Below are 57,671 nucleotides of genomic sequence, written 5' to 3' on the forward strand. Positions count from 1 at the left end.
ACCGACCCCGTCAGCCCCTTCACCACGGTACGGGAATCCACCCGGACCTTGAAGGAGTTCTCCACGACGACCGCGTCCGTCAGATCCGCACCACGGAAGTCCACGTTCAGAAGGGAAGACCCCTGGAAACGTGTGCCCCGACAGCGCGCGTCCGTCGCGTCCACACCGTAGAGCGACGCCTTCACCAGATCCGCGCCGTCGAGCACCGCACCGATCAGCACGGCGTCATCGAGGTTGACCCGCACCAGCGAGGCCGACGTGAGATCGGCGCCCCGCAGATCCGCCCCCTGCATGTCCGCCCGGTACAACTCCGCACCGACAAGCCTGACCTCGCGCATCGTGGCACCGGTGAACCACGCTTCACTGAAGTCACGTCCGGAAAGATCCGCCCCACTGAGATCGATCCCGACGGCATCGAGGCCACGCGTATCCCCGGCGGGAGGCCATTGGGGCCGGCTCATCAGAGGTATGCCTTCCCAGTCAGCCCACCAGATCCCCTACCGTCGATCAATTCCGGAGTCGCGAACTCGCGTTCGTCACCGCACCCGAACCAGGTGAACTCGCCGGACCGTGGGCCATCACCCGTGAGACGAGTACCGACGCGCCTGGATCTGCTGCCCGTCCTCGTCCCAGCGGTCGTCCTCCAGTACCGACATCCCGTTCTCACTGTTGAGCTGCCTGCACTTCAGAACCCCGTTGGGGTGCCATTCCTTGAACTCCCCTTTGAGACGACCTCCGGTGTGAGTACCCTCGGCCCGCAACACACCATCCTCGTACCACTGCCGAGTGCGACCATTGGGCCGCCCTTCCACATAGGTCTCCTGACTGACCAACGCGTCACCGAGGTATTCCACCACTTCGCCCGTGTACAGCTCACCTTTGTAGAAGAGACGCAAACCGTCATCCATGTCCACATCGGGACCATCGATGTCGATCATGTCCGGCACAGTCATCAGGGCGTCCCACCGCATCGCAGGGCGCTGCGTAAGTCTCCCTGCCGACCCGCCGCGCCGACTGTCGGGGACAGGCCCGCCTCGCGCCGCTGGCGATCTCGCAGAACGAGCCGCCCCGGCGTACACGTCATCGCCTCACGATGTCGCTCATCGCAGAGCCCGCACTGCGAGTGGTGATCTCCGCCAGTCCGGACGAGTCACCGTCGCGGAGCTGCTCCGTAGGCTGCCACTCACCGTGTTCGTCCAGGACCTCGTCCAGGATCTGTTCGACTCCCTGGACTTCCCTGGTCCTGCGGCGGACAAGCACCCTGGCCCGGGGGCCGGCCATCTCCGCGAAGTACGAGACGCGGTCGCCCGCCGTGGAGTCGAAGGTGTCCAGAACGAACCGATCAAGGGACATGAACGGTTCCAGCTTGAGACTCCGGGGGAAGTCCCCGTACGGAACGCTCACCCCATACAGGTCGATCATTTCCTCGATGTTGTAACCGCCGCCCCGCTCGAACATGATCAGAATAGGCTCGTACGGATGCGGCAGATCGGGCAGCTCCTTCTCCTGGACCGATGCCCACCGCACGGCGGCACGACACAGCACGCGAATGCTGGACGGAGTCACCGTCTTCACGAACTCGTCCAGTTCGGACTCCACCTCGTCATCCAGCACAAGGTCCGGCTCGGCGAATTGAGCGACATCGAAGAAGGGCCAGTACTCAGGAGCGCCGTAGGCTTCGGCCCACAGTGCCGCGCGCCGCATGTGCTCACGCATCAGCATGCCCCGGCTCCTGCGATGGGCGTAGGACTTGTCCCACTCGTACCACTCGACCGCACGAAGCCGGGTCAGTACGTCCCGGGGCGTCTCGTCGCTCACCTAAGCTCAATCCCCTTCGCTCGCAGCACCTTGCCGATCTCCTTGACGATATCGCCAAGATTGGACAGATCGGGCTTGAGGGCGACGTCCGGCTCCTTCAACCCGAGCTTGGCCCAGTGGGCGAATCCCCCCTTCTTGTCGTTCGAGGCGAGGTCGTGGGCACCGGCGTTCTCCGGCCGGTCAGGGAAATCCCTGTAGTAGCCGCCGTCGACCTCGTCGAGCTGCCATACGGCAGGCGAGTCGCTGACGTATGGAAGCCCGGCCTTCATCAGACGGCTCTCGATGAACTCGTGGGCCATGAGGTACTTGAACTGTGCCAGGCGGCTCTCGTCCAACAGGCCGCGCTGCGCGTCCATCCACAGCTGAGCGACATCGAGGCGGGGCGTGAACAACCCACGGTTGAACTGTCCCGGTCCGACGGCCAACTCGTGTTGAGACCGGAACATATGGCTCTTCACCTCACGCAGGACACCCTCCGTAACACCGGTGCTACGCGAGATGGCCGGAAGGTCGACCCTGTTGTTCGTGGCCCGAATCGTCTCGTACATCTGCCCCGCGAGTGGATGATCTGGCCTCTCGATCCAACCTGCTCCGGTCCAGCCACCCTCGGGTCCGATCTTGATGGGCCCGTGGTCGGCATCGACTTCGCCCCGGCCCACGCCCGGACCGTCGTCCGTGATGCCACCACCTGGAACGCCGTCCCCCTGGCCGGTTCCGCCGCCGGGTGTGGTGTCGGGGGTGGTGGCCGCGCCCCCGCCCGGGGTGGCGTCGTCCCCGAGGCTGTTGGAGGGAAGGTTGTCCGCTGTTCCGCCCGGGACGTGGTTCGCTCCCCCGCCCGGCAGATTGCTCGCGCCTCCACCGGGGAGGTTGTCCACCGCGCCGCCGGGAAGCTGACCCGCTCCGCCACCCGGGAGATTGTTCGCGCCTCCGCCCGGCAGGCCGTCCAGCCCTCCGCCGCCCGGGACCGCACCCCCACCCGGCGTCACCGCACCCGGAACAGCACCACCACCCGGCGTCACCCCACCAGGCGTACCGCCCGGGGTACCGGCACCCGGGGTCACCCCACCCGGTGCACCGCCGCCCGCCGCGTTGTCGATGGTCCCCGCCACCGGTCCCGCGCCCACCAGCGCCGGCTCCCGTGCGCCCACCTGGACCGGGGTCTCCGACCGCACCGGCGGGACCTCCGCACCCGAGCGGTCCGGGTTGGTCACATCGCGGGGCATCACGTCCGGCTTCGGGTTGCCCGCCGCGTCGAGAAGTTGGCCGGTGTTCGTGTCGAGGTACTGCGGGCTGCCGTTCGCGTCGTCCGGCAACCGCACCGTGTGGGAAGGGTCCGGGCCGGTGCCTGCCCGTGCCGCGTCGTCGGCGCCTGCCACCGGGGCCGGGGTGGCGGGTTCGGGGATGTTGATCCGGGCGCCCGCGTCCACGTTCCGCAGACCCGCCAGGAGATCACCGACCTTCACGGTGACGACCTTGCCGCCCTTCGCGATATACGTCACCGGGTCCAGCAGACGCCCCGTCTTCCCGAGGGCGGAGATCACCTTCGCGACCGAGCCCGTCTTCGCCGCCGCGCCCGCACCACCCGTGAACACCGTCGTCACCACGTTGAACGTCGTCGCACCCGCCGCCCGCGCCGGATTCTTCCCCCACTCGTCCCACGCGACGAGGGCCTTGCCGGTCTCCTTCACCGCCGTCCGCGACTCACGGAACCACCCCGGCAGCTTCTCCTCCGGCAACGCCCAGAACACCGTGCCCAGCACCGGCGTGATGGTGATCGCCAGACCGGTGACGACCTTCGCCAGGCCCGTCCACGCCTGGCCCGCCGCGTCCCACCCGTCGACCCCGACCAGCGTCCCCAGACCCCGGATCGTGCCCCACAGGCCGTCGACGAACACACCCTTCAGGAACGACCCCACATGATGATGGACCTCCCACCAGCGGCGGGACTCCTCCACCTGCGAACCCCACGGCAATTCCTTCGTACCGTCCAGGTCCTTCTCGCTGAACCCGTACATGTTCGACTTGCCCGTGCCGTCGTCCGCGATGAAATGCGTCCCGCACACCAGCGCCGTGATCTTGTTCGCGCAGGTCCGCTCCGCCTCCCAGAACGCCGCCACCGCCGCGTTCACATCCTTCACCAGGTCGTTGTTCTCCTCGACCTTGTCCCCGTCGTCCTTCCAGTGCTTGTCACCACTGATCCCGGACACAAAAGCCGTCGCATCCTCACGCAACTGCTTCAGCCGCGCCTCGATCGGACGGACCTCCGCCGCGTACTCCGACAACGCCGTCGTCACCGACTCCAGCTGATCCGCGAACACATCCGACTCCGACTTCACCGGACCCGTCGTCGCGAACAACCGCTCCGCCTCCGGCGCCGTGTAGAACGCCGACAACCCCTGAAAACGAGCGTGCACATCCGCACCCGCATCACGGAACTGCCCCGCAGCCCCATGAAGCAGCCCCCGCTGCGTCTCCAACTCCCCCAGATCCCCCGTGAACTGAGGAATCGTCCCCGGATTGATCGCCCCGCCATTCACCACAGACCCCCGTGCCCGTGCCGGTCAGTACCGCGTGCCGCTCCGCAGTGGGCTCGCTACCCGGTACCGGCCTGGTAGGCGGCCGGGTGGCCGGGGGGCGGGCCCTGGCCCGGGAGGTCGATCTTGGGTTCCTTGACGGCCTCGCGCTGGGCGTTGGCCGCCTGCTCCAGGTCGCCGGTGAGATAGGCGTTGGTCGCGTTGGCGGCGCCGTTCAGGGAGGCGGAGGCGCGGGCGCCGATCTTCTGGAGGCGCTCGGTGTGCGCCGTCATGAACTGGCTGAGGGCGACCGCGACCAGACCCTGGCCCTCGCTCTCGCCGCCACCCCCGCCCATGCTGAGGGTGCCGGCCGCCTTCGCCGCGGCCGGTACCGCGGTCTGGAGGGTCGTGCCCGCCTTGCCGAGCCCTTCGGCGGCCGTACCCGTCTTCTCCAGTACGCCCTTGACCCCGGTCGGAGAGATGTCCCATCCGGTCATGAATCAGCCCCCGTCCAGCCGTGTGTCAGCCGATGGCGTCGACCGCGGCCTTGGCCTTGGCCAGTGTCGACTGCGCGGTGCCGTCGTTCTGTTCCAGCGTGCCGCGGACGAGGCGGATGATCTCCCGCACCTCGTTGGCCGCCTTGTTCCAGCGGACTTCCTTGCCGTGGTACTCGTCGGAGACCCCGTCGGCCTGGAACTCGGCCATGGCGGCCTTGACCGCGGTGTCCCGGTCGCCCAGGACCCGCTCCAGCTGCGCGATGATCCCCTGCAAGCCGCCCTGGACCTCGGAGGACGCCCCCGTGTCGTAGGACCGGCGGTCGAGATTCTGTCCCATCGTCAACTCCTGCTGGGTCAGCGCGCGCCGAAGCGGGCGGCGTCGAAGTTCGCGGAGCCCATGTTCTGCTGGGCGTTGCTCTCCTGCTCCTGGTCACCTGTGCCGAACGCGGTCTCCATACCGCCCTGGCCGCCGAGGATCGCCCCGAGCGAGCCGTTCAGCGCGGCGGTGATCTCGTCCGCGCGGGCCTTGAACGAGTCGAAGGCCGCCTTGCCCGCGCCGTTGAACTTGCCTTCCAGCGGGTCGGCCGCCGCGATGAGCTGCCGGATCAGCGTCCCCAGGTCGTCACTCGACCCTGTCGTGGACTTGCCGAGGTCGCCCAGCGTCGTACTACCCATGTCGAACTTCACGCACCCACCCCCGAACAGTCGTGTGCGGCACCGCCGCACAGCCGCGTCACTGCCTTGCCGTGACTGCCCTGATGCCTTCGTCCCGCCTTTGTACGCGATCCGGACGCCCGCTGTCGCGGGGCTTTTCCGCCCTCGCTCGGCCACGTCGGAGTCCGCGTCGCCCGGTTGCGCCCAGGGACAGCCGTTACGAGGAAGAACGCGTTTCGGCCGCGTCCGGTTCCCCCAGCCGTCCGCTCGCGGCCCACCACCCCCGGCTTGTCCGGATCGCATCGGCCGACGGCCGGAACCCATCAGCCTCTTCCGCGTCGGCGGGCCCGCCCACCCGTCACGCACAGCCCACGCGCGCGGGAAGGCCCCGGCCGGAATGAGTCCGGTCGGGGCCTCGGCCGCGCGCGTGGGAGGGTCGACAAGCCGTGCGCTGGGGGGAGTCATCTCGCCAGGGCGGACACCGCGGACGCGTCGTACGGCCTCATCCGTCACCCGCGCGCGTGGGCACGTCAGTTAGTTGGTGGTGTAGATGTACTTCCAGGTGCTGACGGTGCCGGCGTTCACGGAGTCGCCATAGGCGCCGTCCACGTACACGCTGCGCACCCGCAGCTTGTAGCCCGCCTGTCCGGGCTTGCCCATGTCCAGGGTCGACCTGCCCGACGTGCCGAGGGCGAAGTACTCAGGGCCGGCCGAGTTCCAGCGACCGTCGAACCAGACCTGCACGTCGAACCGGTACTTGCGGTTCTTGTTGTAGGTCATCGCCGTGTGGAACAGCGGCGACTTGTTCTTGCGGACGTAGTGGTACGTCCTGCCACTGAGGGAACCGGTCCGGTAGTGCTGGGTGATCCAGGTGCTCAGCTTGACCTTGGTGCCCACCCGGCTCGTCACGGTGCGGGCGGACGTCCGTGTGTCACCGTCGAAGACGGCGGAGACGGTGGTGTCCCGCTTGAGGGTGACGGTCGCGGAGAGGTTGCCACGGGAGTTGACCTTGGCGGTCCGCAGATGGATCTTGCCCCGCCCGTCGCCGGCGGCGTCGTAGTACAGCTTGACCGTACGGTTCTTGTACGTCTTGCCGAGGTTCGCGGTGAAGGCGACCTTGCTGTTGTACGCGTACACCTTGCCCGCGCGGTCGAGCTTCAGGGCGGGTTTGGCGCGGGAGACGGACACCGTGTCGGACTTGCTGACCGCGGCGCGGTCGGCGTCACCCTTGTACGCGACGGTGTACTTCACCTTGCCGCCCGACGGCGGCGCGTTCTTGAAGCTGAACGCGCCCCGTGAGTCGGTCTTCGCCTTGCCGAGGTACTTGCCGCCCGGGGACTCGGCGTCGGTGCGGGTGACTGTCACCTCCGTCCCGGTGCGCAGCGGGAGCGTGGCCTTGAGCGTGCCCTTGAGGGTCAGGTCCTTGCCCCGGGTGGCGCTGGTGGGGACATCGACCGTGAGGACCGGCAGGGCGCGGTACGGGGCGTCCAGCACCCGCAGCGAGTACTTTCCGCCGTCGTTGTAGGAGATCGCGAAGAGCCGCTGCCCGCCCGGCTCCCAGACGAGGGAACGGTCGGCGAGCATGTCTGAGCCGCTGACGCGCGAGTCGGTCTCGGGGAAGTCGTACGAGCGCACCGGTGTGGGGGCGCCGGGCCGGTAGACGAACACGTCCGCGGCGTACGAGTCGGAGTGGCCCGCGGCGAAGCTGCCGTCGGCGGCCACCGCGACCGCGTTGGGGTGCCAGGAACCGGTCCGGTAGTCGGGCAGGTCCGCGAGGGTGGACGCGTCCCAGACGTCGTGGGTGTAGCCCGGGTGGGCGGTGATGAGCTTCTTGCCGTCGGCGGTGAAGGTGAGGTCCCGGGTGTCGCCGGAGACCACGGAGCCGCCCGCGTACGCGGTGCGGTTCGCGGTCGGTCCGGACACGTCGTAGAGGGCGAGCGCGCTGCCGTAGTACTCCGTCGCGCCCGCGGCCAGCTTCCCCGGTTCGGCGGGGGACGCCTCCAGCCGCGGTGCGGCGCGCCAGCCGCTCCCGGTGTCCTGGTCGAGCGTGACCGTGGGTTCGTCGCCGGTCGTTTCGAGCGAGCCGAGGCCGCCCTTGCCCTGGCCGCCGTACCCGAACCACAGCTTTCCGCCGGCGAGGGCGATGTACTGCGGGGCGGTGCCGTCACCGGTCCCGTACCGCGCGGTACGGGTGACGCCGGCGGTCTCCAGCGAGACGATCGAGTTGTCGCCCGGGACCGCCGCGTAGAGCTGGGTGGAGTCGGCCGAGAGCGCGAGTCCGCGCACCCCGGGCAGCCCGGCGACGGTGGCGAGGGTCCGTCCGGTGTAGTCCAGCGCGACGATCTTGCCGCTGTACGGATCGCTGACGAAGATCTTCTTGCCGACACCGTCGATCACGACGTCACCGACGTTGGAGACCGGGATGATCCTGCTGCTGTCCGCCACGGCGGAACCGGCCCCGACCACGCCGAGCGCGGCGGAGCCTATGAGCACCGCGAGCGCGGTCGCGGTGGAAAGGGTGCGCGTACGCACGTGATTCGTACCCCCACGGAGAAAGACGGCCGGACACCCTCCGGCCAGGGCCATACCCCCTGCTCCAGCGGTCCGCGCGACGCCCGCGGCCGTGTCCGGCCCGGGGCGCGGTCCCGCCGCTGGACGCAGGGTATGTCATGGGTACGACACTTTGGTGAGTGCGTCTGGCATATGCGTAGGTTGGGTTCCGGACGCCGTTCCGGTCACCGGGGGGGTGCTGTTCCGGTCACCCGGGCGGGTTGCTGTTCCGGTCGCCGGGCCGGTCATCGCGCCGGCCGCCGTTCCGGTTGCTTTTCCGGTCCCCCGGGCCGACCGCTGTTGCCGTCCCGGTTGCCGTTGCCGTCCCGGTCGTTGTTCCGGTCGCGGGCCGTGAACAGGTGCCCGAGATACTTGGCCGCGACCCCATCCAAGGACCGCCCCCGCTCCGAATCATCAGGAACACCCCGTCTGCCCTGGGAGGAGCGACCGCGTGAGAGAAGCCGTGCACATCGGCAGGAAACCGGCGCCGGGACCGGATCTCGAAGAGCTGATCGGCCTGGTCGTCCGTGGCGACCAGGAGGCGTTCGCACGGCTCTACGACATCACGGCCGGTCCGGTGCTGGGGGTGGCGCGGGCCGTGCTGCGTGACCCGGCGCAGTCCGAGGAGGTCGCCCAGGAGGTCCTCACCGAGGTGTGGCGGACCGCCGCGCGCTACCGGCGGGACCGGGGCCAGGTCATGAACTGGGTCCTGACGCTCGCCCACCGGCGGGCGGTGGACCGGGTCCGCTCGGTGGAGGCGTCCGCCGCCCGCGACGACAAGGCCGCGCGGCTGGACCACACGCCCGAGTACGACCAGGTGGAGGAGGAGGTGCAGACCCGGCTGGAACGGGAGCAGGTCCGGCGGTGTCTGCGGACCCTCACCGAGGTCCAGCGCGAGTCGGTGACGCTGGCCTATTACCGCGGGCTGACGCACCGCGAGATCTCCGACGTGCTGACGACCCCGCTCGGCACGGTCAAGACCCGTCTGCGGGACGGCCTGATCCGGCTGCGCGACTGCCTGGGAGTGAGCGCATGACACCGACCGATGTGCATCTGCTCTCGGGCGCGTACGCGCTGGACGCGCTGGACGAGGACGAACGGGCGGGCTTCGAGAACCATCTCGCGCACTGCCCGGCCTGCGCCGAGGAGACCCGGGAACTCGCCGCCACGGCGGGCAGACTGGGGCTCGCCGCCACCGTCACCCCGCCGCCCGCGCTGAAGCGTCGGGTACTGCGGGAGATCACCACGATCCGGCAGGAGGCCCCGCGCCCCGGACACGCTTCCGGCGGCGGGTCCCCGGTCGGCGGCTCCCAGGCCCAGGGCTTCCCCGGGCGTGGTTACGCGGGGCGTGGCTCCTCGGGGCGCGGTTTCGCGGGCCGGTGGCTCCCGGCCCGGTGGGGCGGGGGCGGGGCGGACGGTTCTTCCCCGGGGCAGCGCTCCGCGCGAGGCGGGTCCCGGTGGGTGCTCGCCGTGTGCCTGGCCGTCGCGGCGGGACTGGGAGGGACGACCGTATGGCAGCACCAGGAGGCCGAACGCGCTCGTGACCAGGCCAGATCAGAGAGCGGCAGGCTGGAGCGGCTGACCGGGGTGCTCACCGCGCCGGACGCCCGCACCCGCAGCGCCGTTTTCCCGGACGGCGCGCGCGGCACGGTGGTCGCCTCCCGCGCCCGGGACGAGGCCGTGTTCATCGGCGCCGGGATGCCGCGTCCCCCGGCGGGCAAGGTCTACCAGCTCTGGTACGACGACGGCGGAACGATGCGCTCCGCCGGGCTGATGGAACCCGCGCGCGGTGACCAGGCCGTTCTTCTGGACGGCCCGCTGGGCGGGGCGAGCGGGGTGGGGATCACGGTGGAGCCCGCGGGCGGCTCACCCGGTCCGACATCCGATCCGGTGGGTCTCGTGTCGTTCGGAGCGTGACGCCCCGCGTGCGCTGAGGGTGCGAGGCGGTGCGGGCCCCTTGGCCGGGCAGGCTCCGAACACCCTTGGCGATACGTGACGGCTGGCTTTGGTGGGCCGGGTCGCACGCCCCTGGCGGGCCGGGTTCGCACGCCCGCCAGGGCGCGAGGATGAAGGACGGTACGTGACGCCCTCGGTGGACATGGTCGGAACACCCCCCGGTGGGCAGGGTGTCCATGGCCTTGCGGGCAGAAGGTGAAGGGCGGGGCGGCGGGTCGTAACCCTCCGCCCCGCCTTCGTACGCCCGGGACCGGGCCGCTCGGCGACGGGCTGTACACAGGTCATTCGGAGCCGGACCCCCCATCGGATGGGGCTGGGAGCGGATTCCACTCGTTCGGGTGAGTCCTCCGTCCGGGACCCATCCGGAACCCCTGTCGGCACCGGATTCCCCACGTGAGCGAAGAGCGGAAGGTCCCAGGACGGCAGGCCCGTCGGCGGCGGAGCGCGCTGGGCGCCCTGTCGGGGGTGCTCGCCGGGTACGCGTCGCTCGCGGTGGCCGAGCTGGTGTCGGCGGCGGTGCGTCCGGAGTCGAGCCCGGTGGTGGCGGTCGGCGGCGCGGCCATCGACCGGACGCCCGCCCCGGTGAAGGACTGGGCCATCCGGACCTTCGGTACCCAGGACAAACTCGTCCTCCAGCTCGGCATCCTGCTCGTCCTGGTCCTGATCGCCCTGGCCCTCGGGGTGTTCGCGGCCCACCACCGCCGGGTGGGCGCGGCCGGCGTCTCACTGTTCGGCGTGGTCGGCGCGTTCGCCGCGACCGAACGGCCCGACTCCACAGGCTTCGTGGACGCGCTCCCCTCGCTGGTCGGGGCGGTCGCCGGCGCGGGCCTCCTGTACGTCCTGGCGGGCGCGGTACGCGGGGCGCCGGAACGGTCTGCCGTGGCGGGCCAGGAACCGGTGAACGCGGAGGCCGGCACGGAACCGGTGAACGCGGAAGCGGGCGCGGAACCGGTGAACGCGGAAGCGGGCCCGGCACGGACCCCGGCTCCCCGTACCGCCGTCCACCTTCCCGTGACGGCGGCGACGGCCCGTGGCACCGCGCGACCCGAAGGCGGCCGGAATCCCGCCGAACGCCAACAGACGGACGACGGCCAGCAGACGGACAGGGCCGAGCAGGCCGACGAGCCCGAGCGGACCGAGCGGACCGAGCGGACCGAGCGGACCGAGCGGACCGACGAAAACGCTCAGGCCCAGGAAGACACGCGGCCCGACGGCGAACAACTTCCGAACCAGCGGCCGAACCAGGGGCTGAACAAGCGGCCGAATCAGCCGCTGAACCAGCCGCCGAACCAGCGCTTGAGCCGACGGCTGAACCGGTGGCCCGGTGGCAGCCCTCGCCGCAGGTTCCTGACCCTCGCCGCCGGGTCCGCGGTCGCCGCCACCGCCGCCGGGGCCCTGGGCCGGTCCCTCAACGGCTCGCGAGGGGCCGGGGCCATCGCCTCGCGCGCCCGGATCGTGCTCCCCGCGCCGGTATCGCACGCTCCGCCCGTCCCTCGGGCCGCCCGTCTCGCGGTGAAGGGGATCAGCCCGTTCCTGACCCCCGGCAAGGACCTGTACCGGGTCGACACCGCCCTGGTGGTGCCGAAGATCGACGCCGGGCAGTGGCGTCTGCGCATCCACGGCAAGGGCGTCACCCGGCCCGTCACCCTCAGCTTCGACGATCTGCTGCGGCGCGACCTGATCGAACGTCACATCACCCTGACCTGCGTGTCCAACGAGGTCGGCGGCCCCTATACGGGCAACATCCGCTGGCTCGGCGTCCGGCTGGCCGATCTGCTGGCCGAATGCGGAGTACGTCCGCCCTCGAAGGGCGGTCCGGCGGACCAGCTCGTCGCGCGGTCGGTGGACGGGATGACCCTCGGCAGCCCGGTCGAGGACGTCATGGACGGACGCGACGCGCTGCTGGCCATCGGTATGAACGGCGAACCACTGACGTTCGACCACGGCTTCCCCGTACGGATGGTCGTACCCGGTCTGTACGGTTATGTCTCCGCGTGCAAGTGGCTCCAGGAACTGGAGCTGACCACGTTCGAGGACTTCGACCCGTACTGGGTGCGGCGGGACTGGGCGCGCCGGGCGCCGATCAAGACGGCGTCCCGGATCGACACCCCGAAGCCGCTGGCCCAGCTGGAGCCCGGCCCGGTGACGATCGCCGGGGTGGCGTGGGCCCAGCGCCGGGGCATCGAGCGGGTCGAGGTCCGGATCGACGACGGCCCGTGGCAGGACGCGCGGCTCGCGGCGGAGGACACCCGGGACACCTGGCGTCAGTGGTCGCTGTCCTGGCAGGCGGTGCCCGGCAACCACTCCCTCACCGTCCGGGCCACCGACGGGACGGGCCAGGTCCAGACCTCGCGGCGCGCGAAGACCGTGCCCGACGGTGCCAGCGGCCACCACTCGGTGGTGATCACCGTGGACTGACCGCGCCCCCGTGCCCGTGCCCCGCGCCCCCTCGCACCCATGGCCGCACGCGTAGCCCGTACCCGTGGCACGTACCCGTGGCCGTACCGCGACCTCTTTCCCTCGTTTCCCTCGTTTCCTCCATTTCCCGCCGTTTCGCTCGTTTCCCCGAGGAGCATCAAGAATGAACGCCAGCACCCTCCGTTTCCGCCGTGCCGCGCTCGCCGTGGTCGCCGCCGCCGTTCTCCCGGTGACGCTGACCGCCTGTTCGGACAGCGGTGACGGCGACAAGGCGGACAGCGCCAAGTCGTCGCCGAGCACCCCCGCCGAGGCGCCGGAGACCCCGGCCGACGATGCCTCCGAGGGGATGACCTCGGACAAGCCGTTCGGCACGGCCTGTGCGTCGGTCCCCGAGAACGGTGCCGGTTCGTTCAACGGCATGGCCAAGGACCCGGTCGCCACCGCGGCCTCCAACAACCCGGCGCTGTCCACGCTGGTGACGGCGGTGAAGAAGGCCGGACTGGTCGACACCCTCAACACCGCGCAGGACATCACCGTGTTCGCCCCGACGAACGACGCCTTCGCGAAGATCCCCAAGGCCGACCTGGACAAGCTCCTCGCCGACAAGGCCCAGCTCACCAAGGTCCTCACGTACCACGTGGTCGGTGAGCGCCTGGCGCCGCAGAAGCTGGAGAACGGTTCCTACGCGACGCTCGCGAAGAGCAAGCTGACGACGGCGGGTTCGGGGGAGTCGTACAAGGTCAACGACGCGTCGAACGTCGTCTGCGGCAACGTCCAGACCTCCAACGCGACGGTCCACATCGTCGACAGCGTGCTGATGCCCGCGCAGTAGTCCCCACACCCGGTGCCGGACCGTCCCCGTTCCCCGGCACCCGCCCCCGGCGGACGCGGCTCGCCCCCGCGTCCGCCGAGGCGCGTCCACGGACAGGTACGAAGACCGGCCGTCCGAACATCTGGCAGGTATCCAGGTGCCCAGCCCGGACCCGACCACGTGGGACCCGGACGCGCCTTCGCGGACCGCTGCGGCACCGCGCCCCCCACCGCCGCCGCACGGACCGCCCGGCCCTCGCCGAGCCGGCCCGCGCCGCACGCCGCCTGCCGCCTGCCGCCTGCCGGGCGGAATCGTGAGGATCACCGACCTGACCGTCCGCCGCTACGGCTTCCACACCGCCGCCGACCGCCTCTCCTGGAAGATCCACCCCGGAGGGGCCGTCGGCATGCATGCTGGAGGAGTCCGGCCCCCGCAAGTCGACCGTGGCTCCGCACGATCACCGGACCGCCGTCGCCCGCTACGTCTGCGACCCCATCGCCGTACCGCGCCCGGCCTGCTGATCGAGGAGTGCCCGTCGAGCGGATCGTCACCGCCCACGCCCACGCCCACGCAAAGACCCCTCCGAACCGCGTTCCCGCAGTTCGGAGGGGTCTTGTGAAGAAGTGGAGCCTAGGGGAGTCGAACCCCTGACATCTGCCATGCAAAGACAGCGCTCTACCAACTGAGCTAAGGCCCCGGAAGGGGTGCGGACCCGCAGGTGGCGCGGGTCTGCGTCGGGAACCAGAGTACCGGGTCACCCCCCGAATCCCGCAAAAGGATTGGGGTCCCCGTGCGCGACCACTCTCCGTAGGATGCTCGCACGCGCTTCGCTACAGCGAACCGCGGTTCTTGGGGAAGCGATGGGGAGACGCAATGGACGCCGCACAGCAGGAAGCTACTGCAAGAGCCAGGGAGCTTCAGCGGAACTGGTACGGGGAGCCGCTGGGGGCGCTCTTCCGTAGGCTCATCGAGGACCTCGGGCTGAACCAGGCCCGGCTCGCGGGGGTCCTCGGACTCTCCGCCCCGATGCTGTCCCAGCTGATGAGCGGCCAGCGCGCCAAGATCGGCAACCCCGCCGTCGTCCAGCGGGTCCAGCTGCTCCAGGATCTCGCCGCCCAGGTCGCCGACGGCAGCGTCAGCGCCGCCGAGGCCACCGAGCGCATGGACGAGATCAAGAAGTCACAGGGCGGTTCCGTCCTCAGCAACACGACCCAGACGACGAGCAGTTCAGGAGCCCCCACGGTCAAGCGGGTCGTCCGCGAGATCCAGTCGCTGCTGCGCTCGGTCGCCGCCGCCGGGGACATCATCGACGCCGCGGACTCCCTCGCCCCCACCCACCCCGAACTGGCAGAGTTCCTCCGCGTGTACGGAGCCGGGCGCACCGCCGACGCGGTCGCCCACTATCAGGCACACCAGAGCTGAGCCACGGCCCAGCCGACCGAACACCCACGGGGAGCGACGTACGACGATGGGCGAGATCTTCGCCGGCCGGTACGAACTGGCCGACCCGATCGGACGCGGGGGCGTCGGCGCCGTCTGGCGCGCCTGGGACCACCGGCGCCACCGGTATGTGGCCGCCAAAGTCCTCCAGCAGAGCGACGCGCACACCTTGCTGCGCTTCGTCCGCGAGCAGGCGCTCCGTATCGATCATCCTCATGTCCTCGCTCCCGCCAGCTGGGCCGCCGACGACGACAAGGTCCTCTTCACCATGGACCTCGTCGCCGGCGGCTCGCTGGCCCATCTCATCGGGGACTACGGGCCGCTGCCCCCCGAGTTCGTCTGCACCCTGCTCGACCAGCTGCTCTCCGGGCTCGCCGCCGTGCACGCCGAGGACGTCGTGCACCGTGACATCAAGCCCGCCAACATCCTGCTGGAGGCGACCGGCATCGGCCGGCCCCGGCTGAGGCTGTCCGACTTCGGTATCTCGATGCGCAAGGGGGAGCCCCGGCTGACCGAGACCAACTACGTCGTCGGGACCCCCGGCTACTTCGCGCCCGAGCAGATGATGGGCGCCGAGCCCGACTTCACCGCGGACCTCTTCGCGGTGGGCCTGGTCGCCCTCTATCTCCTCCAAGGCGCGAAGCCCGATGCCAAGGCACTGATCGAGCACTTCGCCGCGCACGGCACCCCCTCCGCGCCGCAGGACATCGACGAGCCGCTGTGGCAGGTCATCGCGGGGCTGCTCCAGCCGGACCCGGAGGCGCGGTTCCGTACGGCCACCGGCGCCCGCAAGGCCCTGCTGTCCGCCGCCGAGATGCTTCCGGAGCCCGGACCGGACGACGAGCTGGTGGAGGTCTTCGACCAGATCGGCCCGCTGCCCCCAGGCTTCGGTCCGAACGGTCCGGACGCCCCCGCCCGCGCGGGCCGTCACCGGGCAGGCGCCCCCCACGCCGCCCACGGCCCCCGGGACGCCCACTCCTCGCACACCCCCACCCGTACGGGATCGGCTCCGGCGCCCCTGCCCGACCCCGCGTCCGCCTCCTCCCTCACTCCCACCCCCACTCCGCAGCCGTCCCCCACGGCTGCCCCCGACCCGGCTTCGCCCTCCCCGTTCCACGCCCCGGCACCGGACGGCTCCCCCGTCCCGGCCCCCGGACCCGTACCCCATGACCCGGCTCCCGGACTCGGGCCCATGCCTCATGCCCCGCCCCCCGGACCTGGGTCCGTGTCCCACGACCCGGCTCACACCCCCGGGTCCGTACCTCACGGCCGAGTCCCGGGACCCGCGCCGCACGAACCGACCGGCACACCCGCCCCTCCGCTTCTGCCTCCGCTGCCGCCTCCGCACGGGCGGATCTCCCCCGCTCCCGCCGCGGGCGGCTTCTCTCCGTACCCCGCCGACCTCCACGGCAACAGCCCGTCCGAGAGCGGTCCCTCCTCCCGGCTCGCCGCGCACCCACGGAGCGGCGCGCACCCGCAACCGGGCTCGCCCCACGGGGTGCAGGCCGATCCCCCGGTCCCGCCCGGACCACCACCGGCGGCTCCCGTACCTCCCGTACCCGTACCTCCCGCCTACGATCCGACGCCACCGGGCGTCACCCCGCCCGACCCCAGCGGGGCCCACGCCCCCGGTCGGTCCGCCATGTCGGAAACGGGCAGCTTCTATCTCCCACCGCCGCCACCGACGGCCCAGCCGCCCTCCATCAGCTCCTCCCACTCCGTCGATTCCGTCGATTCCGTCGATTCCGTCGAGCAGTGGCGGCCCCATCCGACGGGCCACGGCCTCACCACGGGCAGCGGCGCAGAGGCGAACCCGGGGCTCGGCACGGAACCAGGCACCAGCAGCGGCCCACCCCCCGTCTCCCCCGGCCGGAACCCCGACCCGCACCCCCACCCGCACTCGCCCCCGTACCCCGAGCCACAGCCACAGCCACAGCCACAGCCACAGCCACAGCCACAGCCACAGCCACAGGCGACGGGGCCGTCGCACCAGCAGTTCCCCGGCGGACCGCACTCCGCCTCGCCCCCGCACGCCCCCTCGGCCCTCTCGCCCTCCTCCGATCCGCCGTACTCCACGACCGGGCACCTGCCCTCCGCGCCACCCGCGAGCGGTCACGCCCAACCAACGGCACCGCGGCATCCCGGCTCCCCCGCCTCCCGGGCAGCCCGAACCGACCCTGCGTACGCCCAGCACGCCCCGTACCCCCAGCACGCCCATCGCCCCCCGCACCCAGCCGACTTCGCCGCCTTCGCCGATCCCGACGACTTCGCCCAGGCGGACACCGCTGCCAGGCGGGAGGATCAGGCCCCTACTCTTCCGTACACCGCCCGAGCCCCTCGGGTTCCCGATCCGGTGCCGGATGTTTCCGCCCCGGCCCATGAACGCCGACCGCGAACGGCCCTCGAACGCCGACCGGGACCGCCCCCGAAGGTCACGGTCCCGGTACTCGTCCTGGCCCTGCTCTGCTTCGCCGTGGGCATCTGGGCCCTGACCCAGACCTGACGGCAACGCCAGATGACCCGGACCCAATGACCTGAACCTGACCGGCGGACGGCCCTGCCCAAGCCAGTGCCTGCGCCCGCCCTTGCACCGGCACCCACACCCGCACCGGCACCGGCACCGGCACCCGGCACCCGGCACCCGGCACCCGGCACGCAAACCCTCGTCAACGACCCGGGCTTCTCCTCCGCCGCCCCCGAGGCACCGCGCCGACCGCGGCATCGTCACCAGCCCCACCCCTGGACCCGCCGCCCCCGGCCCCGGACCCACCTCCGGGCCCACGCCCGCCCCCGCCCCCGCTCCCGTCCACACCCCGGACCGGGGACAGCCGCCCGGAAGCGGCCCGCCGCCGGGCAAGCACCGTCCACCCGACCAGGAACAGCACCAGCGCGGTCCCCAGCCCGAAGGACCCGACGGCCAGTGCCCGCATCGTCGCGGGGTCGCGTGCTTCCGTCGTCCCGTCGCCGGCTCCGTCGGTCCCGCCCTGCCGCGCCTGTTCCTTGTCCTGGGCCGTGACCCCGAACTCCTCGGCGGGCACGAACTCACCGTCGTAGGCGGGTGCCGCCGCGCCGGACGGGTTCCCGTCGACCCGGACCCGCAGGGTCAGCCCGATGGGCTCCTCGCCGAAGGTCTCGGCGACCTCCTCGCTGAGGTGCACCGCGAGGTAGTACCGACCGCTGAACCGCATCCCCTTGACGTCGTCGGACACGTGATAGCGGTTCTCGTAGCGCACCGGGGGCAGCGGGTCGAAGGCGGCGACCTTCTGCTTGCCGTCATAGGTGCTCTGCGTCTGGTCGACGGGCCCGCGCGCAGGGTTGAAGAGCGTGAGGACCAGCGCGGACGGCACGAACCCGTCGCCCGGGGCGGTGCCCAGTTCCGCGCGGGCGGAGAGTTGCTGCCCCCAGTCGACGGGGACCCAGTAGTACCGGGTCTGACCGGCCCGTATCCCGTCCTGCCAGACGCCCGGTTCCAGGCCGGGCGCGCTGTTGAAGCTGGTGCCTCCCGCCCGCGTCCGCTGATCCCCGGTCATGGGCACGGGGGAGGCGGAGTTCCAGGTCTCCGGCGCGGCGGTCGGCCCGAGCGTCCGTACCCGGGGCTCGGACGAGACGCGCAGCTCCAGTTCCCACGGGTCCCGCGTGGACGTGGGCTCGCTCTCGCGCTCGACCACGACGTAGTACGTTCCGGCGGTCTTGCAGCTGTAGGTGCCCGGACCGATCCGGCGGGTCGCCCAGGTACTGATCGGCCGGGGACTCTCGGAGCTGCCGAAACGGGTGCGCTCGGAGGAGCAGTTGATGCCGTTGCCGTCCTCCACGGAGACGGCGAGACCGTCCCGGAAGGACACCTTCGCCCCGAGTCCCGGTACGGCCGTGGCCGACACGTAGACACTCTCCTGAGCACCGAGCTCCAGCCGGTAGTACAGCTTCCCCGGACGGGCCAGGGCGCTGCGGTACGTGCGCCCCGGGGTGAGCCGCTCGGCGTCGGTACTGCTCCCGGCACCGGTGACCTGACGGGCGCCCTCGTCGAAGGCGTACGGCCCCGGCGCACCGATCGCGGGGACCGAACCGGCTTCCGACGCGGTACCGACGCCCGCCGCCGTACCGGCGACCGGGCCGGTGGTACCGACGCCCGGCACCGTACCGACCGCAGGCACCGTACCGACCGCAGGCACCGCACCCCGCACGGAACCCGCACCCGCACCCGCCTCCGCCCCCGCAGCCGTCCCAGGCCCCGCAGCCGCCAAGACCGCACACAGCGCGGCCCCCGCGCCCAGCACCGCCCGGAATCCGCCGTACCGCCGCCCCGTCAGCCGCGCCATCCCGCGCCCACCCCTCTCCGGTCCGCCCTCGTCGTCACCCGCCCGGCCGACACCCGGGTGCCCCCGGCCATCCTGCCGCGCCCGCCACCGGTCTGTCCGCCGCACCCGTACAGGACCGTGGCGAGTCCGCGAACCGTCGGCATCCCACCCAGGGATTCGCTATCACAAAGGTTCCCTTCGCGCACGCGAAGCAGAGGGAACGGGAACGAGGGAGAAGGAGGAGCGGGCGGAGAAGGAAAGAGAGGGGAGAGGAAGGACGAAGCCCCGGACACATGTCCGGACGACCCCGGACGCGTTCCCCGGCAACCCCGGGCCCGTTCCCGACGTGCGCCGGACACACAGAGACCCCGGCCGCTCGGGGCTGCCGGGGTCTTCGAAGTGATGGGTGTTGTTGATCACGAACCCGTGGGCACGGAGTCGGTCGCCTCCGTCCACAGGTCCTGCTCGGCGCGATCCGCCTGGATCTGGCGGTACACGAGGAGCCCGCCGATAGCGGCCAGTGCGACCAGGAGAAGCTTCTTCACCGCGCGACCTCGTCTTTCCTTGACGTAGGGGACCTCTGGCGCCCGACTATACACACCGACCGATATCGATCGGTGACCTGCCCGGAGGGCGCCAACTGCCGCCCCGGACACCCCTCAAGCAACGACGCGGAGCGCGCGAAGGCACTCCCCCCCCTCTTCCCACATGGTGACTTTCGCCGCTCCAGCCCATTTTTAGGGACGGATGCCCCCATCCGAGTGGTGTTCATCTGAAGATCAACGCGTCATCCACGTCGGTCCTTCCCTCACGGGCCTCCATACACATGATGAGGAAAGTACGCAAATCGCCCAACCCGAAAGTGAGGGAATCATGTCCAGGGACAAGGTCATGGCGCTGTGGACAGCGCTCATCTCCGCGATCGTCGCGGTACTCGCCACACTGGGGCTCTCCTCCCCGGCCGTCGCCGCCCCGGTACAGCAGACCGGTGAGGCCCGCAACAGCGCTCCGGCGGCCAGGGAGGCGAGCAAGCCGGCGGCCACGGCACCGGCCCGGTACGACCGCTCCTTGCCGCCCACGATGAAGCAACGCATCCGTGCGGAGGCACACGGCTCCTCGCCGAGTTGCCGCTCCTGCGCCGCCCCGTACGACTTCGACGCGGCACTGGCCGAGGTCGTGAACGCCGCGCTCGATCCCGACGGCGGCAGCACGGCGGTTCCGGCACCGGCCCCCGCCCCGCACACCCCGCCCACGGCACAGGGGACCCCGTCCGGCGTCACGGCGACCGCCCACCAGCGAGCCGTCTCGGACCACGGCCCCAAGCAGCACGGCTCCAAGCAGCACGGCCCTGAGCAGCACGGCTCCAAGTCGCACGGCCCCAAGTCGCAATCCCCCGCGACCCACCGGCCCACGTCGCACCGGCCCGCCGCCTCGCACGGCCCCGCGACCCACCGTCCCGCCTCACACCGGCCCACCTCGGACGGACCCACTTCGCACCGGCCCAACCCGCACGGGCCTGCCTCGCACCAGCCCGCTTCGCGCGCCGGAAGCGCACAGCACCCCGTTTCGCACGAGAACGGTCATGACACCGCGCAGCACGCGCATGTCCCGGCACCCCGCTGAACAGCGGCGCGCGCATGACCCGCGCCCCGAGCACGGCTCAACCGCCGTACGCCCCGCACAGCGCACCGCCACACCCCGCCGAAGCGCATACGGAGCCAAGCCGACCCCGGCACCCCGGCGCACGCGACAGGCGGCACACCTGGCAGACGGCACACACGGCAGACGCGGGACACGACACAGCCGGCACACAACGGCACAGCCCAACGACTCCAGCCCCGACCGCCGAACACCCGGACCCCAGACAGTCCCCGCGGCCGGACGAACGGCGCCACCCCACCTACGAGGTGTCCACCCCGTACGACACATCCGCCGGCCCACGACAGCCGACCGGCCCAACCGCGATACACCCCGCACCACACGGCACCGCACAGCACCGCACAGCACCGCATCACCTGAAGCGCCACCCGTGACGCACCACTCAGCGGTCAACGGGAAACAGCCACAGAAGGCAGCGAACACCCTGGTACCAGCTCAGCGACCCCGCCGACAGGCGACAGCAGCCCCACAGCAACGGGCACCGAACCACAGGCAACGGACATCGCCAGCGGCCGGCAGTAACGGCCCGACAGGAACAGCCCGACAGGAACAGCAGGACACGTACACCACGTACGACACGACGACACGACAGACGCAGCACCACGACGCCGCACAACACGAGCGGTACGACGAGCAGCACGAGGGAACGGCACGAAGACGACAAGCCGCCGCCCACGTACGCCCGCCTGCCCGAGAGCCCGATCAGCGCAACCAGCGCAACACCACTGAAGGCGACCGCCTGAAGGCAACCGTCTAGAAGGCGCCCGACCGCGTTCAGTGACCCACGCACGCCCCACGGCAGCAGCGCCCTCGCCCCCAGGCGACGAGCCACTGCCCCCACAGCCGATCCCACCCCACGTGTCCCCACCCACAGGGACGCGCGTTTCCGCATGCCCGGGCATCGACCACAGGCAAGGGACCGCAAAGGGCACAGGGCACAGAACCAGCGGAACCAGCAGAGCCACCGGCGGACACCAACCCGGCAGCCAGGCGACCCGACCCCCCGGCGACCCAGCACCCCAGGGACCAGCACCCTCGCGCCCCCGCGAACCCGCAGACGCACCCCCGACGCACCCAAACGCCACGCAGGCCACACACAAACGCAGACGCCCGGCAGGTCCAGTGGACCTGCCGGGCGTCTGACCAGCCATCGGGCTGCTGTGGGGCTAACAGGATTTGAACCTGTGGCCTCATCCTTATCAGGGATGCGCTCTAACCAACTGAGCTATAGCCCCGCCGCGCTGCGCGCTGACCTCTGAAGATTAGCGCACGACGCGCTCAGTCCCAAAATCGGTTGCCGGGCCCCGTCGGGGCGGCCCGATCCCCTGGTCAGGGACATGTCCGTGAAAGCCGGAGGCGGCTACTCGTCCTCCGCCAGGGTCAGCTCCACGCCGCCCACGAATCCCGCCGACAGGTTGTAGATGAAGGCGCCGAGGGTGGCCAGCGCGGTCGCGAGGACCACGTCGATGACCGCGATGATGCTGGTGAACATCAGGACGCGGGGCAGCGACAGGAACGACTGGAGGTCGAAGCCGTTCGACTCGTTGGAGCCGGTGGCCTCCGAGATCGTGCCGCCGACCGTCGAGAAGACGCCCATCGCGTCCATGACCATCCACAGCACGGCGGCCGCGATGATCGTGCAGATCCCGAGGGCGATGGAGAGCAGGAAACTGACCTTCATCACCGACCACGGGTCGGCCTTGGCGACCCGCAGCCGCGCCTTGCGGGTACGGGGCGTGGTCCGTGCCCCGGTCCGCGGCCGGCGGACGGCGCCCGAGGGGGCCGTCTGGTACGCCTGCGGCGGGTGGTAGGGCTGACCACCGGGCTGCTGGGGCCGTTCGCCCGGCAGAGCGCCCTCCTGGGCCCCTGAGGGGGCGCCGGCACGGCCCTCCGGGGCCTGGCCCGCGTACCCGTCGTAGCTCTGGGTCCGCGGACCTCTGGTGTCCGTCACAGTTCCCCCCTGGGATACGTGGGATTCATCGGAGGCGGGTGAGACCGAAGCGGAACCGCGGGCGCCGTCCTGGCCGGCGGCGCGTGCCTCCGCGGGGGCGGCCGGGCCGGACCGGTCCTCGGTTCCGGCCCGGCCCTGCCGACCCGCGGCACCGGAAGATCCGGCGCCCGTGGCTCCGCTCACGTGTCTCTCCTCGCGCTACTCGGCCGGGGGCCGCGCGCCCTCGTCCGTGCCCTGGTCCGGGGCGGTGGCCGTCCCGGTGGCCGGATCGGCGTCGGTGTCGGCGGCGGTCCCACCGTCGACCTCCTCGGCCTCCCGACCGGCCTCGGCGTTGCGTGCGATACCGACCACGGCATCGCGCTTGCCCAGGTTGATCAGTTGGACGCCCATGGTGTCACGGCCCGTCTCCCTGACCTCGTTGACTCGCGTGCGAATCACACCGCCGCCGAGCGTGATGGCGAGGATCTCGTCCGTCTCCTCCACCACCAGCGCGCCGACCAGCGAACCGCGGTCCTCCACGATCTTGGCGGCCTTGATACCGAGGCCGCCGCGGCCCTGGACGCGGTACTCGTCGACCGGGGTGCGCTTGGCGTACCCGCCGTCGGTTGCGGTGAAGACGAACGTACCGGGCCGGACGACATTCATCGAGAGGAGCTGGTCCCCCTCGCGGAAACTCATCCCCTTCACACCGGAGGTGGCGCGGCCCATCGGGCGCAGCGCGTCGTCCGTGGCGGTGAAGCGGATCGACTGCGCCTTACGGCTGATCAGCAGGAGGTCGTCCTCGGCGGACACCAGTTCCGCGCCGATCAGCTCGTCGTCGGAACCGTCCTCGGTCTCCCGGAGGTTGATCGCGATGACACCGCCGGAGCGGGGCGAGTCGTAGTCCTTGAGCGAGGTCTTCTTGACCAGGCCGCCCTTGGTCGCGAGGACCAGGTAGGGCGCGGCCTCGTAGTCGCGGACGGCGAGGATCTCGGCGATCGCCTCGTCCGGCTGGAAGGCCAGCAGGTTGGCGACGTGCTGCCCGCGCGCGTCGCGTCCGGCGTCGGGGAGCTCGTACGCCTTGGCGCGGTAGACGCGGCCCTTGTTGGTGAAGAACAGCAGCCAGTGGTGGGTGGTGGACACGAAGAAGTGGTCGACGATGTCGTCTTCCTTGAGCTTCGTGCCGCGTACGCCCTTGCCGCCGCGCTTCTGCGAGCGGTAGTCGTCCGTCTTGGTCCGCTTGACGTAACCGCCGCGCGAGATCGTGACGACGATGTCCTCCTCGGCGATCAGGTCCTCGATGGACATGTCACCGTCGAAGGGCACGAGCTGGGAGCGGCGGTCGTCGGCGAACTTCTCGACGATCGCGGCCAGCTCCTCGCTGATAATGCCGCGCTGGCGGACGGGCGAGGCGAGGATCGCGTTGTACTCGGTGATCTTCGCCTGGAGCTCGTCGTGCTCCTGGATGATCTTCTGGCGCTCCAGCGCGGCGAGGCGGCGGAGCTGCATCTCCAGGATGGCGTTCGACTGGATCTCGTCGATCTGGAGCAGGTCCATCAGGCCGGTGCGCGCGATGTCGACGGTGTCGCTGCGCCGGATGAGGGCGATGACCTCGTCGATCGCGTCCAGGGCCTTCAGCAGACCGCGCAGGATGTGCGCGCGCTCCTCGGCCTTGCGCAGCCGGAACTTCGTCCGGCGGACGATGACCTCGACCTGGTGGGCCACCCAGTGACGGATGAACGCGTCGAGGGACAGGGTGCGCGGCACCCCGTCGACCAGGGCCAGCATGTTGGCGCCGAAGTTGGTCTGGAGCTCGGTGTGCTTGTAGAGGTTGTTGAGGACGACCTTGGCGACCGCGTCCCGCTTGAGGACGATGACCAGGCGCTGCCCGGTGCGGGAGCTGGTCTCGTCGCGGACGTCGGCGATCCCGCCGACCCTGCCGTCCTTGACGAGGTCGGCGATCTTCTGCGCGAGGTTGTCCGGGTTGACCTGGTACGGAAGCTCCGTGACCACCAGGCACTGGCGGTTCTGGATCTCCTCGACCTCGACGACCGCGCGCATGGTGATGGAGCCGCGACCGGTGCGGTACGCCTCCTCGATGCCCTTGCGGCCGACGACGAGGGCGCCGGTCGGGAAGTCGGGGCCCTTGATGCGCTCCATCAGCGCGTCGAGGAGCTCCTCATGGCCGGCGTCCGGGTGGTCCAGGTACCACTGGGCACCGGCGGCGACCTCGCGGAGGTTGTGCGGCGGGATGTTGGTGGCCATGCCGACCGCGATCCCGGCGGCGCCGTTGATCAGCAGGTTCGGGAAGCGGGCCGGCAGGACGGTCGGCTCCTGGGAGCGGCCGTCGTAGTTGTCCGTGAAGTCGACGGTGTCCTCGTCGATGTCCCGGACCATCTCCATGGACAGCGGCGCCATCTTGCACTCGGTGTAGCGCATGGCGGCGGCCGGGTCGTTGCCCGGGGAGCCGAAGTTGCCGTTGGAGTCCACCAGCGGCATCCGCATCGACCAGTGCTGCGCCAGACGGACCAGCGCGTCGTAGATCGAGGAGTCGCCGTGCGGGTGGTAGTTGCCCATGACGTCGCCGACGACGCGGGCACACTTGTAGAAACCCTTCTCGGGCCGGTAGCCGCCGTCGTACATCGCGTACAGCACCCGGCGGTGGACGGGCTTGAGGCCGTCGCGTACGTCGGGCAGGGCGCGGGACACGATGACGGACATCGCGTAGTCGAGGTACGAGCGCTGCATCTCGGTTTCGAGCCCGACGGGCTCGATCCGCATGACGGGGCCCTGGTCCTCGGTCGTGCCTGTGGGGTTCTGGTCGGTCATGCTGGTGCGGGTCCTTTCTGCGCGGTCAGGCTGAGACCGACTCAGATGTCGAGGAAGCGGACGTCCTTGGCGTTGCGCTGGATGAACTGGCGGCGGGCCTCGACGTCCTCACCCATGAGGACGGAGAAGAGGTCGTCGGCCTGTGCGGCGTCGTCCAGGGTGACCTGGCCGAGCACCCGGTGCTCGACGTCCATGGTGGTGATGCGCAGCTCCTCGGCGTTCATCTCGCCGAGGCCCTTGAAGCGCTGGATGGAGTCCTCCCGGATGCGCTTGCCGTTCTGGCGGCCCAGCTCGATCAGCGCGTCGCGCTCACGGTCGGCGTAGGCGTACTCGAAGTCGTCCCGGCCCCACTTGATCTTGTACAGCGGGGGGCGCGACAGGTAGACGTGCCCGGCCTCGACCAGCGGACGCATGAAGCGGAAGAGGAACGTCAGCAGCAGGGTGTTGATGTGCTGGCCGTCGACGTCGGCGTCCGCCATCAGGATGATCTTGTGATAGCGCAGCTTCGCGATGTCGAAGTCCTCGTGGACACCGGTACCGAAGGCACTGATCAGCGCCTGGATCTCGGTGTTCTGGAGGATCTTGTCGATCCGGGCCTTCTCGACGTTCAGGATCTTGCCGCGGATCGGCAGGATGGCCTGGTACATCGGGTCACGGCCGGACTTGGCGGAGCCGCCGGCCGAGTCGCCCTCGACGATGAAGATCTCGCACTTGGTGGGGTCGTTCGACTGGCAGTCCGACAGCTTGCCCGGCAGGGACGCCGTCTCCAGCAGGCCCTTGCGACGGGTCAGGTCGCGCGCCTTACGGGCCGCCACGCGCGCGTAGGCGGCCTGGATCGACTTGCGGATGATGTCCGCGGCCTCGTTGGGGTTGCGGTCCAGCCAGTCGGCGAGGTGCTGGTTGACGACCTTCTGGACGAAGGTCTTCGCCTCGGTGTTGCCCAGCTTGGTCTTCGTCTGGCCCTCGAACTGCGGCTCACCGAGCTTGACCGAGATGATCGCCGTCAGACCCTCGCGGATGTCGTCGCCCGTGAGGTTGTCGTCCTTCTCGCGCAGCAGCTTCTTGTCGCGCGCGTAGCGGTTGATCAGCGCGGTCAGCGCGGCGCGGAAGCCCTCTTCGTGGGTACCGCCCTCATGCGTGTGGATCGTGTTCGCGAAGGAGTAGACGCCCTCGGTGTAACCGCTGTTCCACTGCATCGCGACCTCAAGGGACAGGAGCCTGTCCTTGTCCTCGGCCTCGATGTCGATGACGGTCTCGTGCACCACCTCGCCCTTGCGGGAGTTGAGGTACTTCACGAAGTCGACCAGGCCGCCCTCGTAGTGGTACGAGACCGTGCGCGCGTGCGCATCGGTGTCGTCGCTCGGCTGGTCGGTGTCGGCACCGGCCGTGGCCTTCGCGGAGTCGCGCTCGTCCGTGAGTTTGATCGTCAAACCCTTGTTGAGGAACGCCATCTCCTGGAAACGCCGCGACAGCGTCTCGAAGGAGTACTCCGTGGACTCGAAGATGTCCGGGTCGGCCCAGAAGGTGACGGACGTGCCCGTCTCGTCGGTGGCCGCGCCGCGCGCCAGCGGGGCGGTCGGGACGCCCAGCTTGTAGTCCTGGGTCCAGTGGTGGCCGTCGCGCTTGACCTCGACGGCGACCCGGGTGGACAGGGCGTTCACCACGGAGACACCCACACCGTGCAGACCGCCGGAGACCGCGTAGCCGCCGCCTCCGAACTTGCCGCCCGCGTGGAGCACGGTCAGCACGACCTCGATGGCCGGCTTGTTCTCCGAGGGCACGATGTCGACCGGGATGCCGCGGCCGTTGTCGATGACCCGGACGCCGCCGTCGGGCAGGATCGTGACGTCGATGGTGTCCGCGTGACCGGCCAGCGCCTCGTCCACGGAGTTGTCGACGACCTCGGACACGAGGTGGTGCAGACCGCGCTCACCGGTCGAGCCGATGTACATGCCAGGGCGCTTGCGGACCGCGTCCAGTCCTTCGAGGACGGTGATCGCGCTCGCGTCGTACGACGAGGACACGCTGTGCGCGCTCTCGCGGGCCGCGGGTGCTTCCGGTACGGCCTCTGCGGCCGCGGCGGAATCGCCGGAGCCGGTGGAAGGGATGTTCTCGTTGGGGTTGCCGGAATCGGCCACGAAGCGCCCTTTCTGGCACAGCACAAGCCAGTCGCCCGGCGGTGGCCGGAGCGGCTGCGGCGTGATGCGTGGGTAAGCCTGTATCAGCGTTGCTCGGTGTGTGTCCCCCGAGTGCGGCGGGATTGTGCTCCAGTCTACCGGTAGCGCCGACAGCGATGGGGGTTTGCCGGTACCTGAGTCCGCATGTGCCGCCCTGAACCGGTCTCTCCCGACTCCCCATATGCGCCCCAGGGGGCGAAGTGGCTCACAGCGGCACTCAGCGCTTCGGGGCGTCAACCCCGAGCGACCACGCCCGAGTGACGCAGAACACATGATTCCGGGCGGGCGGGAAGACGCCGCGGGCGGACCGGTCGACAGCGGGTCAGGAGTCGACCGACAAGGCTGTGACCAGCGCAGACATCACCAGGGACAGGGGGTGGGGGACCGGGCGCCCGGCGCACGGGCGGCGCGGGCCGGCGGGCTCAGCCGTAGGTGTCGCCGGGTCCGGTGCTGCCGGGGGCACGCAAGGGGCCGAAGCGACGGGCGGGACCTGTGGGGCCGTGCACCTTGATCAGCTTCACGGTGCCATGACCCAGGTCCTCGTTCAGCCGGGCCACCAGCTGCGGGGCGAGCAGCCTCAGCTGGGTCGCCCACGCCGTCGAGTCGCACTGCACGCTCAGGACGCGCTCGTCCTCGTCGTAACGCTGGGGCACACAATGATTGGCCAGATCGTCACCGACGATCTGCGGCCAGCGGCCCATGACCCCGCCGACCGCCGCCGGGGTCTCCCAGCCGCGCTCGGTGATCAGCCGGTTGATGGCGGCGCCGAGCGCCATCGGGTCGCGCCCGTCCGCGCGGGCACCGGAGCGCAGCCCGCCGCGGCGCGCCTGCTTCTTCTGGGCCGCCGCGTCTCCACGCGCGCGTGCCTGCTCCTTCGCCGCCCGCAGCGCGACCCGCGCGAGATCGACACCGCTCGGGGCGGCCGTCCCACCGGCCGGGTCCACCGCGCCGGAGCCGGGGCCGACCGCGCCGGAGCCGGGGCCAGGGCCGACAGGGCGGGAGCCGACAGGCCCGGGGGCCTGTCGCGGGCCGGAGCCGACGGGACCGCCGGGGAAGGCGCTCCCGGGGCCCGGGAAGGCACCTGGACGGCCCGTGGCCGCGCCCCCGCGTGCACCGGGTCCCTCGGGGCCGCCCACGCCCCTGCCGCCCGTCGCGCCCATACCGCTCACCGTCGCTCCACCACACCTTCGGACACCGCGTACCGCGCACCGGCCAGCACGTCGGGCACATCGTCGTCCACGGCCGCCGTCACCAGGACCTGCTCACCCGGCGCCACCAGCTCCGCCAGCCGCTCCCGGCGGCGGGTGTCCAGCTCCGCGAAGACGTCGTCGAGCACGAGCACCGGCTCATTGCCCTCGGCCCGCAGCAGATCGTACGAGGCGAGCCGCAGCGCCAGCGCGTACGACCACGACTCGCCGTGGCTCGCGTAGCCCTTGGCGGGCAGCCGGCCGAGCCTCAGCACCAGATCGTCGCGGTGCGGCCCGGCGAGGGTGACCCCGCGTTCGATCTCCTGCTTGCGGATCCCGGTCAGCGCGGTCATCAGCTGCTCGTACATCTCCTCGCGCGTGTGGCCGTCGCCGGGCGCGGACGGCTTGTACTCCAGGGCGAGCGGGCCGCCGCCGGGCGCGAGCTGTTCGTACGCCTTGTCGGCGAGCGGCTGGAGCGCGGCGATCAGATCCAGCCGCTGGGCGAGGAGTTCGGCGCCGACCCGGGCGAGGTGCTGGTCCCAGACGTCGAGGGTCGACAGGTCCAGGGTCCGGCCGCCGTGGCGGCGGGCGAGCGCCGCGGACTTCAGCAGGGTGTTGCGCTGCTTGAGGACCCGGTCGTAGTCGGAGCGGACCCCGGCCATCCGGGGGGAGCGCGCGGTGATCAGTTCGTCCAGGAAGCGGCGGCGCTCCCCGGGGTCGCCCTTCACCAGGGCCAGATCCTCGGGGGCGAACAGGACGGTACGCACTATCCCGAGCACATCACGCGGTCTGACCTGCGACGACCGGTTGATCCTGGCGCGGTTGGCCCGGCCCGGGTTGATCTCCAGCTCGACGAGCTGCTGCCGCTCGCCCTGGCGGACGTTGGCCCGCACGATCGCCCGCTCGGCGCCCATCCTGACCAGCGGAGCGTCCGAGGAGACGCGGTGGCTGCCGAGGGTGGCGAGATAGCCGACGGCCTCGACCAGATTCGTCTTGCCCTGTCCGTTGGGTCCCACGAAGGCGGTGACACCGGGGTCCAGCGGGACCTCGACCCCGGTGTACGAGCGGAAGTCGGCCAGCGACAGATGCGTGACGTGCATGGTCGGGGGCCGACCTCCCCTGTGTGGGCGGGCCCCGCCGGTCGGCGGAGCGGTCCGGGACCTGTGGGCCCCGGGTGCGGACGGTGGTCAGGTGCCCGGACCGGTGGGTCCGGGACGGGCGGCCGGGCCGCTGCCGCCACGGCAGTCACCCGCGGCGGGCGGCACCCGCCGCCGTCGCGGTCCGATGCCCCCGGGGGCCGGTTCCGTGACGCTCCGGCCGCCCTGCGGCAGCCGGGCCGTGGCGTCCGGCCGGGCCCGGCGAGCGCCGGGCACAGGCCGACGTCCGCCGGAACCGCCGGATCAGGCCTTCTCGACGGCGTGGCCGCCGAACTGGTTGCGCAGTGCCGCGATCATCTTCATCTGCGGGGAATCCTCCTGCCGGGAGGCGAAGCGGGCGAACAGCGACGCCGTGATGGCGGGCAGCGGGACCGAGTTGTCGATGGCGGCCTCGACCGTCCACCGGCCCTCGCCGGAGTCCTGCGCGTAGCCCCTGAGCTGCTCCAGATGCTCGTCCTCGTCCAGCGCGTTGACCGCGAGGTCGAGCAGCCAGGAACGGATGACGGTGCCTTCCTGCCAGGAGCGGAAGACCTCGCGCACATCGGTGACCGACTGTACGGACTCCAGCAGCTCCCAGCCCTCGGCGTACGCCTGCATCATGGCGTACTCGATGCCGTTGTGGACCATCTTCGCGAAGTGACCGGCGCCGACCTTGCCCGCGTGGACCGAGCCGAACTCGCCCGGCGGCTTCAGCGCGTCGAAGACGGGCTGCACCTTGGCGACGTTCTCCGGGTCGCCGCCGTACATCAGCGCGTAGCCGTTCTCCAGGCCCCAGACACCGCCGGAGACACCGCAGTCCACGAAGCCGATGCCCTTGAGGCCCAGCTCCACGGCGTGCCGCTCGTCGTCGGTCCAGCGGGAGTTGCCGCCGTCGACGACGACGTCGCCCGGCTCCAGGAGCGCGGCCAGCTCATCGATCGTGGCCTGGGTGGCGGCACCCGCCGGGACCATCACCCACACCACGCGGGGGCCCTTGAGCTTGCCCACGAGCTCCTCAAGGCTGTGGACATCCGCGAGGTCCGGGTTGCGGTCGTATCCGATCACGGTGTGGCCTGCGCGGCGGATGCGCTCGCGCATGTTGCCGCCCATCTTGCCGAGGCCGACGAGACCGAGCTCCATCAGTGGTTCCTTAAAGTCGCGATGTGGCGTACGGGCACGTCCGTACCCGCGTCCGAGCCTACGCCCGCGCACCGGCGCACAGCTGTGGGCTCGGCCGCTCATACGTACTCCGACCTGCGGGTCTCCGCCGGGTGCCGGCCCGTGGGGACAGGGCCACCCGGAGGAACGCCGACCGGGTCAGCCCGACAGGCGCACCGGCATGATCAGGTACTTGTACGCGTCGTCGGCCTCCGCGTCGACCGCGGGACGGCCGCTGAGGAGCGCGGGCTTGGTGGACGTCGTGAACGACAGCTGGGCGACCGGGGAGTCGATCGCGCTGAGCCCGTCCAGCAGGAACGTCGGGTTGAACGCGATGGAGATGTCGTCGCCCTCCAGGACGGCGTCGACCCTTTCCACAGCCTGTGCGTCGTCGCTGGAACCGGCCTCCAGGATCAGCACGCCCTGCTCGAAGCTGAGCCGCACCGGGGTGTTCCGCTCGGCGACGAGGGCCACCCGCTTGACGGCCTCCACGAAGGGGGCGGTCTCGATCACGGCGACGGAGTTGAACTCGGTCGGGAACAGCGTGCGGTACTTCGGCAGGTCGCCTTCGAGCAGCCGGGTGGTGGTGCGGCGGCCCGCGCCCTCGAAGCCGATCAGGCCCTCGCCCGAGCCGGACCCGGACAGGGCGATGGTGACGCTGTCGCCGCTCGTGAGGGCCTTGGCGGTGTCCAGCAACGTCTTGGCGGGCACCAGGGCCACCGCGGACGAGTCCGGGACCTCCGGCTTCCACAGGAACTCGCGGACCGCGAAGCGGTAGCGGTCGGTGGACGCCAGCGTCACCGTGTCGCCCTCGATCTCGATCCGCACACCGGTGAGCACCGGGAGGGTGTCGTCCCGGCCCGCGGCGATGGCGACCTGCGCGGCGGCCGAGGCGAAGACCTCTCCGGGGACGGTGCCGGTGGCGGAGGGCATCTGCGGCAGCGCCGGGTACTCCTCCACCGGGAGGGTGTGGAGCGTGAAGCGGGAGGAGCCGCAGAGCACCGTGGCCCGCACACCGTCGGTGGAGATCTCCACCGGGCGGTTGGGCAGGGCGCGGCAGATGTCGGCGAGCAGCCGACCGGACACCAGGACGGTGCCGTCCTCCTCGATCTCGGCGTCGACGGAGACCCGCGCGGAGACCTCGTAGTCGAAGCTGGACAGGCTCAGCGAGCCGTCCTCGGCCTTCAGGAGAAGGCCCGCGAGGACAGGCGCCGGCGGACGGGCCGGAAGGCTGCGCGCCGCCCAGGCCACTGCCTCCGCGAGTACGTCGCGTTCCACCCGGATCTTCACGTAAGCCCGCCTCCTGCTGTTGCTGGCCGCTCTCGCCCCGTCAGGGGTCGTCCTGCTGTCGGTCCGGCGACGGGTTCGTCAGCCGTGGTTTCGGTGTCGTCGGGTCCCGGCAAGGGGAGAACACCGGGGACCAGTCTGACGCACCCCACTGACAGTAGGTGCCGGTCGTGGTCAAGTCGCGCCCGACGGCTCCGGAGCCGTCCGAGCCGAGTTGTGCACAGGACCCACTTCGAAGCGGATTTCCCGGTAACTCTAGTCGGGAGTAGTAGTAGGGGCTGTGGATACAGTGGATAACCCCGTTTTCGCAGCTCAGAGGCTGTTTTTTGTCCACCGACCCTGTGGGCGGAGATGGTGGATAACCCCGGCTCTCTGTGGACAGGCGAAAGTTGTGCACACCTGATGCACAGGTGGGGGGTAGTTCTCCCCAGCACTGTCCCCAGCTTTACCCCGGTTCCCCACAGCCCAATCCGGCACCTCGGTGTGACGCCTTTCACTCGACCCGGTGAGAGAGCGCGTCGTGTTGCCGAACAGTGGACAGGGATGTGGAGAAGCGCCGTCACGCTGGGGAAAACCGCCCTCGACCTGTGGGTGGCCGGTGGACAACCGCGGAGGCGTCCTGTGGACGAAATAGTTGTCCACACCCTGTGGACAACAGTTGTCCACGAATCCACAGCCCTCTGAACTGGGATGACGATCATCGTCGGGCACAGCCTGTGGATACAGTCTGGACAACTTCGCGATCCCCAGGGTGTGGATGCAAGAAAGTCGCCGAATCTGTGGAGAACACCCGTAACCCGGCGGTAAATCGAACACCCACGGGCCCAGCTCCGGCGCCGACCGATCGCGCGCAGCTCCCGACGGACCCTTCACACCCCCTCCGGGCGGGTCCGCACCCGGTCCGCACCCGGTCCGCACCCGGTGCGAGGAGCCGCCGTAGCCCGCCGCACGAGCCTGCCGAGGCCATACGGCAGCCCCACGGCAGCTCACAGCAGCCCGACGGCAGCGCTACGGAGGCCCCACGCAGCCGTACGGGGGCCATCGGGACGACACGGCGGGCTGGACCGGACACCCGCCGCCGTACGGGACGCCGGCGGCGAGGACGGGCCCCACCGCCCCGGCGGCGTACAACGAGAAGCGTCGTACGGCGGACCGCCGTACGACGCGGGGCTTGAGGAGCCGGGGACGGGGCCCGGAAGCGGGCTCAGCCGTTCTTGATGCGGTTGGTCAGCTCGGTGACCTGGTTGTAGATGGACCGCCGTTCGGCCATCAGCGCGCGGATCTTCCGGTCCGCGTGCATCACGGTCGTATGGTCCCGGCCCCCGAACTGCGCCCCGATCTTCGGCAGCGACAGATCCGTGAGCTCCCGGCACAGATACATGGCGATCTGCCGCGCGGTCACCAGCACCCGGCTGCGGGACGACCCGCACAGATCGTCCACGGTCAGCCCGAAGTAGTCCGCGGTGGCCGCCATGATCGCCGGGGCGGTGATCTCGGGCGCGGAGTCCTCCCCGCCCGGGATCAGGTCCTTCAGCACGATCTCCGTCAGCCCCAGATCCACCGGCTGGCGGTTCAGCGAGGCGAACGCCGTCACCCGGATCAGCGCGCCCTCCAGCTCCCGGATGTTGCGCGAGATGCGTGACGCGATGAACTCCAGGACCTCCGGCGGTGCGTTGAGCTGCTCCTGGACCGCCTTCTTGCGGAGAATCGCGATACGCGTCTCCAGTTCGGGCGGCTGCACATCCGTGATCAGCCCCCACTCGAACCGGTTGCGCAACCGGTCCTCCAGGGTCACCAGCTGCTTGGGCGGCCGGTCGGAGGACAGGACGATCTGCTTGTTCGCGTTGTGGAGCGTGTTGAACGTGTGGAAGAACTCCTCCTGTGTCGACTCCTTGTCCGCGAGGAACTGGATGTCGTCGACGAGCAGGATGTCCATCTCCCGGTAGCGCTTGCGGAAACTGTCGCCCTTGCCGTCCCGGATGGAGTTGATGAACTCGTTGGTGAACTCCTCGGAACTGACGTACCGCACCCGGGTGCCCGGGTACAGGCTGCGCGCGTAGTGCCCGATCGCGTGCAGCAGATGCGTCTTCCCGAGCCCCGACTCCCCGTAGATGAAGAGCGGGTTGTACGCCTTCGCCGGGGCCTCGGCGACCGCGACCGCGGCGGCGTGCGCGAAGCGGTTCGACGCGCCGATGACGAAGGTGTCGAACAGGTACTTGGGGTTCAGCCGCGCGGTGGGCTCACCGGGGCCGGACGCCGGCGCGGGACGCGCGGCGAGCGGACCGGGAGCACCGCTCGCGGAGGGCATCGCGCGCACCCCGTGCGGACCTCGTGGGCCGGGCTCGCCATGGCCGCCCGGTCCCGCCGGGCCGGGCCCCCGGGACGCGCCGCCATGGGGACCGCGCGCGCCCTGCGCGGGGTCCGGGCGCTCACCCCGGTCGGCACGGTCGGAGCGGTCGGAGCGGCCATCCTGGCCGTCGTACGCCACGCGCCGCTGCTCGTACGGCGAGCGCTCCCCGTCGTAGGACGGGCGCTCGGTGTCGTACTGGGAGCGTTCCGTGTCGTAGCCGGGACGCTCCGTGTCATAAGGGGAGCGGTCCGGGTCGTAACCCGTCCGCTCCGGCGGCTGGCCCCGGTAGTCGTGCCGCGGCTGCTGACCCGTGCTCGCGTACGGGTCCCGCTCGGGAAAGCCGAGGCGCTGCTGCTGCCAGCCGTAATCGTCCTGCTGCGGGCGGGGCCAGGCGCCCGGCTCGGGGCGCTGGTAGTCCGGGTAGGCGGGACGCGCGGTCGGCAGCTGATCGCCGCGACCGCCCGCAAGCTGCTCCCCGTGGGCCCCGGGGCCCTGGTCGGGGTGGGTGCCCGGGTGGTCGTCGGAGGGGCGGCGGCCGTAGCCGTCGTAGGAGTCCCTGGGCTGGCCCGCGGACTGCGTGAGCTCCGGCTCCTCGTAGCGCTGCGGCGGTACGGACGCGCCCGGCTCGGCACCCGCGGTCTCGTCGACGGTGATCGCGATCCGGATCGGCCGGCGGCACTCGCGGCTCAGCGTCTCGCTGACGATCGGCGCGAGTCTGCCTTCCAGGACGCCCTTGGCGAACTCGTTCGGAACGGCCAGCAGGGCCGTGTCCGCGACGAGTGCCAGCGGCTGGCAGCGCTTGATCCAGTGCTCATCCTTCGCCTCGACCCCCTGGCCGCGGCCCTCCCCGAGAAGCTGCTCCAGTACGCGTGGCCACACTGCGGCAAGATCGGCAGGTACATCAGCCACAGGGCACGCTTTCTCGCAGGTCCCACGAAGGTGTGGTTCTTGGGACGGGGTGGGAAGCAGATCGGACGATCTGGTGGGGCGCCCGGCGGCGCCGGGTCGGACGGGGCCGGCTCGCGCGCGGGACGAGGGAAGAAACGAAACGGAGTTCAGCCACGGTAGTCAGGGCGACCGCTGCGGTTCAAGTTGTTGTCCACAGGCTGTGCATAGTGTCTCGCAGTCTCCGCCGGGCTCCGGCCGAGGATCGCTGGTTTGACCTGACGGCGCGGCCCCGCGTACCGTAACCAGGTCGAGTTGTCGATGGCTGCTGCCGCCTGCCTCCGAAGGGCATGGGTCACCTCAAGTGATCGTTAGAGCGGTGCACTCGGGCGTGATACGAGCTACTCGTGGGCGCACGGTGACAGCCAGCACGGCAACAGCCACCGAATTCATTTCTGGAGCCCCCGAGTGAGCAAGCGCACTTTCCAGCCGAACAACCGTCGTCGCGCCAAGACCCACGGCTTCCGGCTGCGGATGCGCACCCGTGCCGGCCGCGCGATTCTCGCGTCCCGCCGTGACAAGGGTCGCGCCCGCCTGTCCGCCTGATCTACAGGTCATGACGTCGTGCTGCCTTCCGAGCATCGGCTGAGGCGGCGCGAGGACTTCGCGACCGCGGTACGCCGAGGACGCCGGGCCGGACGCCCGCTCCTCGTCGTCCATCTACGCAGCGGTGCCACCGACCCGCACGCGCCTGGGGAGAGCGTTCCCTTGTCGCGTGCGGGTTTCGTCGTGAGCAAAGCCGTGGGGAACGCGGTCGTACGCAACACCGTGAAACGCCGACTCCGCCACCTGATGCGCGAACGGATCGACCTGCTGCCCCCCGGTAGCCTGGTAGTGGTACGCGCGTTGCCCGGGGCGGGCGACGCCGATCACCCCCATCTGGCCCGAGACCTGGACGCCGCCCTTCAGCGGCTCCTGGGAGGGGGCACGCGATGAAATATCCGCTGCTGGCTCTCATCAAGCTGTACCAGTGGACCATCAGCCCGCTGCTGGGGCCGGTCTGCAAGTACTACCCGTCGTGTTCCCACTACGGCTACCAGGCCATCGACAGGCACGGAGCGATCAAGGGCACGGCGCTGACCGCCTGGCGCATTCTGCGGTGCAATCCGTGGTCACTCGGTGGAGTCGACCATGTTCCGCCGCGCAAGCGTCCGCGGTGGCACGAAATGCTGCGCGACGCCTGGCGCGGTCGCAAGGGCGGGAACCCCGCCCTCGGCGCGCCCTCCGGGGAAGGTCCTCGACCCCCGAGCCCGGCCGCCGAGACCCCGTCCCATGCTCAAGGAGCTTGATTAGTGGATGACATCGTAAGTTCGATCGCCAGTCTGTTCACCTTCATCACCACGCCTGTCTCCTGGGTGATCGTCCAGTTCCACAAGCTGTTCGGTGCCGTCTTCGGCCCCGACACGGGCTGGGCCTGGGGTCTGTCGATCATGTTCCTGGTGATCCTGATCCGGATCTGTCTGATCCCGCTCTTCGTGAAGCAGATCAAGGCCACTCGGGCCATGCAGACGCTCCAGCCCGAGATGAAGAAGATCCAGGAGCGCTACAAGAACGACAAGCAGCGTCAGTCCGAAGAGATGATGAAGCTGTACAAGGAGACGGGCACCAACCCGCTCTCCTCGTGCCTTCCCATCCTGGCGCAGTCCCCGTTCTTCTTCGCCCTGTACCACGTGCTGAGCAGCATCGCCTCGGGCAAGACGGTCGGCGTGATCGACCAGCCGCTGCTGGAGAGCGCGCAGAAGGCCCATATCTTCGGCGCCCCCCTCGCGGCGAAGTTCATGGACAGCGCCGAAAAGGTCGAGGCGCTCGGTTCCACGCTGGCGGACGTCCGGGTCGTCACCGCGATCATGATCGTGCTGATGTCGCTGTCGCAGTTCTACACACAGCGCCAGCTGATGACGAAGAACGTCGACACCACGGTGAAGACGCCGTTCATGCAGCAGCAGAAGATGCTGATGTACGTCTTCCCCGTCATCTTCGCCGTATTCGGCATCAACTTCCCCGTCGGTGTCCTCGTCTACTGGCTGACCACCAACGTGTGGACCATGGGCCAGCAGATGTACGTCATCCGCCAGAACCCGACCCCCGGCAGCAAGGCCCAGGGCGCGTATCTGGAGCGGCTCCTCAAGCAGGCCACGAACAGCAAGAAGATCCGCAGCCGTCGTGACCGTGCCGCGGTCAAGCTCATCGTCGCCAAGGGCCGCGACCGCAACGAGCAGGAGCGGCGCTTCGTCAACGGACTCGGCAAGGCGGGCCTGGCGGCCCAGCCCGATGGCGCCGTGGCGGTCAGCGACGTGATCCCGGCCGACTCCGAGGACGGCACGCCCACCGGTGGCGCCGCCGCCCGCCGGCAGCAGCCCAAGCGCCAGTCGAAGTCCCAGCGCCAGTCCGCCGTGCCCCACAAGTCCGACCCGGACGCGCCCAAGACCTCGCTGACGAAGTCCGAGAACGAACCGCAGGACACCAGGCGTCAGCCCAAGCCCGCGGGTGGACAGCCAGGAGCCGGTGGCCGCAGCAAGGCCAAGTCCGGACAGCGCAAGGGCCCGCAGCGGCCCACCCACCCGTCCAAGAAGTAAGAAGGAGTCCATCCCGTGACGGAAGGCACCATCTCCGCCCCTGCCGAGGGCGGCGACACCCTGACCCGCCTTGAGCAGGAGGGCGAGATCGCGGCGGACTACCTTGAGGGTCTGCTGGACATCGCCGACCTCGACGGTGACATCGACATGGACGTCGAGGCCGACCGCGCCGCCGTGTCGATCATCAGCGACTCAAGCGGCCGTGACCTCCAGAAGCTCGTCGGCCGTGACGGTGAGGTCCTGGAAGCCCTCCAGGAGCTCACCCGGCTGGCGGTGCACCGGGAGACCGGTGACCGCAGCCGTCTGATGCTCGACATCGCCGGTTACCGCGCGAAGAAGCGCGAGGAGCTGTCGGAGCTGGGCGCCAAGGCCGCCACCGACGTCAAGAACAGCGGTGAGGCCGTCAAGCTCGACCCGATGACGCCCTTCGAGCGCAAGGTCGTCCATGACGCGGTGAAGGCCGCCGGGCTGCGGAGCGAGTCCGAGGGCGAGGAGCCCCAGCGGTTCGTCGTCGTGCTCCCCGCCTGATCGGTCCAGTGATGTCCCGGCCCCGTCTGTTCGCAGACGGGGCCGGACTTTGTCAGCCTGATACTCAAGCCCCAGTGGGGTTACGCGGTACGGAAGGACGGTCCCCGTGACGGAGGAAGCGGAACTCCCCCCGGCGCCGGAGCAGGCCCGGGCGGTCTTCGGCGATCACTACGACGACGCCGTCCGGTATGCCGAGCTGCTGGCCGAGGCGGGTGTACGGCGCGGGCTGATCGGCCCGCGCGAGGTGCCCCGCCTGTGGGAGCGCCACATGTTGAACTGCGCGGTCCTCTCCGAGGTCGTGCCCCAGGGCGTCACCGTCTGCGATGTGGGGTCCGGCGCGGGACTGCCCGGAATCCCGCTCGCCCTGGTCCGCCCCGACCTCAAAATCACTCTGCTGGAGCCGCTCCTGCGGCGCACCAATTTCCTGAACGAGGTTGTGGAGCTGCTCGGCCTCGACCATGTCACCGTGGTGCGGGGCCGTGCCGAGGAGGTGCTCGGCAAGCTCACCCCGGTCCATGTGGTGACCGCCCGTGCCGTGGCCCCGCTGGACCGGCTCGCCGCCTGGGGCGTGCCGCTGCTCCGCCCGTACGGGGAGATGCTGCTGCTCAAGGGCGACACCGCCGAGGAAGAGGTCAAGAACGCGGGCGCCGCTCTCAGCAAGCTCGGCGCGGTGGACACCTCCGTCCTCCATGTCGGTGAGGGCATCGTCGAGCCCCTGGCGACCGTGGTCCGGGTCGAGGTGGGCGAGAGCCCCGGTGGTGTGCGTTTCGCCGCCAAGCGCGCCAAGGCCGCCCGCACCGGAAGGGTGCGTCGGCGCCGCTGATCACCGGGCTCCGGCTGTGTGCTTCGTCACCGGCCGGAGCCTTCGCGGTCGCGCCCGGACGCGTGGCGCGGCGATCGGTGATCGTGTGGGCGGGGCCGAATGGCCGTGTGAGACGGTTCCGGGGTGTGGCGGTACTCCACACCAGCTGCCGAAGCCCCTCCGGTCGGAGTGTCGCGCCTGATCGGCGGTGTCGGCTCGGCATCGTGTTTCACGTGAAACGTCGCTCACTGCTGCACGGCATCATCAGCCGCGGTCGGGCTGCGGCCGAACCTCGTGACCGCAGACCCCTTGGCTCCCTGAAGTCACCCGCCCGAGCCAAGGAGATTTCCACAGAGGTGGATTTCTCCACAGAAGACCAAGCCTCGCTGGTTCACCACCCCGCAGACATGGGAGGCTCTGTTCATTGCGAGCCTGAAGTCGAGGAGAGTGAATCCTTGCGGTCCGACGCCAACATCGCGGGACCGATGACCGATCCGGTCCCCGGTCCCCGTACCGAGACAGCGGGGGAGGATGTTTCACGTGAAACACCGCCCCCGATGGACGACACCCCCATCGGTCGTGCTGCCCAACAGGCGATGGAAGCACTGGGGCGAGCAGGAGAAGGTCTGCCCCGGCCGGAACAGACCCGGATCATGGTGGTCGCCAACCAGAAGGGCGGGGTAGGCAAGACCACCACGACGGTGAACCTCGCCGCCTCCCTCGCGTTGCACGGCAACCGGGTCCTGGTGATCGACCTCGATCCTCAGGGCAATGCCTCGACCGCCCTGGGTATAGACCACCACGCCGAAGTGCCCTCCATCTATGACGTGTTGGTGGAGAGCAAGCCGCTCTCCGATGTGGTGCAGCCCGTCCCGGATGTCGAAGGTCTCTTCTGTGCGCCGGCCACCATCGACCTCGCGGGCGCGGAGATCGAGCTGGTGTCGCTCGTGGCTCGGGAGAGCCGCTTGCAGCGCGCCATCCAGGCCTATGATCAGCCGCTCGACTACGTGCTGATCGACTGCCCGCCGTCCCTGGGGCTGCTCACGGTCAACGCCATGGTCGCGGGCGCGGAAGTGCTGATCCCGATCCAGTGCGAGTACTACGCGCTGGAGGGGCTGGGCCAGCTGCTGCGGAACGTCGACCTGGTTCGGGGGCACCTCAACCCGAACCTGCATGTCTCGACGATTCTGCTCACCATGTACGACGGCCGTACCCGGCTCGCCTCACAGGTCGCCGAGGAGGTCCGCACCCACTTCGGCAAAGAGGTACTGCGGACGAGCATTCCCCGCTCGGTGCGGATCTCCGAGGCGCCGAGCTACGGACAGACGGTCCTGACCTATGACCCTGGGTCGAGCGGCGCCCTCTCCTATCTGGAGGCCGCGCGGGAGATCGCGCTGCGTGGGGCCGAGATCGTCTACGACGGGCAGTACGCCCACTCGGGTCACCAGAACAAACAGCAGAGCATGGCGGAGGGGATTCAGTGAGTGAACGACGTAGGGGTCTGGGCCGCGGACTTGGTGCCCTGATCCCAGCTGCCCCGACGCCCGAGAAGAGGGCGGCACAGGGAGGTCCGGTATCCCCGTCCGCGCCGCTCCTCACGGCGGAGCGCGGAGTGGCCGCGGCGAAGGTGACCTCGCTCCCGCAGAGCACCGTGTCCCCGGAAGCCTCCGTGGCCGTGGTCCCGGAATCGACGACAGGCGCGCACTTCGCGGAACTGCCGCTCGACTCCATCACCCCCAACCCCCGCCAGCCGCGTGAGGTCTTCGACGAGGACGCTCTGGCGGAGCTGGTCACCTCCATCAAAGAGGTCGGCCTTCTCCAGCCCGTGGTCGTACGGCAGGTGGGGCCGGGGCGCTACGAGCTCATCATGGGCGAGCGCCGGTGGCGGGCCTGCCGCGAGGCCGGACTGGACCTCATCCCGTCGATCGTGCGCGCCACGGAGGACGACAAGCTCCTTCTGGACGCCCTGCTGGAGAACCTGCACCGGGCCCAGCTCAACCCGCTGGAGGAAGCAGCCGCGTACGACCAGCTGCTCAAGGACTTCAACTGCACCCATGACCAGCTGGCGGACCGGATCGGCAGGTCCCGGCCGCAGGTCTCCAACACCCTGCGGCTGCTGAAGCTGTCCCCCGGGGTCCAGCGCAGGGTCGCCGCCGGAGTGCTGTCGGCCGGCCATGCGCGCGCCCTGCTGTCCGTGGACGACTCGGAGGAGCAGGACCGCCTGGCCCACCGGATCGTCGCGGAGGGTCTCTCGGTCCGTGCGGTCGAGGAGATCGTCACGCTGATGGGCTCGGGCCCGCAGCCCGCCGCGAGGTCCAAGGGACCGCGTGCCGGTGGTCGGGTCTCGCCCGCGCTGACCGACCTCGCGACCCGTCTCTCGGACCGCTTCGAGACCCGGGTGAAGGTCGACCTGGGGCAGAAGAAGGGCAAGATCGTCGTCGAGTTCGCCTCGATGGAGGATCTTGAGCGCATCCTTGGCTCACTGGCTCCGGGCGAGGGCCAGGTCCTTCAGAAGGGCCTGACCGCCCACGCTCCCGAGGACGAGCAGGACTGAGTTGGCTGTGCGCTCCTGTGGTGTGGGAGGAGCAAGCGGGAGCGGGTCGCGTCCGGTGCGCCGGAGGGCGGCCCGCTTCCTTCTTCCGTCGCGTCTCGACCTGCTCAGCAACCGAGCGTTCTGACAGCCGCCCGTTCTGACACGGGCGAGAAGAGTGAGGACCTGCCTTCATGGGGCGTCGGCTCGTACCGCTCACGCTGGACAACCTCAAGGATCTTCCCCAGCGTTGCCGGTCGTGTGTCTACTGGGAGCTGGACCCGGTCAGCGGGCAGGCGGCGGTACGGGCTGGGCGGCCCGGCCTGGAGAAGGAAGCCTGGATCTCCGCCGTCCTGTTGGAATGGGGCTCCTGCGGACGGGTCGTGTATGTGGACGACCTGCCGGTGGGCTTTGTGCTCTACGCCCCGCCCGCCTATGTGCCACGTTCCACCGCGTTCCCCACCAGCCCTGTCTCCGCTGACGCCGTGCAGCTCATGACAGCGTGGATCGAACCGGGATTCCAGGGGCAGGGACTCGGCCGGGTGATGGTCCAGACGGTCGCCAAGGATTTGATCCGGCGCAATGTCCGGGCCATCGAGGCATTCGGGCATACGCGGTGGAAGGGTCCGGCGTGTGTGCTTCCGGCGGACCATCTGCTGGCGGTGGGCTTCAAGACGGTCCGGCCTCATCCCACTTACCCACGTCTCCGGCTTGAGCTGCGGACCACGCTCTCATGGAAGGAAGATGTCGAGATGGCACTCGACCGCCTTCTGGGAGCTGTGCAGAAGGAGCCGGTCCTGCGGCCCCTCTGACGATGTTTCACGTGAAACGCGAAGGGGACCCACCGGTGAGAATGGGTCCCCTTCGCGTTTCACGTGAAACATCGCGGATTGTCAGTCGGCGATGAAGTCTTCCAGGTCGCGCACGATCGCGGCCTTCGGCTTGGCGCCGACGATCGTCTTCGCGATCTCGCCGCCCTGATAGACATTGAGGGTCGGGATCGACATCACGCCGTACTTGGCGGCAGTGGCCGGGTTCTCGTCGATGTTCAGCTTGACGACCTCGATCTTGTCGCCGTACTCGGAGGCGATCGCTTCGAGCGACGGCGCGATCTGCCGGCACGGACCGCACCAGGCCGCCCAGAAGTCCACCAGGACGGGCTTGTCGTTCTTGAGGACGTCCTCGTCGAAGGAATCGTCGGTCACGTTCTTGAGGCTGCCAGCCACGGCGAGCTCCTTAACTCGATGATGCGATGAGGCAGTGCAGGGGAGGATCAGACAGCCGCGACAACGGCTGCCTCTTCGTCGGCCAGGGCCGCGAGGTAACGCTCGGCGTCCAGGGCGGAGGAGCACCCCGTCCCGGCGGCGGTGATCGCCTGGCGGTAGGTGTGGTCGACGACATCGCCGGCGCCGAAGACACCCGTCTGGTTGGTCTTGGTGGAGGGAGCTTCCACCTTGAGGTAGCCCTCGTCGTCGAGGTCCAGCTGGCCCTTGAACAGCTCGGTACGGGGGTCATGGCCGATGGCGATGAACAGCCCGGTGACCGGCAGCTCGGAGGTTTCACCCGTCTTGAGGTTGCGCAGCGTCACCCCGGCGAGCTTCGGGTCGCCATGGATCGCGGCGACCTCGTTGTCCCAGATGAACTTGATCTTGGGGTCCGCGAACGCGCGGTCCTGCATCGCCTTCGATGCACGGAGGCTGTCCCGGCGGTGCACGATGGTCACCGACTTGGCGAAGCGGGAGAGGAAGGTCGCCTCCTCCATCGCCGTGTCGCCGCCACCGATGACGGCGATGTCCTGGTCCTTGAAGAAGAACCCGTCACAGGTCGCGCACCAGGAGACGCCACGACCGGAGAGCGCGTCCTCGTTCGGGAGGCCGAGCTTGCGGTGCTGCGAACCGGTGGTGATGATCACGGCCTTGGCCCGGTGCACGGTACCGGCGGTGTCCGTGACGGTCTTGATCTCGCCCGTGAGATCGACGGCCACCACATCGTCCGGTACCAGCTCCGCGCCGAAGCGCTCGGCCTGGCCGCGCATGTTGTCCATGAGGGCCGGGCCCATGATGCCGTCCTGGAAGCCAGGAAAGTTCTCCACCTCGGTGGTGTTCATCAGCGCGCCACCCGCGGTGACAGCGCCCTCGAAGACCAGAGGCTTCAGCGACGCGCGTGCGGTGTAGAGCGCGGCCGTGTATCCGGCGGGCCCTGAGCCGATGATGATCACGTTACGGACGTCGCTCACGGCTTCATTCCTCGTCTCTGGAGACTGCTGCTTACTGCCAGGGTGGGAAGTCGACTGGTAGAGCTCCCACACCACCCAACGGATACTACGGGGCGTGCATTCCCCTACGGTGCCGGGCACACTGGCGGCCCGGTGCGGACGCCCGCCCGATCTTGTGGCCACCTCATGCCGACGCCCTCGACCGTGCGGGCCAAGGGCGTCCCGGACAGCGGCGCGGGGGTGTCAGTCGCGGGCGTACGAGTGACTGAAGAGCACCTCGCCCGAGGCATCCGCCGAGCGCTGAGCGACACAGGCGGTGTCGACCAGATAGGCCGAGACCTGCCCGCTGTCGGAGGGATGGGGCAGCACGACCAGGAGGGCATTCCGGCCCTTGAAGGTTCCCTGCTCGGCGGCCAGGGGAGCGTCACTGCGGCCGATGCCCTGCTGCACACACGCGGGTACCTGCACGGCCGCCGCTGTCGTTGTGTCCTCACCGCGCAGCGGAGTGTTGGGGCGGCTCGGATCCGAACTGGAATGGGCTCCGAAAGAAGAGGACCCGGTCGACTCCGCGGCAGACGGCTTCTCCGCCAACAGCTTCGAGACCCGCTTCTCCAGCTCATCGGTGGAGAAGCCACTGGTGCCGCTGGTCCCTCGGATGGGCCGGTGGGTCGAGGTGTCCCGGGATGAGGAGTCGCTGTCGAGCGACTGCACCAGGAAGGTGCCCAAGCCGATCGCGGCCACGGTGAAGACAGCGCCGATGGAGACGGTCCGGCGGCGGCCGGTCCGCTGACGGCCACCCCGACCGGGCCCGGTGGAAGTACGAGCGTGCCCTGCGGGACGGTCGGTGGTGGATACCAGGGGCGATGTTCCACGTGAAACATGCGCGGTTCCACGTGAAACATTCTCGGTCCCCGTACGCGCGCGCCCCGACCCGGTCGTCTCCTGGGCCTCGACGACATCCTTCTCGACGGTGTTCCGGCCCCCGGGGACGGCCGCTGCTTCCGGGGCCGACCGGGGGGCCGACGGCGCGGTCGCGGAACCGGACGCGGTGAGCGGGCGGGATGTCTGCGCCGGGCCGATCGTGGATGACTCCGCCCCGTGCATGGCCTCTGCCGTGAGTGCGAGGTCGATCCTGGTGATCACATCGTCCGGCATGGGCCCGGTGTCCGGGACGTCGCCCAGCAGATCACGGATCTCTTCGAGTGAGGCGTACAGATCGGCGCAGTCGCCGCACCCGCCGAGATGCAGACGCAGATCCGTGGCACGGCCGAGGGACAGCAGGCCCTCCGTGAGGTCCGACAGCTCCTCGACGCCCGGATGCCCGGTCGTATCGGTGCTCGAAGTCACGCTCGCCCACCTCCGCCCTTCACAGCAGTGGAATCGGTCGCCCCGGAATCGGGTGCTTCCCCTGCGGGTGGGACGGATGTCCCCGAAGACTGGTTCCTCTTTCGGCCGTGCTTCTTGCCCTCCGTGTCCTCCGTCCGCGTCCGGAGGTGGGAGAGCAGCGGCAGCAGTCTCGCGCGACCCCGGGCACAACGGCTCTTCACCGTGCCCGGCGGTACGTCGAGAACCTGTGAGGCTTCGGCGACGGAGTAGCCCTGCATGTCCACCAGGACCAGGGCGGCCCGCTGGTCGGGAGGCAGTGTGGCCAGCGCGTCGATCAGCTGCCGGTGGAGATCGTTGCGCTCGGCCGGGGCATAGGCCGACTCATGGGGCTCCAGCAACTGCTCCAGCCGCTCGGTGTCGTCCACCGGCGCCGTCTTGCGTGACGCGGCTTTCCGGACCCGGTCCAGACAGGCGTTCACGGTGATGCGGTGCAGCCAGGTGGTGACGGCGGACTGGCCGCGGAAGGTGTGTGCGGCCCGGTACGCGGAGACCAAGGCGTCCTGGACGGCGTCGGCCGCCTCCTCCCGGTCCCCCAGGGTCCGCAGGGCCACGGCCCACAGCCGGTCGCGGTGGCGCCGGACCAGCTCGCCGAAGGCGTCCGCGTCCCCGTCCACGTGGCGTGCAAGAAGGTCGTGGTCGCTCACCCCGTCGTACGCGGCGTCGGACACGGTCGAACCACCCTCCCCGGACGTCTGCGTGCGGTCAGCCGGTGAACTTCACATCGGTGATGCCCTGCTTGTACCCGGCACCACTGAACTGATCGCCGGAAGCGTAGGGCAAGTCGGTGAGCCACACCACGACGTACCGGGTCTTGACCGGTTTGTCGACGTCGATCTTCAGCTCCTGGCCCTGGGTGGTGGCCGTGGCGAGCTTCTTCATGGACGTGAGCGGCGTCGAGGAGGACACCGAGTCCGCCGCGTACAGGGACCCCGTGGTGCGGTCCCCGGCGTAGCTGAGCCCTATCGACGCGGACGCGACGGCCTTCTCGGAACCGAGGTCGTAGACCAGTCCCACGCCCTGCTTGAAGGGAGCCAGCGTGGGCCCTCCCCGGAAGGAGTAGCTGCGCCAGTAGGTGGAGCTGTCGCCGTCGTAGGTCAGTCCGGCGTCGGCCGCGTGCTGCGGCTTGCCGTCCGGGTAGTACTCCTGCGCGGTCTGGATCTTCAGCGGCGCGAGAGGCTTCTTCTCGGCGTTCTTCTTGCTGGTGTCCCTGGTCTGGGACTCGCTGGGCTCGTTCGGGTTGTCCTGGTCCATCAGCGCATCCGCGAGCTGCCAGCTCCCGAGGCCCAGGGCGGCGATCAACAGCGCGGAGACGGCCCACTTGAGGGCCTTCCCGGTGCGGCTGTGGAGCGGCGGCGGAGGAAGCGGGATATGGGCCGTGGAACGGGCAGGGGCACCGGCGGGCCGGCCGTACGAGCCCTGCTGGTAGGTGGTCCGCTGGTATTCCGGCGGATTGGTGAACGTGGGCTCCGGCGGACGGATACGCGGCATCTCACCGACGGCCCGCGCCAGATCCTCCGGTGTGGTGCACGGCGGCTCCTGCCGGGAAGCGGTGGCTCCCTCGTTGACAAGGGCACGCATGGCGAGCTCGGCGAGACCGCGGTGCACTCCGGCGCGCACCTGATCGGGGGAGATCAGCCCGACGCCCTTGGGCAGCCCGCGCAGACCATGCGCGTCGTTCTCGTAGGGCCAGCGCTGGGTGAGGGAGGCGTACAGGAGTGCGCCGATCGCCTCGGTGTCGGTGCGCTGAGGGGTCTGTGAGGTGATGCCCCGCAGCGCCGCGTTGACCGCCAGGCCCCGGATGCGCCACTGGCCGGACGCGGTCCGCAGCACCGCGCTCGGGGTGAGCCTCAGATGGGCCAGCCCCTCACGGTGTGCGGCGGCCATCGCCTGGGCCACCTGGTCGACCATCTCGTAGGCGTGGTGGACCTCCAGCGGGCCCGCGGCGAGCAGGGCCGTCAGCTCGGTCGCGTCGGGCAGCCATTCATGGACCACATAGACGAGGTCGTTCTCCTCGACCGCGTCCAGGACATGGACGAAGCGAGGGTCGCCCAGCAGCGCCGACGAGCGGGACGCGGCCAGCACGGACCGCGCTCGGGGATGGTCCGCGGGCAGGATGTGGACACCGGTCGCCCGGCGGAGCTTCTCGTCCACCGCGCGCCAGCTGCTGAATCCGTCCAGACGGGTGACGCACTCCTCAAGGCGGTAGCGTCTGGCGAGTTTGTGCCCGCTGTGCAACTCCGGCGGTGCGGTCTTCTCGGCTCCGCCCGCCGTGCCGGTGTTCTCCGCGTCCGTGTCCGTGGTGTTCTGCTCCCCGGTCTCGCCGGTCCTGGCCACCCCGTCGGCCGTGGACTGCCCCGCCTTGGCGGTCAGCGGTTCGTCACCGCTGTTGTCTGCCACGTCGACGGCAGCCGTGCTCCGTTCCGCCACCGTCGTTCCTGCCTCCCCATCCGTTGCGCTCTGTCGACGCCAAAGCCAATTGTGCCCACAGTCCGGTGCTATGCACGACACGCAAAGGCGGCCGATGGTTGTGCGACTTCCCCGTACTCAGCGTCCCAGACGTCCCCGGACCATGCCGACCATCGAGTTCAGCTCCTCGATCCGCATCCTGCGGGCCGCCACGTAGAACACCGCCAGTAGGGCGAAAGTACCGAAGACGAGTGCGGTCGCGGAGCCCAGCGCACCCTGCCCGAGGAGTCCCGTGATCCCGAAACCGACCGCACCGCCGACGAGGGCCGCCGGGACGCACGCCAGCGACAGCCGGGCGTACGTCCGCAGTACCTGCGCGCCGTCGAGGTCGCCGCCCAGCCTGATCCGCAGCCGGCGCCAGGCCACCCCGACACCGACCGCGTACGCCAGCCCGTAGGAGGCGGCCATACCGACCACGGCCCACCGCGCGGGCAGGACGAAGTAGCAGGCGGCCGAGGCACCGGCGTTCACCGCGGCGACGATGACCGTGTTGTAGAAGGGCGTCCGGGTGTCCTCGTAGGCGTAGAAACCGCGCAGCACCACGTACTGCACGGAGAAGGGGATCAGGCCCAGGCCGAACGCCATGAGGATGTAGCCCATGGACTGCGCCGACTGAAGGCCGGTGGACGCGAAGAGCAGGGTGCACATGGGGACACCGAGCGCCACGAACAGGAACGCGACGGGCACGATCGCGACCGCCGAGGTACGCAGACCGCTGGAGATGTCGTCACGGACCGCGCCCGGATCGTTGTCGTGGGCGGCCCGGGAGATCCGGGGCAGCAGCGCGGCCATCACGGAGACGGTGATGATCGCCTGGGGCATGCCCCAGATCAGCTGGGCGTTGGAGTACGCCATGATGCCCGCGCCCGGCACATCGGCCGAGACACCCGCGGCGGTCGCCAGCTGGGTGACGACGAGGACACCGGCCTGGTTCGCCAGGACGAACAGCACCGTCCACTTGGCGAGCCGTACGGCCTTGCCGAGTCCGTGGCCCTTCCAGTCGAAGCGCGGCCGGAACCGGAAACCGGCTTCCCGCAGATAGGGGATCATCGCGAGCGACTGGACGACCAGGCCGAGGAGCGTCCCCATCCCGAGCAGCCGGACCCCGTCGTCGGGGATCGTGGTGACCCGCATGTTCGAGTCGGCGGCGCTGCCGTACACCCAGATGAACAGCCCGAAGCTGGCGATCATGACGATGTTGTTCAGGACCGGGGTCCACATCATCGCGCCGAACCTGCCGCGGGCGTTGAGGATCTGCCCCATCACCACATGGACGCCCATGAAGAAGATCGTCGGCAGGCAGTAGCGGGCGAAGGTGACCGCGACATTGTTCGCGTCCGGGTTGTCCGCGATCGGGTCCGACATCAATTGGACGAGCAGCGGGGCGGCGAACACCGACAAGCCGACGATGACGGCCAAGGCCACCATGACCAGCGTCAGCAGCCGGTTGGCGTAGGCCTCGCCACCGTCCTCGTCGTTCTTCATGGAACGGACGAGCTGCGGCACGAAGACCGAGTTGAGGCCGCCACCGATGCTGAGGATGTAGATCATCGTCGGCAGGGTGTAGGCGACGGTGTAGGCGTCACCGAGGATCGCCGTACCCAGCGCCGCGCTGATCACCACGGTCCTGACGAAGCCGGTGAGACGGGACACGATCGTGCCGGACGCCATCACCGCGCTCGACTTCAGCACACTCGAACCGCGGCCCTTGGACCGCGCCGGGGGAGGCGCGGCCGGCTCGGGGGCCGGGGCGGGCACCGCGGGCGCGGCCACGGCCGCGACCGGTGCCATGTAGGTGGTGGCCGCGCTCTCGTCGTGCACGGGGGGACGTACCCCGCCCGCCTGCTGCTGGTCCCGGAAGAGATGGGCGAACGCGTCCGGCTCGTGACGCTGGTCCCCCGCCTGGGTGACCAGGTCGTCCACCCCGACGAACTGGGTGGTGCGCGCGTCGTCACCGTACGGAAGGTGCTGGGTGAGCCCCTCGGGCTCGGGCGCGGGGGGCTGGGCCCAGAGCCGGGGGTCCGGCGCGTACTGCGCCGACGGCGGCTGGGCGTAGAGCTGCTGCGGGTCCTGGTAGGTGCCGGGCGGCGGCGGGGGGTGCGCGGCGCGGTCGTACAGCGCCTCGGCCACCGGGTCCTGCGCGGAGAGATCCTGTGTCCGGTACGGGTCCTGGGCGTAGGCGTCCTGGACGTACATATCGGCAGCGTGCTGCTGCGGCGGTACCTGGTGGGGGTCATGAGGGTCGGGCCAGGGACCCTGGGCGGAGGGGTCGCCGTCCGCGCCCTGCCCGCGGTCACCGTCGTACGGCGCGTTCATGGTTTACCCCACCTCATCGTCCCCGGGCCCACCGGCCACGACATCGCTCAACGGTCCACTCTCTCACCCGTGCCGGACGGGTCGGCGCTTTCCGCAGCGGTGTCCGGTGTCGGGTCACTCGGCTGCACGGGATCGGCTGCCCCGGTCGTGGCGGGCGACACGCCGTCGGCCGTGGTGGCACCGCCCGGTACGGCGTCCGTCCCCGCCGTACCGTCCGTTCCCCCGCCGGTGTCCGTGGCCCCGGGCGCGTCGCCGTCCCGCTGGGCCTCCTCGGCGGCCTGCCGGGCCACCGCGCGCTTGCGCTGCTGGTACATCCGGAACCCGGCGAGGACCAGCAGCAGCAGCCCGCCCGCGATCACCAGCATCACCGTGGGCGTCAGCTCATTGACGTGGACCTGGAACCGTACGGGGTCGCCGTACGGGGTGCCGTCCCTGGTGAAGAGCTGCGCTTCGACATCGACGATGCCGTTGGCGTTGGCGTTCGTGTCGAACTTCAGGGTCTGGCTCCGCTGGGCGGCCACCTTGACCGGCTGCTCCGCGTACGCCTCGTCGCCGATCTTGAGGCGGGTCGGCTTGCTGGAGGTCAGCCGCAGCACCAGATCGTCGACGCCCTGGACGAGCGTGTTCTTGACGGTCACCGGGATGATCGCGCTTCTGCCGGAGAGCTGTGCGTCCGACTTGTCGATCAGCTGGACGCTGCGCATCAGATCGGCCAGATGGCTCTCCACCCCGTCCCGGAAATCCGACGCCTCCCCCGCCCGGCCGCGCCACGAGGTCGACATGGCCCGGTCGATCGCCCGTCCGAAGGGCGTCACCACCCGGTCCGGCTCGGCGAGGATCCCCTTGAAGCTGCCGAGCTCCGACTGGATGCGCTGGATCTGCTGGAACGCCTGCACGTTCAGTTCCTGCTTGCGCAACCGCTTCGGGTACTCCCCACCGGACGGGACCCGGGTGGTCGCGCCGGGGTCGGGCTTCGCCTTGGCCGCCGCCGGCAGGTCCTGGATGTCCGTCCAGCGCCCGTCCTGGAGTGTGTGGAGCACGGCCGCCATGGACTGGGCCTGACTGGCGGTGGGCATACGCTGCGGGGCCACCACGACGCTGCGCGGCTCGCCCGGGTCCTGGAGGGTGATCATCAGGCTCTGGGCGAGGAACTCCTGCACGGCGTGCGTCGCGGTCCCGGCGCGGGTCAGATCGCCCTGGAACACCGTGGAAAGCCGTGCGTCGGCCACCACCGCGGTCGTTCCGCCGCCTATGGGTCGTGGCGCGCTCGGTGTGTAGGGGAGTCCACCGGTCTCACGGAGGCTGTCGCTGCGGGTGATGACGGTGTCGGCTCCGGCGGAGGTCGCCACATCCACGACGGACGGGTCGATCGCGCCGTCGGCGGGCCAGGCGAAGTCGGTGACCGGCTTCACGTTGAGCGTCGACTCGACGGTCACCGACGCCACATCGGTGGCGTTCTTGAGGTGCCCCAGGGAACCGGCGACATGCTTGCCCTTGTGCGCGAGGGCCGCCAGGTCGGGGTCGGCGAACGGCAGGGCCACCACGGTCTTGCCCTGGACGGCCTTCTGGAGATCGCCGAGCCACTGACTGGCCACGGCCCGGTTCTTGCCCGGGACCGTGCCGTCACCGTCCTTGACGCGATACCCGGAGGCCATCGCGGCGACGGACGCCAGCAGATCCGGATCGACGACCCAGGTCACGTCCAGGGAGCTGCCGAGGGCGAGCATCTGCTGGAGCCGGCCGCCGGGGCCGATCTCCTCGACGAGGGCGTCGTCCTCGAACACCCTGGTCTGCTGCTCGTCCGAACCGGTCTCCGCCGTGAGATGGGTGGCGGAGACCAGCGGCCACAGGAACGCCGTCTTCGTCTTGGCGTCGGACTCCCCGGGCTGCCAGGGCAGGAAGGTCCGCTCGATCCCCAGCACCTGCTCGTACGACTGCGCCGAGGGAAGGCCGGTGAGGGCGACCCCGAGCTGGTAGACGCCCTCGGAGTCGAGATCGAGGTCCTTCACGGGCACCGAGATGCTGAAGTCCTGGGTGAGCCCGGGAGGCAGCTCGGCGATGTCCTGGACGTACTTGCCGCCCACCCGCTCGCCGTCCACCCCCTGGATGTACTGGCCGCGCCTGTCGGCGGCGTCGAGGGCGCTGCGGGTGCGCAGCACGGAACCGACCATCAGATCGACCGTGCCGTCGGTGATCGTCCGCTTGCTGTTGTTCGTGACCGTGCCCCGGACGGTCAGGGTGTCGTCCTCGCCGGGCGCGGTGGGCGTGAGGGTGTTGAGCGAGACATCGACGACGCCCTTGTCCGCGTCGGCCTGGGGTGCCGTCTCCGGCCGCGCGTGCGCGGGCATGGCGGCGGGGAGCGCCGCTCCGGCCAGTAGGGGGACTGCGGCGGCCAGGACACCGGTGCGCCGGAGCCACCGGCGGGCAGGTGAGGGAGTGGTCCCCTGGAAGTCTGCCGCCTCGGCCACGCGCTTGCCCGTCCCTCGTCGTCGTCAGTGGTCGTCCATAAGTGCGTCCACGCATGGTAACGATGCGCGCTGGGTACAAGTGCCGCGGTCCACTCCAGATCATGGAGGGCGGCGGTCGTCGGATCGTACGGCCCGCTGGTGCCGCCCGGCGCCACCTCGCGGGATCGGGCGCTGTCCGATCATGACCGTATTAATGGCCGCATGATCAGGAATGGCACACGCAGAAGAAGGGGCGCCTCTCCCGCGCCTGCCTTCCACCCGCCGGCCGATCATCGCGGATAACGGGGCGCCCGCCCCAGGCGGAGCCACGTACCCTTTCCTGTTGTGCCGAACGCCAATGAAGACAACCTCAGCGCCCTGAGCCAGGCGCAGCATCTCGCCGTCAGTGAGCTGCTGCGGGTCTCCCCTGTCGCCGACGAGCTAGCCCGCCGATTCCAGGCTGCCGGGTTCTCCCTCGCCCTGGTCGGCGGCTCGGTCCGGGACGCGTTGCTCGGCCGTCTCGGCAATGATCTCGACTTCACCACGGACGCGCGTCCGGAGGATGTGCTGAAGATCGTGCGGCCCTGGGCGGACTCCGTCTGGGAGGTCGGGATCGCCTTCGGGACGGTCGGCTGCCAGAAGGACGCCCGGGTGGAGAGCCCGGACGCGGACGGTGGGGCGGCGGAGCAGCTATTCCAGATCGAGATCACGACGTACCGGTCGGAGGCGTACGACCGCAGCTCGCGCAAGCCCGAGGTGTCGTACGGGGACTCCATCGAAGAGGATCTTGTACGTCGGGATTTCACGGTGAACGCGATGGCCGTCGCGCTGCCGGAGAAGGAGTTCATCGACCCGCACGGCGGGTTGCGTGATCTCGCGGAGCGGGCGCTGCGGACGCCCGGTACCCCGGAGGAGTCCTTCTCGGACGATCCGCTGCGGATGATGCGGGCGGCGCGGTTCGCGGCCCAGCTCGATTTCGAGGTCGCTCCGGAGGTGGTCGCGGCGATGACCGCGATGGCCGACCGGATCGGCATCGTGTCGGCGGAGCGGGTACGGGACGAGCTGAACAAGCTCATCCTCTCCGCGCATCCCCGTAAGGGCCTCACACTGCTGGTGGATACCGGCCTCGCCCAGCATGTGCTGCCCGAGCTTCCGGCGCTGCGGCTGGAGCGGGACGAGCACCACCGGCACAAGGACGTCTACGAGCACACGCTGATCGTGCTGGAGCAGGCGATGGCCCTGGAGGAGGACGGTCCGGACCTCGTCCTGCGGCTCGCGGCCCTGCTGCATGACATCGGCAAGCCCCGCACCCGCCGGTTCGAGGACGACGGGCGGGTCTCGTTCCACCACCATGAGGTGGTCGGCGCGAAGATGACCAAGAAGCGGCTGACCGCGCTCAAGTACTCGAACGAGCTGGTGAAGGACATCTCGCGCCTGGTCGAGCTGCATCTGCGGTTCCACGGCTACGGCACAGGGGAGTGGACCGACTCGGCCGTCCGCCGCTATGTGCGGGACTCGGGCCCCTTGCTGGAGCGGCTGCACAAGCTCACACGGTCCGACTGCACCACCCGGAACAAGAGGAAGGCCGCTGCTCTCTCCCGGGCCTACGACGGGTTGGAGGAGCGTATCGAGCGGCTCCAGGAGCAGGAGGAGCTGGATTCCATCCGCCCCGACCTGGACGGCAACGAGATCATGGAGATCCTCTCGGTGGGACCCGGCCCGGCGATCGGCCAGGCCTACGCGTTCCTGCTGGAGCTGAGGCTGGAGAACGGGCCGATGCAGCGCGATGACGCGGTGTCCGCGCTCAAGGAGTGGTGGGCCACGCAGTCACAGGGCTGACCGCCCCGCTCGATGTTTCACGTGGAACATGAGTTTCACGTGGAACATGAGCCAGGAGCGGACGGTGGCGATCAGACGGAGGGGCGATGTTTCACGTGAAACATCGCCCCTCCGTCTGATCGTCGGCCCAGCCGGATCATCGTCAGCGCGATCACCGCGTACAGGCCCGCCACGGTGATCACCAGTGGTGCGGACCGTCCGTCGGCGGGAAGCATCAGGGCGGCCACTCCGGCCGCGCCCACGAACGCGACATTGAACAGGACGTCGTAGACGGAGAAGATCCGGCCCCGGTAGCGGTCCTCGACCGAGGACTGCACCACCGTGTCGGTAGCGATCTTGGCGCCCTGGGTCACCAGTCCCAGCACGAAGGCGGCCACCAGGATCGGGGCCGGGGCGAAGGACAGACACAGAGCCGGTGCCAGCACGGCCGCGGAACCCGCGCAGACGGCGATCCAGCCACGGGTGCCCAAGCGGCTCACCGCCCAGGGGGTGAAGACGGCGGCGACGAAGAATCCGGCGCCGGAGATACCCACCGCGAGCCCGAGCAGGGCAAGCCCGCGCTCGGAGCCGTCGTCATCGGCCGACCAGGCGTACCGGCACAGCATCAGCACCATCACGGTCAGGGCGCCGTAGCAGAACCGCATCACCGTCATCGCGCCCAGCGCCCAGGCGGCACCCTGACGGGGCGGCTCCAGCAGATGGCGGACCCCGGCGGCGAGTCCCCGTGCCGTCCCGGTCAGCTGGGCCGTCAGACGGTCGTGGCGGTGCCGGGTCGCGTCGGGGCCGAGGGCCTGACGGCCGAACCGCAGCGCCGCGAGCGCGGCACAGAGATAGAGGGCGGCCCCCAGCAGGACGACGGCGACATCGGAGTCGTCGACGATCAGCCGGACACCGAAGGCGAGTCCCCCGCCCGCGGTCGCGGCCAGGGTTCCGGCGGTCGGGGAGAGCGAGTTCGCGATGACCAGCCGGTCGGCGTCCACGACCCGGGGCAGGGCGGCCGAGAGCCCGGCGAGGACGAACCGGTTGACGGCGGTGACGCACAGCGCGGAGGCGTAGAACAGCCAGTCCGGCACGCCGCTGATCATCAGGACACCGGTCAGTGCGGCCAGGACCGCCCGCAGCAGGTTTCCGTGGAGGAACACCTGCCGGCGGGGCCAGCGGTCGAGAAGCACACCGGCGAACGGGCCGATGAGCGAGTACGGCAGAAGCAGGACCGCCATCGCCGAGGCGATCGCGGCGGGCGAGGTCTGCTTCTCCGGGGAGAAGACCACATAGGTGGCGAGGGCGACCTGGTACACCCCGTCGGCACCCTGGGACAGCAGACGCACGGCAAGCAGACGCCGGAATCCCTGGAAGCGCAGCAGTACACGCAGATCCCGAACGACAGCCATCTCCACACCCTCACCTGTGCGAAGGTCCCCGGGCAGGAGACCCGGGGACCTTTGACAACCCTGTGGAGCGGCGGCCTCGGCCGCCTTCCGGAACGAGGGCGTCAGCGCGGTGTGTGCCGCGCGGACGCCGTCCCGGTGCTCGTCAAGCTTCCGGCACCGCCGATGCCCTCAGCTTCGCTGGGTCTTGCCGGCGCGGTTCAGCCGTCGACCTCACCCTTGATGAACTTCTCCACGTTCTCGCGGGCCTCGTCGTCGAAGTACTGCACCGGCGGGCTCTTCATGAAGTAGCTGGACGCCGACAGGATCGGGCCACCGAGCCCGCGGTCCATGGCGATCTTCGCCGCGCGCAGCGCGTCGATGATGACACCGGCGGAGTTCGGGGAGTCCCAGACCTCCAGCTTGTACTCCAGGTTCAGCGGAACGTCACCGAACGCACGGCCCTCCAGGCGGACGTAGGCCCACTTGCGGTCGTCCAGCCACGCGACGTAGTCGGACGGGCCGATGTGGACGTTCTTCTCGCCGAGGTCCCGGTCGGGGATCTGCGAGGTGACGGCCTGCGTCTTGGAGATCTTCTTGGACTCCAGGCGCTCACGCTCAAGCATGTTCTTGAAGTCCATGTTGCCGCCGACGTTGAGCTGCATCGTGCGGTCCAGGACGACGCCCCGGTCCTCGAACAGCTTCGCCATGACGCGGTGCGTGATGGTCGCACCGACCTGCGACTTGATGTCGTCACCGACGATCGGCACACCGGCCTCGGTGAACTTGTCCGCCCACTCCTTGGTACCGGCGATGAAGACCGGCAGAGCGTTGACGAAGCCGACCTTGGCGTCGATGGCGCACTGCGCGTAGAACTTCGCCGCGGCCTCGGAACCGACGGGCAGGTAGCAGACGAGGACGTCGACCTGCTTGTCCTTGAGGGTCTGGACGATGTCGACCGGGGCGTCGGCGGACTCCTCGATCGTCTCGCGGTAGTACTTGCCGAGACCGTCGAGCGTGTGGCCGCGCTGGACCGTCACACCGGCGGACGGCACGTCACAGATCTTGATGGTGTTGTTCTCGCTGGCCCCGATGGCGTCCGAGAGGTCGAGGCCGACCTTCTTGGCGTCCACGTCGAAGGCTGCGACGAACTCCACGTCACGGACGTGGTACTCGCCGAACTGGACGTGCATGAGGCCCGGGACCCTGGCCGCCGGATCGGCGTCCTTGTAGTACTCGACGCCCTGCACCAGTGAGGCGGCGCAGTTGCCCACGCCGACGATGGCTACGCGAACCGAACCCATTCCGCTTGCTCCCTGTATGTAACGGTGAAGTCCTGAGCGGACTTCAGATGGCGGTGTCGTCGGACGAATCCGGCCGGGAGGTGTCCCCGGGCCGGGGCAGGCCGTCCGATTTCCCTGATGTGTCCTGATGAGCTGACGCTCGGTGCTGAGCGGGGTCCCCGCCGGGGGCCGGTGCGGGCGGGGACGGCCGCTGGTTCCGTCCCGCCCGCTCGCTCTCGATCAGCTCGTTCAACCAGCGCACTTCCCGCTCCACGGACTCCATTCCGTGTCGCTGAAGTTCGAGGG

General features: G+C 70.0%; 44 protein-coding genes, 2 tRNA genes and 1 pseudogene (2 of these 47 running past the window's edge). 17 read left to right on the plus strand and 30 right to left on the minus strand.

Annotated elements, in window-relative coordinates:
* The 8 genes from OG711_RS20045 to OG711_RS20080 form a co-directional block, all read right to left on the minus strand.
* A protein-coding gene (locus tag OG711_RS20045; protein WP_329559964.1) for a pentapeptide repeat-containing protein crosses the window boundary here: on the minus strand, positions 1-461 show its 5' portion. The gene continues 109 nt to the left of window position 1, outside the view; the window shows 461 of its 570 coding nt (coding positions 1-461); it begins with the start codon at positions 459-461; its stop codon lies beyond the left edge, outside the window.
* Positions 462-578: 117 nt separating this feature from the next.
* Positions 579-938: a toxin-antitoxin system YwqK family antitoxin gene (locus tag OG711_RS20050; protein WP_329559965.1), complete on the minus strand. Its 360-nt coding sequence runs from the start codon at positions 936-938 to the stop codon at positions 579-581.
* Positions 939-1,080: 142 nt separating this feature from the next.
* Positions 1,081-1,818, minus strand: coding sequence for a hypothetical protein (locus OG711_RS20055; protein WP_329559966.1), 738 nt, complete (start codon positions 1,816-1,818; stop codon positions 1,081-1,083).
* Positions 1,815-4,232, minus strand: a complete 2,418-nt coding sequence (locus tag OG711_RS20060; RefSeq protein WP_329559967.1) for a hypothetical protein — start codon at positions 4,230-4,232, stop codon at positions 1,815-1,817. Before OG711_RS20060 ends, OG711_RS20055 begins: the two co-directional genes overlap by 4 nt.
* A 179-nt stretch (positions 4,233-4,411) precedes the next feature.
* Positions 4,412-4,828, minus strand: coding sequence for a DUF6507 family protein (locus OG711_RS20065; protein ID WP_266509942.1), 417 nt, complete (start codon positions 4,826-4,828; stop codon positions 4,412-4,414).
* 25 nt (positions 4,829-4,853) lie between these two features.
* Positions 4,854-5,165 (minus strand): pore-forming ESAT-6 family protein, encoded by a 312-nt coding sequence (locus tag OG711_RS20070; RefSeq protein ID WP_073782665.1) that lies wholly within the window; start codon positions 5,163-5,165, stop codon positions 4,854-4,856.
* A gap of 17 nt (positions 5,166-5,182) precedes the next feature.
* Entirely contained in the window at positions 5,183-5,515 is a 333-nt protein-coding gene (locus OG711_RS20075; RefSeq protein ID WP_073782663.1) for a hypothetical protein, read from the minus strand.
* A 501-nt stretch (positions 5,516-6,016) separates the two neighbouring features.
* Positions 6,017-8,014 (minus strand): Ig-like domain repeat protein, encoded by a 1,998-nt coding sequence (locus OG711_RS20080; protein ID WP_329559968.1) that lies wholly within the window; start codon positions 8,012-8,014, stop codon positions 6,017-6,019.
* Between the two features lie 469 nt (positions 8,015-8,483).
* Here OG711_RS20080 and OG711_RS20085 point away from each other — a divergent pair, with 469 nt between their 5' ends.
* The 4 genes from OG711_RS20085 to OG711_RS20100 all read left to right on the plus strand — a co-directional run bounded on the left by OG711_RS20085 (position 8,484) and on the right by OG711_RS20100 (position 13,238).
* The gene (locus OG711_RS20085; protein WP_073782659.1) at positions 8,484-9,068 is read left to right on the plus strand and encodes a sigma-70 family RNA polymerase sigma factor; all 585 of its coding nucleotides are present in this window, start codon (positions 8,484-8,486) and stop codon (positions 9,066-9,068) included.
* A complete protein-coding gene (locus tag OG711_RS20090) occupies positions 9,065-9,949 on the plus strand; it encodes an anti-sigma factor (RefSeq protein ID WP_329559969.1) in 885 nt (294 codons plus the stop codon). The genes OG711_RS20085 and OG711_RS20090 overlap by 4 nt, the downstream gene beginning before the upstream one ends.
* 432 nt (positions 9,950-10,381) lie before the next feature.
* Positions 10,382-12,406 (plus strand): molybdopterin-dependent oxidoreductase, encoded by a 2,025-nt coding sequence (locus OG711_RS20095; protein ID WP_329559970.1) that lies wholly within the window; start codon positions 10,382-10,384, stop codon positions 12,404-12,406.
* A gap of 163 nt (positions 12,407-12,569) precedes the next feature.
* Positions 12,570-13,238, plus strand: coding sequence for a fasciclin domain-containing protein (locus OG711_RS20100; RefSeq protein ID WP_266509952.1), 669 nt, complete (start codon positions 12,570-12,572; stop codon positions 13,236-13,238).
* 603 nt (positions 13,239-13,841) lie between these two features.
* On the opposite strand, the gene OG711_RS20105 is transcribed toward OG711_RS20100, so the two are convergent.
* A tRNA-Ala gene (locus OG711_RS20105) sits at positions 13,842-13,914 on the minus strand.
* Positions 13,915-14,090: 176 nt separating this feature from the next.
* Here OG711_RS20105 and OG711_RS20110 point away from each other — a divergent pair.
* Both OG711_RS20110 and OG711_RS39240 read left to right on the plus strand, forming a co-directional pair.
* Positions 14,091-14,639, plus strand: a complete 549-nt coding sequence (locus tag OG711_RS20110; protein WP_073782653.1) for a helix-turn-helix domain-containing protein — start codon at positions 14,091-14,093, stop codon at positions 14,637-14,639.
* A 46-nt stretch (positions 14,640-14,685) separates the two neighbouring features.
* A pseudogene (locus tag OG711_RS39240) lies at positions 14,686-15,978 on the plus strand (protein kinase domain-containing protein); the annotation flags it as partial.
* A gap of 1,345 nt (positions 15,979-17,323) precedes the next feature.
* On the opposite strand, the gene OG711_RS20120 reads toward OG711_RS39240, so the two are convergent.
* Positions 17,324-18,808 (minus strand): hypothetical protein, encoded by a 1,485-nt coding sequence (locus OG711_RS20120; protein ID WP_329559972.1) that lies wholly within the window; start codon positions 18,806-18,808, stop codon positions 17,324-17,326.
* Between the two features lie 560 nt (positions 18,809-19,368).
* Positions 19,369-19,497: a DLW-39 family protein gene (locus OG711_RS20125; RefSeq protein ID WP_003999697.1), complete on the minus strand. Its 129-nt coding sequence runs from the start codon at positions 19,495-19,497 to the stop codon at positions 19,369-19,371.
* A 328-nt stretch (positions 19,498-19,825) separates the two neighbouring features.
* Here OG711_RS20125 and OG711_RS20130 point away from each other — a divergent pair, with 328 nt between their 5' ends.
* Positions 19,826-20,575 carry a DUF6344 domain-containing protein gene (locus tag OG711_RS20130; protein WP_266509958.1) on the plus strand — a complete coding sequence of 250 codons (750 nt, stop codon included), beginning with the start codon at positions 19,826-19,828 and terminating at the stop codon, positions 20,573-20,575.
* A gap of 1,197 nt (positions 20,576-21,772) precedes the next feature.
* Here OG711_RS20130 and OG711_RS20135 read toward each other — a convergent pair.
* The 9 genes from OG711_RS20135 to dnaA form a co-directional block, all read right to left on the minus strand.
* A tRNA-Ile gene (locus tag OG711_RS20135) sits at positions 21,773-21,846 on the minus strand.
* A 125-nt stretch (positions 21,847-21,971) separates the two neighbouring features.
* Positions 21,972-22,745, minus strand: a complete 774-nt coding sequence (locus OG711_RS20140) for a DUF3566 domain-containing protein (protein WP_329559973.1) — start codon at positions 22,743-22,745, stop codon at positions 21,972-21,974.
* Between the two features lie 15 nt (positions 22,746-22,760).
* Positions 22,761-25,370 carry a DNA gyrase subunit A gene (gyrA, locus tag OG711_RS20145; protein ID WP_073782643.1) on the minus strand — a complete coding sequence of 870 codons (2,610 nt, stop codon included), beginning with the start codon at positions 25,368-25,370 and terminating at the stop codon, positions 22,761-22,763.
* Positions 25,371-25,411: 41 nt separating this feature from the next.
* Entirely contained in the window at positions 25,412-27,532 is a 2,121-nt protein-coding gene (gyrB, locus tag OG711_RS20150; RefSeq protein WP_323181522.1) for a DNA topoisomerase (ATP-hydrolyzing) subunit B, read from the minus strand.
* Between the two features lie 437 nt (positions 27,533-27,969).
* Positions 27,970-28,491: a DUF721 domain-containing protein gene (locus tag OG711_RS20155; RefSeq protein WP_073787198.1), complete on the minus strand. Its 522-nt coding sequence runs from the start codon at positions 28,489-28,491 to the stop codon at positions 27,970-27,972.
* A 221-nt stretch (positions 28,492-28,712) separates the two neighbouring features.
* Positions 28,713-29,834 (minus strand): DNA replication/repair protein RecF, encoded by a 1,122-nt coding sequence (recF, locus tag OG711_RS20160; protein WP_329559974.1) that lies wholly within the window; start codon positions 29,832-29,834, stop codon positions 28,713-28,715.
* 300 nt (positions 29,835-30,134) lie between these two features.
* Positions 30,135-31,010: a phosphogluconate dehydrogenase (NAD(+)-dependent, decarboxylating) gene (gene gnd / locus OG711_RS20165; RefSeq protein ID WP_073787203.1), complete on the minus strand. Its 876-nt coding sequence runs from the start codon at positions 31,008-31,010 to the stop codon at positions 30,135-30,137.
* Between the two features lie 177 nt (positions 31,011-31,187).
* The gene (gene dnaN / locus OG711_RS20170) at positions 31,188-32,318 is read right to left on the minus strand and encodes a DNA polymerase III subunit beta (protein WP_073787205.1); all 1,131 of its coding nucleotides are present in this window, start codon (positions 32,316-32,318) and stop codon (positions 31,188-31,190) included.
* Between the two features lie 1,201 nt (positions 32,319-33,519).
* Positions 33,520-35,574 carry a chromosomal replication initiator protein DnaA gene (gene dnaA / locus OG711_RS20175; RefSeq protein WP_329559975.1) on the minus strand — a complete coding sequence of 685 codons (2,055 nt, stop codon included), beginning with the start codon at positions 35,572-35,574 and terminating at the stop codon, positions 33,520-33,522.
* A 444-nt stretch (positions 35,575-36,018) separates the two neighbouring features.
* Between dnaA and rpmH the strand changes: the two genes are divergently transcribed.
* From rpmH to OG711_RS20220, 9 genes are all read left to right on the plus strand, one after another.
* A complete protein-coding gene (gene rpmH / locus OG711_RS20180) occupies positions 36,019-36,156 on the plus strand; it encodes a 50S ribosomal protein L34 (RefSeq protein WP_073787211.1) in 138 nt (45 codons plus the stop codon).
* Between the two features lie 18 nt (positions 36,157-36,174).
* The gene (gene rnpA, locus OG711_RS20185; protein WP_073787213.1) at positions 36,175-36,546 is read left to right on the plus strand and encodes a ribonuclease P protein component; all 372 of its coding nucleotides are present in this window, start codon (positions 36,175-36,177) and stop codon (positions 36,544-36,546) included.
* Entirely contained in the window at positions 36,543-36,899 is a 357-nt protein-coding gene (yidD, locus tag OG711_RS20190) for a membrane protein insertion efficiency factor YidD (protein ID WP_073787215.1), read from the plus strand. Before rnpA ends, yidD begins: the two co-directional genes overlap by 4 nt.
* Positions 36,900-36,902: 3 nt before the next feature.
* A complete protein-coding gene (gene yidC / locus OG711_RS20195) occupies positions 36,903-38,186 on the plus strand; it encodes a membrane protein insertase YidC (protein WP_266517817.1) in 1,284 nt (427 codons plus the stop codon).
* A 15-nt stretch (positions 38,187-38,201) separates the two neighbouring features.
* Positions 38,202-38,714 (plus strand): Jag family protein, encoded by a 513-nt coding sequence (locus tag OG711_RS20200; protein WP_073787217.1) that lies wholly within the window; start codon positions 38,202-38,204, stop codon positions 38,712-38,714.
* Positions 38,715-38,820: 106 nt separating this feature from the next.
* The gene (rsmG, locus tag OG711_RS20205; RefSeq protein ID WP_073787219.1) at positions 38,821-39,537 is read left to right on the plus strand and encodes a 16S rRNA (guanine(527)-N(7))-methyltransferase RsmG; all 717 of its coding nucleotides are present in this window, start codon (positions 38,821-38,823) and stop codon (positions 39,535-39,537) included.
* 386 nt (positions 39,538-39,923) lie between these two features.
* Positions 39,924-41,000 carry a ParA family protein gene (locus OG711_RS20210; RefSeq protein WP_073787834.1) on the plus strand — a complete coding sequence of 359 codons (1,077 nt, stop codon included), beginning with the start codon at positions 39,924-39,926 and terminating at the stop codon, positions 40,998-41,000.
* Positions 40,997-42,070, plus strand: a complete 1,074-nt coding sequence (locus OG711_RS20215; RefSeq protein ID WP_073787221.1) for a ParB/RepB/Spo0J family partition protein — start codon at positions 40,997-40,999, stop codon at positions 42,068-42,070. The genes OG711_RS20210 and OG711_RS20215 overlap by 4 nt, the downstream gene beginning before the upstream one ends.
* Positions 42,071-42,240: 170 nt before the next feature.
* Complete coding sequence (locus tag OG711_RS20220) at positions 42,241-42,858, plus strand: GNAT family N-acetyltransferase (protein WP_073787223.1); 618 nt, start codon at positions 42,241-42,243, stop codon at positions 42,856-42,858.
* A gap of 81 nt (positions 42,859-42,939) precedes the next feature.
* On the opposite strand, the gene trxA is transcribed toward OG711_RS20220, so the two are convergent.
* The 7 genes from trxA to OG711_RS20255 form a co-directional block, all read right to left on the minus strand.
* Positions 42,940-43,272, minus strand: a complete 333-nt coding sequence (gene trxA, locus OG711_RS20225; protein ID WP_073787225.1) for a thioredoxin — start codon at positions 43,270-43,272, stop codon at positions 42,940-42,942.
* A gap of 47 nt (positions 43,273-43,319) precedes the next feature.
* The gene (gene trxB / locus OG711_RS20230; protein WP_266517811.1) at positions 43,320-44,282 is read right to left on the minus strand and encodes a thioredoxin-disulfide reductase; all 963 of its coding nucleotides are present in this window, start codon (positions 44,280-44,282) and stop codon (positions 43,320-43,322) included.
* Positions 44,283-44,504: 222 nt separating this feature from the next.
* Positions 44,505-45,608, minus strand: a complete 1,104-nt coding sequence (locus OG711_RS20235) for an anti-sigma factor (RefSeq protein ID WP_329559976.1) — start codon at positions 45,606-45,608, stop codon at positions 44,505-44,507.
* Entirely contained in the window at positions 45,605-46,315 is a 711-nt protein-coding gene (sigM, locus tag OG711_RS20240; protein ID WP_329559977.1) for an RNA polymerase sigma factor SigM, read from the minus strand. Before sigM ends, OG711_RS20235 begins: the two co-directional genes overlap by 4 nt.
* A 34-nt stretch (positions 46,316-46,349) precedes the next feature.
* Positions 46,350-48,074, minus strand: coding sequence for a protein kinase family protein (locus OG711_RS20245; RefSeq protein ID WP_329559978.1), 1,725 nt, complete (start codon positions 48,072-48,074; stop codon positions 46,350-46,352).
* A gap of 117 nt (positions 48,075-48,191) precedes the next feature.
* Positions 48,192-50,429, minus strand: a complete 2,238-nt coding sequence (gene murJ / locus OG711_RS20250; RefSeq protein WP_073787235.1) for a murein biosynthesis integral membrane protein MurJ — start codon at positions 50,427-50,429, stop codon at positions 48,192-48,194.
* Between the two features lie 47 nt (positions 50,430-50,476).
* The gene (locus OG711_RS20255) at positions 50,477-52,897 is read right to left on the minus strand and encodes a DUF6049 family protein (RefSeq protein WP_329559979.1); all 2,421 of its coding nucleotides are present in this window, start codon (positions 52,895-52,897) and stop codon (positions 50,477-50,479) included.
* A 324-nt stretch (positions 52,898-53,221) separates the two neighbouring features.
* Here OG711_RS20255 and OG711_RS20260 point away from each other — a divergent pair, with 324 nt between their 5' ends.
* Positions 53,222-54,715 (plus strand): CCA tRNA nucleotidyltransferase, encoded by a 1,494-nt coding sequence (locus OG711_RS20260; RefSeq protein ID WP_073787239.1) that lies wholly within the window; start codon positions 53,222-53,224, stop codon positions 54,713-54,715.
* A gap of 71 nt (positions 54,716-54,786) precedes the next feature.
* Here OG711_RS20260 and OG711_RS20265 read toward each other — a convergent pair whose 3' ends face one another.
* From OG711_RS20265 to OG711_RS20275, 3 genes are all read right to left on the minus strand, one after another.
* Entirely contained in the window at positions 54,787-56,106 is a 1,320-nt protein-coding gene (locus OG711_RS20265) for an MFS transporter (protein ID WP_266517794.1), read from the minus strand.
* Between the two features lie 197 nt (positions 56,107-56,303).
* Positions 56,304-57,386: an inositol-3-phosphate synthase gene (locus OG711_RS20270; RefSeq protein WP_073787241.1), complete on the minus strand. Its 1,083-nt coding sequence runs from the start codon at positions 57,384-57,386 to the stop codon at positions 56,304-56,306.
* A 43-nt stretch (positions 57,387-57,429) separates the two neighbouring features.
* A protein-coding gene (locus OG711_RS20275) for a PadR family transcriptional regulator (RefSeq protein ID WP_073787243.1) crosses the window boundary here: on the minus strand, positions 57,430-57,671 show its 3' end. The gene runs 472 nt beyond the window's last position; only the last 242 of its 714 coding nucleotides appear in the window; the start codon falls outside the window, past its right edge — the gene reads right to left on this strand; it ends in the stop codon at positions 57,430-57,432.

This window comes from Streptomyces uncialis (assembly GCF_036250755.1).
Taxonomy (GTDB): domain Bacteria; phylum Actinomycetota; class Actinomycetes; order Streptomycetales; family Streptomycetaceae; genus Streptomyces; species Streptomyces uncialis.

Excerpts from the sequence above, each read along its gene's own strand:
- OG711_RS20050 (WP_329559965.1), bottom strand. The coding sequence starts at position 938 with ATGATCGACATCGATGGTCCCGATGTGGACATGGATGACGGTTTGCGT.
- OG711_RS20065 (WP_266509942.1), bottom strand. The coding sequence starts at position 4,828 with ATGACCGGATGGGACATCTCTCCGACCGGGGTCAAGGGCGTACTGGAG.
- OG711_RS20070 (WP_073782665.1), bottom strand. The coding sequence starts at position 5,165 with ATGGGACAGAATCTCGACCGCCGGTCCTACGACACGGGGGCGTCCTCC.
- OG711_RS20090 (WP_329559969.1), top strand. The coding sequence starts at position 9,065 with ATGACACCGACCGATGTGCATCTGCTCTCGGGCGCGTACGCGCTGGAC.
- OG711_RS20100 (WP_266509952.1), top strand. The coding sequence starts at position 12,570 with ATGAACGCCAGCACCCTCCGTTTCCGCCGTGCCGCGCTCGCCGTGGTC.
- OG711_RS20110 (WP_073782653.1), top strand. The coding sequence starts at position 14,091 with ATGGACGCCGCACAGCAGGAAGCTACTGCAAGAGCCAGGGAGCTTCAG.
- OG711_RS20130 (WP_266509958.1), top strand. The coding sequence starts at position 19,826 with ATGTCCAGGGACAAGGTCATGGCGCTGTGGACAGCGCTCATCTCCGCG.
- gyrA (WP_073782643.1), bottom strand. The coding sequence starts at position 25,370 with ATGACCGACCAGAACCCCACAGGCACGACCGAGGACCAGGGCCCCGTC.
- recF (WP_329559974.1), bottom strand. The coding sequence starts at position 29,834 with ATGCACGTCACGCATCTGTCGCTGGCCGACTTCCGCTCGTACACCGGG.
- gnd (WP_073787203.1), bottom strand. The coding sequence starts at position 31,010 with ATGGAGCTCGGTCTCGTCGGCCTCGGCAAGATGGGCGGCAACATGCGC.
- yidD (WP_073787215.1), top strand. The coding sequence starts at position 36,543 with ATGAAATATCCGCTGCTGGCTCTCATCAAGCTGTACCAGTGGACCATC.
- OG711_RS20210 (WP_073787834.1), top strand. The coding sequence starts at position 39,924 with ATGGGAGGCTCTGTTCATTGCGAGCCTGAAGTCGAGGAGAGTGAATCC.
- OG711_RS20220 (WP_073787223.1), top strand. The coding sequence starts at position 42,241 with ATGGGGCGTCGGCTCGTACCGCTCACGCTGGACAACCTCAAGGATCTT.
- murJ (WP_073787235.1), bottom strand. The coding sequence starts at position 50,429 with ATGAACGCGCCGTACGACGGTGACCGCGGGCAGGGCGCGGACGGCGAC.
- OG711_RS20265 (WP_266517794.1), bottom strand. The coding sequence starts at position 56,106 with ATGGCTGTCGTTCGGGATCTGCGTGTACTGCTGCGCTTCCAGGGATTC.
- OG711_RS20270 (WP_073787241.1), bottom strand. The coding sequence starts at position 57,386 with ATGGGTTCGGTTCGCGTAGCCATCGTCGGCGTGGGCAACTGCGCCGCC.